This is a genomic window from Acidovorax sp. 22279, assembly GCF_052045435.1.
Taxonomy (GTDB): Bacteria; Pseudomonadota; Gammaproteobacteria; order Burkholderiales; family Burkholderiaceae_C; genus Acidovorax; species Acidovorax delafieldii.
Genome location: NZ_JBQEOV010000007.1, coordinates 168,885 through 226,555 on the forward strand (window position 1 = coordinate 168,885; position 57,671 = coordinate 226,555).

The 57,671-nt window shown below is 64.8% G+C and carries 47 protein-coding genes, 1 tRNA gene and 2 pseudogenes (2 of these 50 cut by a window edge); 21 read left to right on the forward strand and 29 right to left on the reverse strand.

From position 1 onward, the window contains the following. The 3 genes in view from ACTJKQ_RS11405 to ACTJKQ_RS11415 are tightly spaced (at most 41 nt apart) and all read right to left on the reverse strand, a layout consistent with a single transcriptional unit that may run on beyond the window. Positions 1-479, reverse strand: the start of a protein-coding gene (locus tag ACTJKQ_RS11405) for a TRAP transporter substrate-binding protein (protein WP_056066174.1). It extends 499 nt beyond the left edge of the window; only the first 479 of its 978 coding nucleotides appear in the window; its start codon is at positions 477-479; the stop codon falls past the left edge of the window. Between the two features lie 41 nt (positions 480-520). Then, positions 521-1,402 (reverse strand): SMP-30/gluconolactonase/LRE family protein, encoded by an 882-nt coding sequence (locus ACTJKQ_RS11410; RefSeq protein WP_440596886.1) that lies wholly within the window; start codon positions 1,400-1,402, stop codon positions 521-523. Between the two features lie 8 nt (positions 1,403-1,410). Continuing rightward, complete coding sequence (locus ACTJKQ_RS11415) at positions 1,411-2,229, reverse strand: NAD-dependent epimerase/dehydratase family protein (protein WP_440596887.1); 819 nt, start codon at positions 2,227-2,229, stop codon at positions 1,411-1,413. A 122-nt stretch (positions 2,230-2,351) separates the two neighbouring features. On the opposite strand from ACTJKQ_RS11415, the gene ACTJKQ_RS11420 reads away from it, so the two are divergent. The 8 genes from ACTJKQ_RS11420 (at position 2,352) to ACTJKQ_RS11455 (ending at position 13,027) form a co-directional block, all read left to right on the forward strand. Continuing rightward, positions 2,352-3,080: a FadR/GntR family transcriptional regulator gene (locus ACTJKQ_RS11420; protein WP_056746871.1), complete on the forward strand. Its 729-nt coding sequence runs from the start codon at positions 2,352-2,354 to the stop codon at positions 3,078-3,080. Positions 3,081-3,380: 300 nt separating this feature from the next. After that, positions 3,381-4,820 (forward strand): aldehyde dehydrogenase family protein, encoded by a 1,440-nt coding sequence (locus tag ACTJKQ_RS11425; RefSeq protein ID WP_440596888.1) that lies wholly within the window; start codon positions 3,381-3,383, stop codon positions 4,818-4,820. Between the two features lie 243 nt (positions 4,821-5,063). Beyond that, complete coding sequence (locus tag ACTJKQ_RS11430; RefSeq protein ID WP_440596889.1) at positions 5,064-5,420, forward strand: DUF2946 family protein; 357 nt, start codon at positions 5,064-5,066, stop codon at positions 5,418-5,420. Between the two features lie 135 nt (positions 5,421-5,555). Continuing rightward, positions 5,556-7,769 (forward strand): TonB-dependent receptor, encoded by a 2,214-nt coding sequence (locus ACTJKQ_RS11435; RefSeq protein ID WP_440596890.1) that lies wholly within the window; start codon positions 5,556-5,558, stop codon positions 7,767-7,769. A gap of 19 nt (positions 7,770-7,788) precedes the next feature. Then, positions 7,789-9,345 (forward strand): PepSY domain-containing protein, encoded by a 1,557-nt coding sequence (locus ACTJKQ_RS11440; protein ID WP_440596891.1) that lies wholly within the window; start codon positions 7,789-7,791, stop codon positions 9,343-9,345. A gap of 59 nt (positions 9,346-9,404) precedes the next feature. Continuing rightward, positions 9,405-11,195: a sensor histidine kinase gene (locus tag ACTJKQ_RS11445; protein WP_440596892.1), complete on the forward strand. Its 1,791-nt coding sequence runs from the start codon at positions 9,405-9,407 to the stop codon at positions 11,193-11,195. 570 nt (positions 11,196-11,765) lie between these two features. Next, the gene (locus ACTJKQ_RS11450; protein WP_440596893.1) at positions 11,766-12,320 is read left to right on the forward strand and encodes a pesticin C-terminus-like muramidase; all 555 of its coding nucleotides are present in this window, start codon (positions 11,766-11,768) and stop codon (positions 12,318-12,320) included. Further along, the gene (locus ACTJKQ_RS11455; RefSeq protein WP_440596894.1) at positions 12,317-13,027 is read left to right on the forward strand and encodes a hypothetical protein; all 711 of its coding nucleotides are present in this window, start codon (positions 12,317-12,319) and stop codon (positions 13,025-13,027) included. Before ACTJKQ_RS11450 ends, ACTJKQ_RS11455 begins: the two co-directional genes overlap by 4 nt. Before the next feature lie 116 nt (positions 13,028-13,143). On the opposite strand, the gene ACTJKQ_RS11460 is transcribed toward ACTJKQ_RS11455, so the two are convergent. Further along, positions 13,144-14,781 carry an ABC transporter permease gene (locus ACTJKQ_RS11460; protein WP_440596917.1) on the reverse strand — a complete coding sequence of 546 codons (1,638 nt, stop codon included), beginning with the start codon at positions 14,779-14,781 and terminating at the stop codon, positions 13,144-13,146. A gap of 284 nt (positions 14,782-15,065) precedes the next feature. On the opposite strand from ACTJKQ_RS11460, the gene ACTJKQ_RS11465 reads away from it, so the two are divergent. Next, a complete protein-coding gene (locus ACTJKQ_RS11465; RefSeq protein ID WP_440596895.1) occupies positions 15,066-16,130 on the forward strand; it encodes an ABC transporter ATP-binding protein in 1,065 nt (354 codons plus the stop codon). An 84-nt stretch (positions 16,131-16,214) separates the two neighbouring features. Here the strand turns inward: ACTJKQ_RS11465 and ACTJKQ_RS11470 are convergent, their stop codons facing one another. From ACTJKQ_RS11470 to ACTJKQ_RS11500, 7 genes and pseudogenes are all read right to left on the reverse strand, one after another. Next, positions 16,215-17,447: a Yip1 family protein gene (locus tag ACTJKQ_RS11470; RefSeq protein WP_288852670.1), complete on the reverse strand. Its 1,233-nt coding sequence runs from the start codon at positions 17,445-17,447 to the stop codon at positions 16,215-16,217. A 186-nt stretch (positions 17,448-17,633) separates the two neighbouring features. After that, on the reverse strand, positions 17,634-18,371 hold the full coding sequence (locus ACTJKQ_RS11475) for a lysophospholipid acyltransferase family protein (protein ID WP_056066211.1): 738 nt from the start codon (positions 18,369-18,371) through the stop codon (positions 17,634-17,636). Positions 18,372-18,404: 33 nt separating this feature from the next. Further along, positions 18,405-19,704: pseudogene (locus tag ACTJKQ_RS11480) on the reverse strand (dihydroorotase). A 79-nt stretch (positions 19,705-19,783) separates the two neighbouring features. Next, entirely contained in the window at positions 19,784-20,746 is a 963-nt protein-coding gene (locus ACTJKQ_RS11485; protein WP_056066217.1) for an aspartate carbamoyltransferase catalytic subunit, read from the reverse strand. 12 nt (positions 20,747-20,758) lie between these two features. Then, positions 20,759-21,283 carry a bifunctional pyr operon transcriptional regulator/uracil phosphoribosyltransferase PyrR gene (gene pyrR / locus ACTJKQ_RS11490; RefSeq protein WP_060987636.1) on the reverse strand — a complete coding sequence of 175 codons (525 nt, stop codon included), beginning with the start codon at positions 21,281-21,283 and terminating at the stop codon, positions 20,759-20,761. Next, entirely contained in the window at positions 21,280-21,711 is a 432-nt protein-coding gene (gene ruvX / locus ACTJKQ_RS11495) for a Holliday junction resolvase RuvX (RefSeq protein WP_099729341.1), read from the reverse strand. The genes pyrR and ruvX overlap by 4 nt, the downstream gene beginning before the upstream one ends. Continuing rightward, positions 21,708-22,307: a YqgE/AlgH family protein gene (locus ACTJKQ_RS11500; protein ID WP_015015583.1), complete on the reverse strand. Its 600-nt coding sequence runs from the start codon at positions 22,305-22,307 to the stop codon at positions 21,708-21,710. Before ACTJKQ_RS11500 ends, ruvX begins: the two co-directional genes overlap by 4 nt. 21 nt (positions 22,308-22,328) lie before the next feature. Between ACTJKQ_RS11500 and ACTJKQ_RS11505 the strand changes: the two genes are divergently transcribed. Then, positions 22,329-23,813, forward strand: a complete 1,485-nt coding sequence (locus ACTJKQ_RS11505) for a cryptochrome/photolyase family protein (protein WP_440596918.1) — start codon at positions 22,329-22,331, stop codon at positions 23,811-23,813. A 39-nt stretch (positions 23,814-23,852) separates the two neighbouring features. On the opposite strand, the gene ACTJKQ_RS11510 is transcribed toward ACTJKQ_RS11505, so the two are convergent. The 7 genes from ACTJKQ_RS11510 to ACTJKQ_RS11540 form a co-directional block, all read right to left on the reverse strand. Beyond that, a complete protein-coding gene (locus ACTJKQ_RS11510; RefSeq protein ID WP_440596896.1) occupies positions 23,853-25,025 on the reverse strand; it encodes a PilT/PilU family type 4a pilus ATPase in 1,173 nt (390 codons plus the stop codon). A 111-nt stretch (positions 25,026-25,136) separates the two neighbouring features. Then, positions 25,137-31,379 (reverse strand): Hpt domain-containing protein, encoded by a 6,243-nt coding sequence (locus tag ACTJKQ_RS11515; protein ID WP_440596897.1) that lies wholly within the window; start codon positions 31,377-31,379, stop codon positions 25,137-25,139. A gap of 51 nt (positions 31,380-31,430) precedes the next feature. After that, on the reverse strand, positions 31,431-33,719 hold the full coding sequence (locus tag ACTJKQ_RS11520) for a methyl-accepting chemotaxis protein (protein WP_056066230.1): 2,289 nt from the start codon (positions 33,717-33,719) through the stop codon (positions 31,431-31,433). A 21-nt stretch (positions 33,720-33,740) separates the two neighbouring features. After that, positions 33,741-34,268 (reverse strand): chemotaxis protein CheW, encoded by a 528-nt coding sequence (locus ACTJKQ_RS11525; protein ID WP_056066233.1) that lies wholly within the window; start codon positions 34,266-34,268, stop codon positions 33,741-33,743. A gap of 15 nt (positions 34,269-34,283) precedes the next feature. Further along, positions 34,284-34,649 carry a response regulator gene (locus ACTJKQ_RS11530; protein WP_005796104.1) on the reverse strand — a complete coding sequence of 122 codons (366 nt, stop codon included), beginning with the start codon at positions 34,647-34,649 and terminating at the stop codon, positions 34,284-34,286. Next, the gene (locus tag ACTJKQ_RS11535; protein WP_005796099.1) at positions 34,649-35,047 is read right to left on the reverse strand and encodes a response regulator; all 399 of its coding nucleotides are present in this window, start codon (positions 35,045-35,047) and stop codon (positions 34,649-34,651) included. Before ACTJKQ_RS11535 ends, ACTJKQ_RS11530 begins: the two co-directional genes overlap by 1 nt. A gap of 59 nt (positions 35,048-35,106) precedes the next feature. After that, positions 35,107-35,259 (reverse strand): rubredoxin, encoded by a 153-nt coding sequence (locus ACTJKQ_RS11540; RefSeq protein WP_165836572.1) that lies wholly within the window; start codon positions 35,257-35,259, stop codon positions 35,107-35,109. A gap of 115 nt (positions 35,260-35,374) precedes the next feature. Between ACTJKQ_RS11540 and thiD the strand changes: the two genes are divergently transcribed. Further along, a complete protein-coding gene (gene thiD, locus ACTJKQ_RS11545) occupies positions 35,375-36,334 on the forward strand; it encodes a bifunctional hydroxymethylpyrimidine kinase/phosphomethylpyrimidine kinase (protein ID WP_056746881.1) in 960 nt (319 codons plus the stop codon). After that, positions 36,318-37,615 (forward strand): annotated as a pseudogene (gene hemL, locus ACTJKQ_RS11550) (glutamate-1-semialdehyde 2,1-aminomutase). The gene thiD and the pseudogene hemL overlap by 17 nt, the downstream one beginning before the upstream one ends. A gap of 100 nt (positions 37,616-37,715) precedes the next feature. Here the strand turns inward: hemL and ACTJKQ_RS11555 are convergent. Continuing rightward, positions 37,716-38,495: an IclR family transcriptional regulator domain-containing protein gene (locus ACTJKQ_RS11555; RefSeq protein WP_440596898.1), complete on the reverse strand. Its 780-nt coding sequence runs from the start codon at positions 38,493-38,495 to the stop codon at positions 37,716-37,718. 260 nt (positions 38,496-38,755) lie between these two features. On the opposite strand from ACTJKQ_RS11555, the gene pobA reads away from it, so the two are divergent. Then, a complete protein-coding gene (pobA, locus tag ACTJKQ_RS11560) occupies positions 38,756-39,940 on the forward strand; it encodes a 4-hydroxybenzoate 3-monooxygenase (RefSeq protein WP_121942078.1) in 1,185 nt (394 codons plus the stop codon). A 49-nt stretch (positions 39,941-39,989) separates the two neighbouring features. On the opposite strand, the gene ACTJKQ_RS11565 is transcribed toward pobA, so the two are convergent. The 5 genes from ACTJKQ_RS11565 to ACTJKQ_RS11585 form a co-directional block, all read right to left on the reverse strand. Then, the gene (locus ACTJKQ_RS11565; RefSeq protein ID WP_440596899.1) at positions 39,990-40,499 is read right to left on the reverse strand and encodes a c-type cytochrome; all 510 of its coding nucleotides are present in this window, start codon (positions 40,497-40,499) and stop codon (positions 39,990-39,992) included. A 41-nt stretch (positions 40,500-40,540) separates the two neighbouring features. Then, the gene (gene purH / locus ACTJKQ_RS11570) at positions 40,541-42,142 is read right to left on the reverse strand and encodes a bifunctional phosphoribosylaminoimidazolecarboxamide formyltransferase/IMP cyclohydrolase (RefSeq protein ID WP_260668431.1); all 1,602 of its coding nucleotides are present in this window, start codon (positions 42,140-42,142) and stop codon (positions 40,541-40,543) included. A 95-nt stretch (positions 42,143-42,237) separates the two neighbouring features. After that, positions 42,238-42,471 carry a Fis family transcriptional regulator gene (locus ACTJKQ_RS11575; protein ID WP_015015597.1) on the reverse strand — a complete coding sequence of 78 codons (234 nt, stop codon included), beginning with the start codon at positions 42,469-42,471 and terminating at the stop codon, positions 42,238-42,240. Further along, positions 42,468-43,514 (reverse strand): tRNA dihydrouridine synthase DusB, encoded by a 1,047-nt coding sequence (gene dusB, locus ACTJKQ_RS11580; protein WP_440596900.1) that lies wholly within the window; start codon positions 43,512-43,514, stop codon positions 42,468-42,470. Before dusB ends, ACTJKQ_RS11575 begins: the two co-directional genes overlap by 4 nt. A 210-nt stretch (positions 43,515-43,724) precedes the next feature. Then, positions 43,725-44,306 (reverse strand): D-Ala-D-Ala dipeptidase, encoded by a 582-nt coding sequence (locus ACTJKQ_RS11585; RefSeq protein WP_440596901.1) that lies wholly within the window; start codon positions 44,304-44,306, stop codon positions 43,725-43,727. A 151-nt stretch (positions 44,307-44,457) separates the two neighbouring features. Here ACTJKQ_RS11585 and ACTJKQ_RS11590 point away from each other — a divergent pair, with 151 nt between their 5' ends. Next, entirely contained in the window at positions 44,458-44,940 is a 483-nt protein-coding gene (locus ACTJKQ_RS11590) for a YqaA family protein (RefSeq protein WP_056066264.1), read from the forward strand. 22 nt (positions 44,941-44,962) lie between these two features. Here ACTJKQ_RS11590 and ACTJKQ_RS11595 read toward each other — a convergent pair whose 3' ends face one another. From ACTJKQ_RS11595 to ACTJKQ_RS11615, 5 genes are all read right to left on the reverse strand, one after another. Further along, positions 44,963-46,603 carry an AAA family ATPase gene (locus tag ACTJKQ_RS11595; RefSeq protein WP_440596902.1) on the reverse strand — a complete coding sequence of 547 codons (1,641 nt, stop codon included), beginning with the start codon at positions 46,601-46,603 and terminating at the stop codon, positions 44,963-44,965. A 167-nt stretch (positions 46,604-46,770) separates the two neighbouring features. Further along, a complete protein-coding gene (locus tag ACTJKQ_RS11600; protein ID WP_440596903.1) occupies positions 46,771-48,012 on the reverse strand; it encodes a diguanylate cyclase in 1,242 nt (413 codons plus the stop codon). 153 nt (positions 48,013-48,165) lie between these two features. Next, on the reverse strand, positions 48,166-49,044 hold the full coding sequence (rarD, locus tag ACTJKQ_RS11605) for an EamA family transporter RarD (RefSeq protein ID WP_121942072.1): 879 nt from the start codon (positions 49,042-49,044) through the stop codon (positions 48,166-48,168). 153 nt (positions 49,045-49,197) lie between these two features. Next, positions 49,198-50,292 (reverse strand): redox-regulated ATPase YchF, encoded by a 1,095-nt coding sequence (gene ychF / locus ACTJKQ_RS11610; protein WP_056746891.1) that lies wholly within the window; start codon positions 50,290-50,292, stop codon positions 49,198-49,200. 85 nt (positions 50,293-50,377) lie between these two features. Beyond that, positions 50,378-51,250, reverse strand: a complete 873-nt coding sequence (locus tag ACTJKQ_RS11615) for an MOSC domain-containing protein (protein WP_440596904.1) — start codon at positions 51,248-51,250, stop codon at positions 50,378-50,380. Positions 51,251-51,333: 83 nt separating this feature from the next. Here ACTJKQ_RS11615 and ACTJKQ_RS11620 point away from each other — a divergent pair, with 83 nt between their 5' ends. The 7 genes from ACTJKQ_RS11620 to miaB form a co-directional block, all read left to right on the forward strand. After that, positions 51,334-52,485: an FAD-dependent monooxygenase gene (locus tag ACTJKQ_RS11620; RefSeq protein ID WP_440596905.1), complete on the forward strand. Its 1,152-nt coding sequence runs from the start codon at positions 51,334-51,336 to the stop codon at positions 52,483-52,485. 28 nt (positions 52,486-52,513) lie between these two features. After that, positions 52,514-53,242 carry a DsbC family protein gene (locus ACTJKQ_RS11625; RefSeq protein WP_192420437.1) on the forward strand — a complete coding sequence of 243 codons (729 nt, stop codon included), beginning with the start codon at positions 52,514-52,516 and terminating at the stop codon, positions 53,240-53,242. A gap of 56 nt (positions 53,243-53,298) precedes the next feature. Then, entirely contained in the window at positions 53,299-55,110 is a 1,812-nt protein-coding gene (locus tag ACTJKQ_RS11630) for a M61 family metallopeptidase (RefSeq protein WP_440596906.1), read from the forward strand. A gap of 73 nt (positions 55,111-55,183) precedes the next feature. Then, complete coding sequence (locus ACTJKQ_RS11635) at positions 55,184-55,963, forward strand: enoyl-CoA hydratase (RefSeq protein WP_056066293.1); 780 nt, start codon at positions 55,184-55,186, stop codon at positions 55,961-55,963. Between the two features lie 25 nt (positions 55,964-55,988). After that, positions 55,989-56,065, forward strand: a tRNA-Met gene (locus ACTJKQ_RS11640). A gap of 168 nt (positions 56,066-56,233) precedes the next feature. After that, the gene (locus ACTJKQ_RS11645) at positions 56,234-56,689 is read left to right on the forward strand and encodes a hypothetical protein (RefSeq protein WP_440596907.1); all 456 of its coding nucleotides are present in this window, start codon (positions 56,234-56,236) and stop codon (positions 56,687-56,689) included. A 101-nt stretch (positions 56,690-56,790) separates the two neighbouring features. Continuing rightward, positions 56,791-57,671: the 5' portion of a tRNA (N6-isopentenyl adenosine(37)-C2)-methylthiotransferase MiaB gene (gene miaB / locus ACTJKQ_RS11650; protein WP_056746897.1), read on the forward strand. It continues 466 nt past the right edge of the window; 881 of the gene's 1,347 nt are visible here — the first part of the coding sequence; the start codon lies at positions 56,791-56,793; the stop codon falls past the right edge of the window.

Below are 57,671 nucleotides of genomic sequence, written 5' to 3' on the forward strand. Positions count from 1 at the left end.
AGGGTCTTGATGGGCTTCTTGACGGTGTAGATCGAGCGTGCGCCGCTGTCATAGAACGCCAGGCCGACGAAGCCCTGCGATTCGCAGTCCTTCAGGATCTCGTCGCCAATGGCGCCATCCAACACCTTGCGCATGTGCTCCTTGTCGCGGAACAGGAAGGGCATGGTGGGCACCATGGTGGCGGGGCAGATGTTGTTCATGGGCGCGACGTTCACGCGCGTCATGGCAATCGCCCCCAGCTTGGTCTGCTCGATGGTGTCCTTCTCGATGCCGAGCGAGCCCTTGGCGTAGACCTTGATGCTGTGCTTGCCGCCGGTGGCCTTGGACAGCGTCTCCCCCATGTGGCGCACGGCCAGCACGGTGGGATAGTCCTCGGGGTGGATGTCCGACGAGCGGAACTCGGTGGCCTGCGCGGCCAGGCTGCCGAGCAGGATGCCAGCGGCAATGGCCACGCGGCCAAAGAGGTGTGGAACGTTCATGGTGCTTTGTCTCCGGGGTTGAATCGGTTGGGGTGCCGCGCTCAGGCGGGCGGGTACGGGGCCTCTGCGAGCCCTTGGGTGCCCGGGCGGGTCACGAAGACCGCGCCGCCGTGGGCCACATCGTTGCCCTGCGACTGGCCGGGGCGGATGGAGGTGATGAAAAGCAGGTCCATGTCGGGCCCGCCAAAACTGCACATCGAGGGCTTGCTGACCGGCACGGCCAGCGAGCGGTCCAGCACGCCCGATGGGGTGAAGCGATGCACCATGCCAGCGTCGTTGGCGCAGATCCAGTAGCAGCCATCGGTGTCGATGGCCGCACCGTCCGGCCGGCCGGGCAGCTCGCGCATATCCACCAACAGACGGCGCGGCCCCAGGCTGCCGTCTTCGTGCAGGTCCAGCGACCAGATCTTTTGCACGCTGGGGTGGCTGTCGCTGAGGTACATGGTGGCGCCATCGGGGCTGAACGCCAGGCCGTTCTGGGTGACCAGGCCTTCGATCAGCGGCGCCGAAAGGCCGCGCGCGTCCTGCCGGTACAGGCCGCCAGCGGGTTGCGCCAGCGACATGTCGCGCACCATGGTGCCGGCCCAGAAGCGCCCCTGGCGGTCACAGCGCCCGTCGTTGAAGCGCATGCCAGCTTGCGGGTGCTGCACGGCAGAGATGAGGGTGCAGACCAAAGTGCCGTCATCGGCAGGCTGCAGGTGGAAGATGCCCGTGTCCATGCCTGCGATGAGCCCGCCGCTGGCATGCAGCGCAATGCAGGCCAGCCGCTCCGGCGTCGCCCAGCTCATCAGTTGCCGGTCGGCCCAGCGCAGGCGGCGCAGCGCGCGGCCTTCGATGTCCACCCAGTACAGCGCCTGCTCGGCCGTGCTCCACAGGGGGCTTTCGCCCACCTGGTCCTGGTGGTGAGGCAACAGGAGTTCCATGAACCCACTCACTCGAACGGACCGGTGCGCACAAACGGCCCGCCCTGGTAGATCACGGCTGGGTCCGTCAGGTCGGGCTGCGGGTCTGCAGCCTCCACCTTGGCGCGGAAGGGCTCGGAGCTGTCCTGCGGGCGGTAGCCAATGTGGCGGGCGAGTGTGTTGTCCCACCAGGTGGTGGTGTTGTCGCCCATGCCATAGATGATGCTGTGGCCCACCACCGGCGCTGTGAGGCTGGCCACGACCAGGCGCTCCAGGTCGTCGTAGCTCATCCAGGTGGCCAGCATGCGGCGGTTGCGCGGCTCGGGGAAGGAGGAGCCGATGCGCAGGCACACGGTTTCGATGCCGTAGCGGTCAAAGTAGAAGCGCGAAAGGTCCTCGCCAAACGCCTTGGACAGGCCATACAGGCCATCGGGCCGCGCTGGGTCGCGCAGGCCCACCACTTCGTCCTGGCGGTAAAAGCCGGTCACATGGTTGGAGCTGGCAAACACCACGCGTTTGACGCCTTGCTTGCGAACGGCCTCATAGAGGTTGTAGGCGCCAATGATGTTGGCATGCAGGATGGGGTCCCAGGGCTGCTCGGTGGACACGCCGCCCAGGTGCACCACAGCGTCCACCCCCTCCAGCAGCGGCAGCATGGCGCTGGCGTCCTCCAAGCGCGCAGGGCGCAACTCTTCGCCGGGCGCCTCGCTGCCCAGGTCGGCCATATCCGACAGGCGCAAGGTGGTGCAGTACGCCTTCAGGCGCGTGCGCAGCTCACGCCCCAGCCCCCCGGCGGCTCCGGTCAGTAACAAGCGTTGAAAACGGATCGGCGTCGGGTGACAGGGCATGGCTTTTGCGGAGGTTCTTGGTACAGTGGCGTTACAAGCGGTTGAACGTCATCAGTTGTCATACAACGAGGAGGCAATGTACTCCTTTCAACCCGTCCAACACATAGGGATAACACCGAGACATGAGCACCGACATCGCCCCACGCCGCAAGCCCCGCACCCTGGCCCTGGAGCTGGTGGACTCCCTGGGTGACCGCATCCGCGACGGGCGCCTGGCACTGGGCGACAAGCTGCCCACAGAGGCCGCGATCATGGCCGAGTTCAACGTCAGCCGCACGGTGGTGCGCGAGGCCATTTCCAAGCTGCAGGCGTCGGGCCTGGTGGAGACACGGCATGGCATCGGCACGTTTGTGCTGGGCCTCGGGCAGGCCCCGGGCTTCAAGATCACGCCCGACCAGTTCAGCACCCTGCGTGACGTGATTGCGGTGCTGGAACTGCGCATCGGCGTAGAAACCGAGGCCGCCGCACTGGCCGCGCAGCGCCGCACGCCCGCCAACCTCAAGACCATGCGCGAGGCGCTGGACACCGTGGCGGCGGCCGTGGACGCCGGGCGCGACGCGGTGGCGGCGGACTTCCAGTTCCATCTGGAGATCGCCCGCGCCACGCAGAACAGCCACTTCGCCGAGCTGATGGGCACACTGGGCAGCATGATCATTCCGCGCGCGCGGCTGGATTCGGTCGAAGCCCCCAACGACGAACGCAGACAGTACCTGCGCCGGGTCAATGGCGAGCACGAGAGCATCTACGACGCCATCGTGGGCCAGGACCCCGACGCAGCCCGTGCAGCCATGCGCACCCACCTGGCCAACAGCCGTGAACGCCGCCGGCGTGCACAGGCCGAGGCTGGCTGAAGGCCAGGGGTCGTGTCGATGCGCCCCACCCCATGCGCCGACCTGTCGCCCTGCGGGTCCGAGACACCCGGCGGGCCCAGGCGACAGGAAGTGATCCCATGAGTAGTTACCCGGGGTGCCCAAAAATGCACTTATGTTGTACGATGACATACAACAAATCCGCAGCGGCCATGCCATGGCGTACGGCCTTGCCTGAATGGGCAGCCCCTGTGGCGGCCAGCGCTCCTGGCCACGCCGTCCCGGCACCGGGGCTGTGATTCGAATTTCTTCAACCACCCACCCTTTCACACCACCACCGCCATGCACGCAAACCTGATCGCCGGCAACTGGACCGAAGGCGTCCGCACGTACCAGAACACCAACCCCTCCGACACGCGCGACGTGATCGGCGACTACGCCGTGGCCAGCCGCGAGCAGGCGCTCGACGCTGTGGCCGCAGCCCACGCGGCCTTTCCGGCATGGAGCCTGTCCACGCCCCAGCAGCGCTTTGACATCCTGGACGCGGTGGGCAACGAGATCATCGCCCGCAAGGCCGAGCTGGGCGACCTGCTGGCCCGCGAAGAAGGCAAGACCCTGCCCGAAGCGATTGGCGAAGTGGGCCGCGCCGCCGCCATCTTCAAGTTCTTTGCCGGCGAGGCGCTGCGCCCCGGTGGCGAGATGATCCCGTCCGTGCGCCCTGGCGTGGGCATTGAGATCACACGCGAGCCGCTGGGCACCATCGGCATCATCACGCCGTGGAACTTCCCCATCGCCATCCCGGCCTGGAAGATCGCACCCGCATTGGCCTACGGCAACACGGTGGTGTTCAAGCCCGCCGAGGTGGTGCCCGGCTCTGCCTGGGCGCTGGCTGACATCCTGCACCGTGCGGGCCTGCCCGCTGGTGTGTTCAACCTGGTGATGGGCCGGGGTTCGGACGTGGGCGCCGTGCTGCTCGAAGACGAGCGCATTGCGGGCGTGAGCTTTACCGGCTCGGTCGGCACCGGTCAGCGCGTGGCAGCGGCCTGCGTGCCACGTGGCGCCAAGGTGCAGCTGGAGATGGGCGGCAAGAACCCGTTTGTGGTGCTGGACGACGCGGACCTGAACGTGGCCGTGGGCGCGGCCATCAACAGCGGCTTCTTCTCCACCGGCCAGCGCTGCACCGCCAGCAGCCGCGTGATCGTGACCGAAGGCATCCACGACCGCTTCGTGGCCGCCATGGTCGAGAAGATGAAGACCCTGAAGGTGGATGACGCACGCAAGACCGGCACCGACATCGGCCCCGTGGTGGACGACCGCCAGCTCGCACAAGACCTGGAATACATCGGCATCGGCCAGCAGGAAGGCGCCAAGCTGGCCTTTGGCGGCGAAGCACTGGAGAAGAACGCCGACGGCGCCCCTGGCTACTACCTGCGCCCCGCCCTGTTCACAGAGACCACGCCCGGCATGCGCATCAACCGCGAAGAAATCTTCGGCCCCGTGGTGAGCGTGTTGCGCGCCAAGAACTACGAAGAGGCGCTGGCCCTGGCCAATGACACGCCCTTCGGTCTGGCCAGCGGCATTGCCACCACCAGCCTCAAGCACGCCACACACTTCAAGCGCCACGCCCAGGCCGGCATGGTGATGGTGAACCTGCCCACAGCGGGCGTGGACTACCACGTGCCATTCGGCGGCCGCAAGAGCAGCAGCTACGGCCCGCGCGAGCAGGGGCGCTACGCGGCAGAGTTCTACACCACGGTGAAGACCGCGTACACGCAGGGCTGAGGCGGGCGCGACACGAGCCTGCGCCCGCGACGCCACTCCAGCCCCGGAGTGGCAGGGCCAGGCGCCTGCACCGCGCTGCGCGCACGGGCACCGCACAGGTCATTCTCAAGCGGTTTTTCAGCCGAATCGGCCGCAAGCGCTAGTGAACCATGTGCTGATAGCTATTATTTGTATAGCAACAACAATTCAGCTGCTCTGCGCCGCTGATTCCGGCCACGACGGCAGCCGCTATCATCGCGCCCCATGACCGTCCTCCGAACCTTCTCTGCGCTGCGCCTGTGGGTGCTCGCATGGTTCGTGGCGTCGATGGGGGTGGCCATTGCATCGCCGCTGGTGCACCCCCAGGCCTTTGAGGTGATCTGCTCGGGCGCTGGCACCATCAAGCTGCTGGTGCAGACCGACGATGGCACCGTTGAAATGGGCGCAATGGGCATGGACTGCCCGCTGTGCTTCACCCCCAGCGCCCCACCCCCCACACCGGTCGTCGCCGTGCTGCCGCCCCACCCCCTGGCCCATGCGCTGCAGCCCGTCGAGGCGGCCCGCATTGCGGCTGCCACTGCAGCCCCCCTGCCCGCACGCGGGCCCCCATCGCGCTCTTGATCTGAAGCTTGTTGGCAGCGCCCGGTACCTGGTGGTCGGGTGCTGACTTGTTCCCGCTGGTTTCCAGATGGCGCAGCCCTGCGTGCACCCCACGCGGGCGTGGCTGCGCTGTCGCTTCAAGACAAGAGCGTTTTCATGTCCCGTATTTCCTTTGCTTCGCGCAGCGCTGCGGCCTTGCCGCGCCTGCCCCTTTCCCCTCTGTGCCTGGGCGTACTTGCCACCTGCGCACTGTCGTCTGTCGCAGCCCATGCACAGACCAACACCCCACCCACAATGCAGGCCGTGGATGTGGTCGATGCCGCCGCATCCCCGAATGGCAAGCTCGGTCTCGACACGCCCGTGGACACCGGCAGCCGCCTGGGCCTGACAGCGCGCGAGAACCCCGCCTCCGTCACTTTGGTGGACCGCGCCACCATCGACGCACGCGGCGCGCAGGACACGCAGGAGATCCTGCGCGCCGTGCCGGGCGTGGTGGCACACAACGCACCTGGTTCGATGTCTGCGCACTACCGGGGCTTCACCAGCAACTCCGTGGCACAGCTCTACAACGGCATCAATCCGCAATATGGCAGCGCAACGCGCGCGGTCGATGCCTGGATCTACGACCGCGTGGAGGCCATCGGCGGCGCGTCGAGTTTTCTGTATGGCTCGGGCGGCGTGGGTGGCTCCATCAACTACATCACCAAGACGGCCGAGCGCAGCGACTTTGCCGAAGGCCAACTGCGCCTGGGCTCCTACGACATGAAGGAAGTGTCGGTGGGCCTGAACCGCCGCATCGCGGGCGGAGATGGCGGCGCAGGCCCCGCGCACTACGCGCGCATCGACTTCAACCAGCGCGACGCTGGCAGTTGGACGGAAGGCACCAAGACCCAGTCCACCCAGCTCGCGACCTCGCTGCTGTCGGACCTGGGCGGCGGCTTCAGCCACACGCTGGCCTACGAGTACCAGAAGGACCATGTGGACCGCCCCTACTGGGGCACCCCCGTTTTGAACCCTGCCGTGGGCGCGCTGACCATCGACCCCGCCACGCGCTTCAAGAACTACAACAGCGCCGACGGCGTGTACGAACACCGCGTGCAGTGGCTGCGCTCGGTGGCGCAGTGGCGCGCGTCGGATGCATTGCAGCTCAAGAATACGTTCTATGTTTACGACGCCCTGCGCGACTACCGCAACGTGGAGATCTACACCTTCAACGCTGCCAATACGACGGTCACGCGCACATCCCCGCTGTTGCAACGCCACGATCAACAGCTGGTGGGCGACCGGCTGGAGGGCACCTACCAGGGCCAGCTCGCAGGCCGAAAGAGCGACTGGGCCTTTGGCCTCGATGTCAGCGTAAACAAGCAGACGCGCTTTCCCTTCGGCCCCTCGGTCACGGTGAGCACGGTCAATCCCTACCACTTTTCCACCGAGAACTTCTTCGACATCCCCGGCATGTCGCCCGTCCTGAACCCTGACAAGGACAACAAGATCACCAACACCGCGCTGTACCTGGAAAACCGCACCCTGGTGGCCTCCGGCGTGAACCTCGTCACCGCGCTGCGGCACGAGAGCATCGACCTCGACCTGGTGAACCGCCGTGCCGTGACGGCCGCAGCACCGGCCACCTTCAGCCGCAGCTACCACCCCACCACGAGCCGTCTGGGCGTGGTGTGGGAGATTGCGCCCGGCGCCAACCTGTATGCGCAGGCCTCCAACGCGGCAGACCCACCCTCGGGCTCGCTGGCTTCGGCCTCGTTTGCCGATGTGCGCAACAACAGCGAGCTGACCACCGGCCGCCAGGTCGAGGTGGGCAGCAAGTTTGACTTCTGGGACGGAAAAGGCAGCGCCACGGTGGCGGTGTTTGACATCCGCCGCAAGAACATCGCCTCGCAAGATCCGTCCAACCCCAACCTCACGGTGCTGGTGGGCGAGCAGTCGTCCAAGGGCATCGAGCTATCGGCCGGCATCCGCCCCACGCCGCAATGGCAGTTGCAGGGCAACCTGTCGCTGATCCGCGCGCGGTATGAAAATTTTGTGCAGGGCGGCGTTTCGCGCGCGGGCAATGTGCCGCAGCTGGTGCCGCAGCAAGTGGCCAATCTGTGGGCCTCGTACGCGATCACACCCACCGTCACTGCCAGCGCGGGGGTGCGCCATGTGGGCAAGGTGTATGGCAACGCGGCCAACACCAAGTTCTGGCCTTCGTACACGCTGCTGGACCTGGGCCTGGCCTGGAAGATCAACAAGTCCACCACCCTCTCGGGCCGCGTGCGCAACGCCACCGACCGCATCTACGCGGCCGAGACGCGCGACCAGGTCTACCTGGGCGCACCGCGCACGCTGGACGTGACGCTGCACACCGCGTTCTGACGCAGGCGGAGCACCGGACATGCCACACGCCAAACGCTGGCTGTACCTCGTCCACCGCTGGCTGGGCGTATTGCTATGCGCCTTCTTCACCATGTGGTTCGTCTCGGGCGTGGTGATGATGTACGTGGGCTACCCAAAGCTCACGCAGGCCGAGCGCCTTGCCCATCTGCCGCCCCTGCGCAGCACCATGCTAGGCCCCAAGCGCCTGTTGGAACCCGCCGATGCCCTGCAGCGCGCGGGCCTGGTAGGCCCGCTGCAGGACCTGCGGCTGGCGGTGGCCACCGGCGGACGCGCCGTGTACCTCGTGGTGCCCGCAGCACCCACCGGCGACGCCGCGCCACGCCCGCGCAGGGCACCTGCGCCTGCGGTCATCGACGCCATCACCGGCGAGCGGTTGCAGCGTGTGGACGCCACGCACGCCATCGCCTCGGCCCGCGCCTTTGCACAGGAAGCTAACCCGTCCATCGACTACGAGGGCACCATCGACGAGGACGCCTTCACCCACTCGCGTGCGCTGGATGTGCACCGCCCGCTGCACCGCCTGCACCTGGGCGACAGCGCGGGCACCGTGGTCTATGTGTCGGGCACCACCGGCGAGGTGGTGCGCGATGCACCGCTGCAGGAACGCGCCTGGAACTACGCAGGCGCCTGGATCCACTGGCTCTACCCCTTCCGAGGCAATGTCTTCAATGACTACTGGACGGACATCGTGAACTGGCTGTCCGTCGCAGGCATCGTGCTCGCGGTGACGGGCACGGTGGTGGGCGTGCTGCGCTGGCGCTTCCGGGGCCGGTACAAGACGGGCGCGCGCACGCCGTACAGGGGCTACATGATGCGCTGGCACCATGTGTTTGGGCTGGTATTTGCGGTCATCGCGTTCACCTGGATCTTCAGCGGACTCATGTCCATGAACCCGTGGAAGATTTTCGACAGCGGCGCAATGCCACTGCGCCAGCAGGCCATGAATGGCGGGCCCCTGCAAGTGCCCGCGCAGGCAGCAGCGGTGCAAGCCTTGCTCTCTGCGGCGTCGCCCAACACCCGTGAACTGCGGTGGGTGCGCCATGCCGGCCACACGCTGGTGCTGGCCCACAGCCCCACAGGCGCCCCGACGGTGCTGGACGCCATCACCGCCGCCGCGCACATGTGGGCCCCGGGTGCTGTGGCCGAAGCCGCCGCGCGCCTGTTGCCCCACGTGGTGGTGCGCACCGACACCCTGACCGCCTACGATCTGCACTACTACGACCGCGCTGCCCACACCATGACTGGCGGCGCCGAGAAGCCTTTGCCCGCGCTGCGCGTGGTGTTCGACGACCCGCACGCCACCTGGGTGCACATCGACCCGCACACAGGCGCCGTACTGGGCCGCACCGACAGCCACCGCCGCACGAGCCGCTGGCTGTTTGCCATGCTGCACAGCTGGGACTGGCTGCCGCTGCTGGAGCGCAGACCGCTCTGGGATGTGATGCTCATCACGCTGAGCCTGGGTGGGGCGGTGATGAGCGTGACAGGCGTCATACTGGGGTGGCGCAGGCTGGGTACGAAACTGCAAGGACCGCAGTGGCGCAGCAGCCGCTAGTGAACAGGACGCAGTGCGCGCCTATGATGGCTATCGTTGCGTTTGGAAACATTTTGCCCATGACGGCCCCTAAACCGCCCTCCGCCACCGCCCCCGAGCGTTCTGCCACCAGCAGTGCGGCACCGCACCTCAAGCGGCCATCCAGCCTGCCTTTGCGTGCCATGGTGACATGGGGTACGGCCTTGGTCTTGATCATGGCCTGGGGTACGGTGGCTCTGCTTATGGATGTGTCACGGCGCGATGCCATGAACGCGCAGGTTCGCCAGAACAGCAATCTCGCGCTGAGCCTGGGCGAACAGACCGTACGGGTGATGGCGGCCGTAGACCAGGCGACCCTTCGCATGCGTGACGCTGTGCTGGCCAACGACTTTGAAAAGGCAGACTTCACGCGGTTCGCCAACGAGACCGGGCTTGCCCCCTTGATCCTGACTCAGCTCTCACTGGTCGGCTCCGACGGCCGGTTCGTTGGAAGCAACATCGACCCCACCGGCGAGAAAACGGGTCACGTTGACCTGTCCGAGCGTGAGCATGTGCAAGTGCACCTCCATCCCTCCGCGTCGGAGACGGTACGTCTGCAGCCGACGCCTAGCGGACTGTTTGTGGGCAAGCCCGTGATTGGGAAGGTGTCCGGCAAGGCCACCATCCAGTTGTCGCGCAAAATTCAGGACGCTGGCGGTGGCGTAGCCAGCGTGATTGTTGCCTCCGTGAACCCCGATTACTTTGAGGACGTCTATCGCGGAGTTCAATTGGGGCGAACTGGCGTCGTGACACTTATCGGAAACGACCGCACCATTCGAGCAAGAGTGATGGGAGGACAGAGCGTCGGAATGGGAAGCGTAGTGCCGCGCAGTCCGGACAACAATGCAGAAGAACGCGGCCCCAGCGGCCACTACGTGCGCTCCAGCGGCATCGACGGTATCGAACGCATTTATGCCTACAGCCGTGTTGGCACCTACCCTCTGATGGTGGTGGTGGCCACCAGCACCGACGAGGCCTTGCAGGAATGGCGCGCTAGCCGCAATGTGGCCCTGTTCACCATGGCGCTGTTCAGTGTGGCGCTGGTGGGTGCAGCGGTGATCTTTGTGCGCAGCGTGCGCCAGTTGGAGAGCACCAACGCCGCACTGCGCATCAGCGAGGCCGAGGCCCGCTCGGCCAGCAAGGCCAAGAGCGAGTTCCTGGCCGCCGTCTCGCACGAGTTGCGCACGCCCCTCACCAGCATCCGCGGCTTCGCAGAACTGATGGAGCTACGGCTGGAGCAGCCCCGCTTCAAGGAACAGGCCAGCCTGATCCGCAAGGCGGCAGACCACTTGAACGCCCTGCTCACCGAGATCCTGGATCTGGCCAAGGTGGAAGCAGGTGCTATGCCCCACATGCCCACCGAACAGAACGTGACCGAGATTGTTCAGTCCACCGCCGACTTCTTTGCCGTCACGGCCGCCAACAAGAACCTGGCGCTCCATGTGCGCATTGCCCCTGACGCCCCCCACACTTTGATGTGCGACGGACTGCGGCTTAAACAGGTGCTCAACAACCTGCTGTCCAACGCCATGAAGTTCACCGACACGGGCTCGGTCGCCATTGAGGTGGACGCCAGCCAAGACGCCGTGCGCTTCCACGTGGTGGACACCGGCCCGGGCATCCCGGCGCACCTGCACGAAACGATCTTTGAGAAATTTCGCCAAGGCAACGACCAGGTGAGCTACCAGCACGGCGGCACGGGCCTCGGGCTGGCGTTGTCGCGGGCGTTGGCGGTGCTGATGGGGGGCACGCTCACACTATCCTCTGCGGAGGGACAGGGGTCGCGCTTCACGCTGACTTTGCCCCGCGAGCCGGGCATGGAGTCTAAGTAACCAGATCTGTGCTGGTGCGATACGTTGAACGTTTTGTGTCCAGTGCTCCGTACAGCACCCGCCTCAGATGCAGTTCGCAGCTGCGATCCAACATTCCCATATCGTTGAAATACGAAGGCATCAGTCGGTTCTCCAATCGAACTCACAGCGCCAACGTCTATGTCAAGACACGTTGCCTTTTAGGCTGATCAACTGAAGCGTATGTAACGCTCGTTGCCTTTGAATGCGGGACAAGGTGACCAGATGTTCTACCGCACCGTACAGCTTCAAATGAAGCGGTCGCCGCCTAGCCTCTATTGCAATGGCGTCGATGCGTTTTTTTGCACCCGGCCCACCACTCAGTAGCCGTTGCAACTGGAGACGAAATAAAGCTGCGTGAGATGCGTTAGCGAATCAATACAGAGAACAATGCGCCGCGCGGGAGGGTACTTCCGTCACAACGCCAATTTGAGCAGATGGGCGAGCCAAGGAATAGTGCAGATGAGTCCGCAGTAGCGGCTCAACTTGAGGCTCTACATCAGTAAATCTGCTCGCACACTTTAAAAACAGATACGAAAACAAGAATCAAGAATGCCTGACTTAATTGACTATTCATTTCTGAGCGACCTAGAGGGCGGTCGCACCACTAGTGGCTACGTTCCGGCAACTGCAGTGAGCAAAAGCGGTGTAACGATTGCGACCGGTTTTGACTTGGGCCAACGGTCAGAAGCAGACTTGAAGCGACTGGGCTTGCCTGCCAACCTGATCGAAAAATTAAAACCGTACCTCGGCGCCAAGAAGGAGGACGCCAAGAAACTGCTGGATACAACGCCGCTCACAATCACATCCTCCGAAGCAGAATCTATCGACAAGGCTGTTAAATCTGCTCACTTGGCCACGGTGAAAATTAAATACGACGCAGCCTCTAGCGAAAAAAACTTTATAGATTTGCCAGCAGAGGCTCAAACCGTGATCGCGTCGGTATCCTTCCAATACGGGAAAAATCTGGATGCAGGGACACCGAAGTTCTGGGCAGCCGTCACAAAACAGGATTGGACGGAAGCAGCAAAAATCTTGAGGAACTTCGGCGATGTTTTCCCAACCCGCAGAAAGAAGGAAGCCGCGCTTCTGGAGAACATCAAGTGAACAAATTTCTACTCACTACAGCAGCAACTGTTTATCTCTCGTTGGGCGCATCACAAGCGGCGAGCCATTCCGCTCACAAAGCACTCACCCAGGTAAGCCCCCAGAACGCTGCTGTGGCGGCCGCACTTACGGACCTGAAGGGGGCGCTTTCTGTACCCAGGACGGCTTTGCCATTTGACAACGGGGGCGCGGCAAACAACTGCGCGCAGTATTCCAATCTTTTGTCTACCAGTGCTCCGGACGAATCCACACGCAGTGCGGAAATTCGCAGCGAATACCTGGTGTGTGACGCATTGCGAATGGTCGGCACCCAGCCTTTTATCGTGACCCAAGCCGCCCTGCCTGCTAACGCGGTCAAAGCGCTTTATGAACGCTTGGACCTGCGCACCTTCCCGTCCTCACTGCGCAACCGTGCAGACGGTCCAACCCACACGCCCAAGACTCTCTTGGGTTTGGGCAAAGTGACCATGAACCGAGACACCGTGGAGATCGAAACGGACACGCAATTTTTCAGCCTCAAGATCGTCGGGGTGGTGAGCCGCCCGGCCACCGAAGCGGGTAGTGAACGCCTGCAGAAAGAATGGATTGTGTGGGTTGGCGATGAGCTGAAAGACGGCAACTACAAGTCTTACCGCACATTGATCGTGCGCCCGTCTCATGACTCGCGTGGTGACCGTTACACAGGAACGCTCTACCCCGTGCAATGACGTCCGACCAACGACAGCGGCGCCTTGGATCTTGGCGATCTGTCGAAGAAGTGGCGAGACCGTTCACCATCGGCCCCCCCCGCCTCCCCCTGCCTCGGTGGCTTTGCAGTCTGGCACTACGCCCGGCTGCGCAATGTGCGGCTGAGCAAAATCACCGGCACCAGCCCCACCGCCACCAACGCCAGCGACGGCAATGCCGCCTCGCCCAGGCGCTCGTCGCGTGCCAGCTGGTAGGCCACCACGGCCAGGGTGTCGCTGTTGAAGGGGCGCAGCACCATGGTGGCGGGCAGCTCCTTCATCACATCCACAAACACCAGCAGCGCTGCGGCGGCGGTAGAGCGCTTGAGCAGCGGCCAGTGCACGCGTGCCAGCAGGCCTGCGCTGCCCATGCCCAGCATGCGAGCAGAGTCGTCCAGGCTGGGCGGAATCCGCGCGTAGCCGCTCTGAATGGATTGCAGGGCGACTGCACAAAACCGCACCAAGTAGGCCCACACAATGCCAAAGGCCGTGGCCGTGACCAGCGCGCCCACACCCCACTGCGGCATGGCCGCCTGCAGCCAGCCCACGGGCAACAACAGCCCCACCACGATGACGGCGCCCGGCACGGCATAACCCACGCTGGCCAGCTGCACCACGCCACGCGTGATGGCGTCGGGCTGGCGGCGCACCGCAAAAGCCAGGGTGAGCGCGATGGCGACGGCCAGCGCCGCAGTGATGCATCCTAAGCGCACGCTGTGCCAGGCCCATTCCATGAACCGCTCCCACGGCAGCACCGACCAGTCGGCCGCCAGCGGCCGCAGCATGAAGACCACCGGGGCGACAAAACCCATGACCACCGGCACCGTACAGACCGCCCAGGCGGCCCACCGGCGCGCACCATGCAGCCGCAGCGGCTGCGCCTCGGCCGAGCCTGCGCGCCCGCCGCCGGTGGCAAAACGTATGCGCTTTTGCGCGCGGTGCTCCAGGTGCAGCAGCGCCATCACCACCACCAGCAGCATGGTCGCCAACTGCGCGGCGGCCAGGCGGTTGTCCATGGACAGCCAGGCCTTGTAGATACCCGTGGTGAAGGTCTGGATGCCGAAGTAGCTGGCCACGCCAAAGTCGGCCAGGGTTTCCATCAGCACCAGCGCCACGCCAGCCGCCACGGCCGGGCGTGCCAGCGGCAGGGCCACGGCGCGGATGCGGCGCGGCAGCGGTGCACCCAGCAGGCGTGCGGCCTCCATGAGGTGAGCAGCACGCTCACCCAGCGCCGTACGCGCCAGCAGGTACACGTAGGGGTAGAGCGAGAAGATGAACACCCACACCGCGCCGCCCAGGCTGCGCACCTCGGGCAGCAGGCGGCCTTCCAGGCCGAAGGTGTTGCGCAGGCCCACCTGCAGCGGGCCGCTGAACTGCAGAAAGTCGGTGTAGGCGTAGGCCGTCACGTAGGCGGGCATTGCCAGCGGCAACAGCAGCAGCCATTCAAAGGTGCGGCGGCCCGGAAAGTCGAACAGCGTGACGGCCGCCGCCGCCAGCGTGCCCACCACGGCCGCGCCCAACGCTACCAGCACGCTGAGCCACAGCGTGGTCCACACATAGCCGGGCAGCACCGTGGCCGCCATTTCGCGCAGGATGGCGCCCGTCTGCGCATCGCCCTGCCCGGTGGGCGAGAACGGCAGCCACGACGCCAGCACCGCCAGCACCGGCAAGGCGAGAAAGCCTGCAAACAGGATCAGCGGGATGCTGCGAAAGACAGAAGACGGCGTGCGGCGCAAGGCGATGGGCTCGGCAGAGGAAAGAAAGCGCACACCTGCCGAAAGGCATGGGCACCCTGGTGCAGTGTTGCACGCTATCTGGCACTTAAAAACCGCGTCTTTTCGGCCAGGGCTGCGTTGCAAATCCTAGCGATACCTCCGGGTATCGCAGTGGTTTGCGCCTTGCCCTGACCAAAAATCCATCGGTTTTCAATGTGCCATCCAGCGCGCAACACTACACCAGCACCCAGGAATGCAAATGCGAATTTTAAGCATTCACTCCACCCCGCCTAAAATGCACAGATATGTTTCTTGAGGTCTCCCAACTCGAAGTGCACTACGCAGGCCGCGCACAGGCCGCCGTGCAAGGCGTCACGCTCAGCCTGAAAGCGGGTGACATCGGCGTGCTGATCGGCCCCTCCGGCTGCGGCAAGACCACCCTGCTGCGCGCCGTGGCCGGGCTGGAGCCCGTGACGGGGGGCGAGATCCGCCTCACCAAAAGTGTGGTCAGCAGCGCCCGCCTGAGCGTGCCACCCGAGCTGCGCCGTATCGGCATGGTGTTCCAGGACTACGCGCTGTTCCCGCACCTGTCGGTGGGCCGCAATGTGGCGTTTGGCATCCACCAGTTGCCCAAGGCCGAGCAGGCCGCGCGGGTGGCCGAGGTGCTGCAGCTGGTGGGCCTGACGGGCAGCGAGCACCGCTACCCGCACGAACTCTCTGGCGGCCAGCAGCAGCGTGTGGCGCTGGCGCGTGCGCTGGCGCCGCGCCCACAGCTCATGCTGCTGGACGAGCCGTTTTCCAACCTCGACGTGGACCTGCGCGAGCGCCTGGCACACGAGGTGCGCGGCATTCTCAAGGCCGCAGGCGCCACGGCGCTGTTTGTGACGCACGACCAGTTCGAGGCGTTTGCCATCGGCGATGTGATCGGCGTGATGAACGAAGGCCACCTGCACCAGTGGGACGATGCCTACACCCTGTACCACCGCCCCGCCACGCGGTTTGTGGCCGACTTCATCGGCCACGGCGTGTTTGCCCCCGCCACGCTGGTGCAGGGCGGCAACAACGTGGTGGCCCAAACACCCTTGGGCGACCTGACTGACCTGGATGAGTGCCCCCTGCCCAGCAGCTACCCTGCGGGTGAATGTGATGTGCTGCTGCGCGCCGACGACATCGTGCACGACGACCACGCGCCCGTGCAGGCGCAAATCGTGCGCAAGTCGTTCCGGGGGTCGGAGTTTCTGTACACCCTGCGCCTGGCCAGTGGCCACACGGTGCTGGCCCATGTGCCCAGCCACCACGACCACGCGCTGGGCGAGTGGATCGGCATCCGTGCCCAGGTGGACCACGTGGTGACGTTTCCACGTGGCTGAGGGGGTGATGGAATCAAAATCGGCCGGATGCGCTAGTCGAACACGCCTGAATTGCTATTGAATCAATAGCAAGTCCCCTTCCGCTCAGGACTTGCCCTTGCGCTGCAGGCCTTCCAGCCCGTTCAGGTCCACCTGCGACATCAGGCCTCGCAGCTCTTTCACACCGATCTTGTCGCCCTCGATGCTGACCACAAGGCCGTTCTTCAGGATGGTCTTGAACTCTGCGTGGCTGCCATCCTTGTCGTAGCGTTGGTGCAGGGTGCGGCCCCCCTCTTGCCACGTCTTTTCGGCGCTGGTCTGGTCTTCTTTCTCGCCCTGCGCCATGCCCATGGCCATCACCGCCATCTGCCCCAGGCCGCCCACGTCCACGATCTCCAGGCGCAGCTGCTTGTCGTCGTTGCCGTATTGGGCGCTGGCCTGGCTGGTGGGCAAGCCCAGGGCGGCACCGTCCTGCACGTCAAAACCCGTGCGGGGCAGGCCCGCCAGCTTCTCCGGCAGGGCCGCCTTGAGCGACTGGGCCGCAATGGCCTGACCCCCACCCAGCACACCCGCAGCGGCCTTGGCGGCATCGCCCGTGGCGGCGGCGATGGCGGCCGGATCCTGGCTCTTCTGGGCCTCTTCCATCTTGCGGGCGGCTTCTTCCATCTTCTTGCCGGCAGCTTCCAGGCCGGCGGTGTCGATGGACACCTTGCCACCGGGCGTGTTCATGGTGATGGCAGGGGCATCGGCACCGCCAAACAGCGCACCGCTGCGCGGCATGAACAGCGCACTGACGGCACCGATGACCACACCCATCACGATGGCAGCAATGATGACCACCACCGTGTAGCCCACCGACTTTTCGGGCGCACTGCGCATGAGCACAGGCAGGCCGGTGTAGAGCAGGTAGATGGAGTACACCGCCGCCAGCAGGCCCAGCATGGCCAGCGATGGCAGCAGGCTGAACACTCCGCCCAGCAGAGCGGCCGTGCTGGCGTACACCGCCACCTTCTGTGCCTGGATGGCGTTCTTTTGCCCGCCGAAGGTGGGCGCCAGCGCATCGATGATGAAACCGAGCACCAGCAAGCCCACCAGGCTCAACCCGTATGACACGACCATGTTCACCAGCCCGGAGACAAAAGGCACGCGGATGGTGACCCCAAAACCGCCAAAGCCGATCAGCGACATGCCGATGAAACCGCAGACCGCCGGAATGGCGGCCAGGATCATGGCGTAGCGGGTGAACAGGGTGGCGGTGTCGGTGGCCTCCGCATCGATGGTGGCCCAGGCCTCCTTGGGTTGCAGAAGAATGCTTTTGGCGCGTTCAATCAGGTTCATGGTGCCCTCCCGGCAGTGTGCAAAGGCCTGCGATGAACCGCAGACAAATGGAAAGCGCGGACGATACGGGACATTGCGCCGGGCAGACCACCTGGACGACCACCTGCAGGGCCCAAAGCGTGGAATATGCACGCTTTTGCCGCACAAAGACAGCTCGTTGGGAACCCAGGGATCCTGTGTGCGTTCTCAGGCCTTGCGCAGCTGATCGACCGTGTCGTGCAGGTGCTGCGTCCAGGTGCGGCGGTCGCGCTCGCCTGCCAGCTCCGGGGGGCCGTAGTGCACCACGGCCTCGATGGGCGGGGCGCTGAGCGTGCGCCAGATCGAGCCCACCAGGGTTTCGTCGCCGATGTAGCTGGGAGCAAAACTGGTGGCGCCCGTGGCCTTGTCGGCAAAGCGCAGGCCTACGGGCTGCACGGGCGCCTTTGCAGCCACGGCGGCCTGCAGCAGGTTGGCGTGGAAGGGCAGCATCTCGCGCCCGTCGCCCGTGGTGCCTTCGGGGAAAACGGCCAGCACCTCGCCGCGCTCCAGCGCCTCCTGCATCGAGCGCACCATGCGCAGCGCATCGCGGCGCGAGCTGCGTTCGATGTAGAGCGTGCCCGCTGCCGTGGCCAGGGTGCCGATCAGCGGCCAGGCCTGCACGTCGGACTTGGAGACAAAGCGGCAGTGCCGCGCCGCATGCATCACCGGGATGTCGAGCCACGAGATGTGGTTGGCCACCAGCATCACCGGGCCAGTCACCGGGGGCTGCCCCAGGATGCGCAGGCTGATGCCCGCATGGGCCAGCAGCTCCAGCGACCACACCTGCACGCGGGCGTGCTGCTGGTCGGGCGACAGCGCCGGAAACCGCAGCGCCACAATCCACAGGCCCTTGGCAATGTGGCCCAGCAGCCGCAAGAGGCGCCAGCTGGCGCGCAGGAACTTCACGGCCGGGCCTTGCTATCGCAGCGTCGCGCCGTCTCAGCCGCGGTCAAAAGCGACCTGTCCGCCGACCAGGGTCATGCGCACGCGGCCGGGCAGCTCGTAGCCCGAGAACGGCGTGTGTTTGCCCTGGCTGGCGAGCGCGTCGTCCTGCACCGTCCACGCTGCCTGCGGGTCGAAGATGCAGAGATCGCCCACGCCGCCTTCCACGATCTGGCCGACGCTGGCCTGCAAGGTGCCCAGCGCGTTGCCCAGCACGCGTGCGGGCTCTGCCGTGACCACTGCCAGCGCGCGCTGCAAAGGCACACCACTGTCTTGCGACCACTTGAGCGCCAGCGACAGCAGGAGCTCCAGACCCGTGGCGCCGGGCTCGGCTTCGGCAAACGGCAGGGTCTTGGCGTCTTCATCCACCGGGGTGTGGTCGGACACCAGCGCATCGATGGTCCCGTCGAGCAGCGCCGCGCTCAGGGCGTCGCGGTCGCGCTGCTGGCGCAGGGGCGGCGTCAGGCGTGCGCGGCTGTCGAAGAAGCCGATGTCGTTTTCGGTGAGGTGCAGCGAGTTGATGCTGACATCGGCCGTGACCTTCAGGCCATCGGCCTTGGCGCGGCGTACCAGCTCCACGCCCGCAGCGCTGCTCAGGCGGCACAGGTGCACGCGCGCGCCGGTGGTCTTGAGCAGTTCAAAAATGGTGTGCAGCGCAATCGTCTCGGCCGCCACGGGCACGCCCGACAGGCCCAGCCGCGTGGCCAGCGCACCGCTGGCAGCCACGCCCTTGCCCAGGTGCATCTCTTGCGGGCGCAACCACACCGTGTAGCCAAAGGTGGCGGCGTACTGCAGCGNGCGCGCGCTGCAGCACCTGGGTGCTGGCCAGCGGCACCTCGGCCTGGCCAAAGCCCACGCAGCCGGATTCGGTCAGCTCGGCCATCTCGGTCAGCACCTCGCCAGCGAGGTTGCGCGTGAGCGCGCCCAGCGGGAACAGTCGCGACTGGTGCAGCTTCTCGGCGCGGAACTTGAGCATCTCCACCAGGCCGGGTTCGTCAAGCACCGGGTCGGTGTCGGGTGGGCAGACCAGGCTGGTCACGCCACCGGCCACGGCCGCAGCCATTTCGGATTCGAGCATGCCTTCGTGCTCATGGCCGGGCTCGCGCAGGCGCGCGGCCAGGTCCACCAGGCCGGGCAACACGATGCAGCCGGCAGCGTTGATGGTGCGATTGGGCGCAAAGTCGGGCGGCACGCGGTTGACCCCCACGATGCGGCCCGCCGCCAGCGCGATGTCGCAGGTCTGGTCAAGGCCCGAGGCGGGGTCGATCACACGGCCGTTCTGGATCAGTATCTTCATGATTTCAAGCCAAATTGGCTGCTAGCGCTTGATTGATAAGCACGAGCAGCTATGAAAACAGGAGTATTCATCCTCAAGGTCACGCCTCGTTCCCAGCGACGATGGACATGACAGCCATGCGTACCGCGATGCCGAAGGTCACCTGCGGCAGGATCACGCTCTGCTTTCCATCGACCACGGCGGAGTCGATCTCCACGCCACGGTTGATGGGGCCGGGGTGCATGACGATGGCGTCGGGCTTGGCCAGTTGCAGCTTTTCCTGCGTGAGGCCGAAGCTCTTGAAATACTCCTGGCTGGAAGGCAGCAGCGCACCGCTCATGCGCTCGTTCTGCAGGCGCAGCATGATGACCACGTCGGCATCCTTGATGCCTTCTTCAAGCGTGTGGCACACCCGCACGCCCATCTGCGCCATGTCCGACGGCACCAGGGTGCGCGGACCCACCACACGCACTTCGGCGCAGCCCAAGGTGGTCAGGCCGTGGATGTCCGAGCGCGCCACGCGCGAGTGCAGTACGTCGCCCACGATGGCCACGGTGAGGTTGCTGAAGTCCTTTTTGTAGTGACGGATGGTGTACATGTCCAGCAGCCCCTGCGTGGGGTGGGCATGCCGTCCGTCGCCGGCGTTGATCACGTGCACATGCGGCGCCACGTGCTGCGCGATCAGGTAAGGCGCGCCTGACTCGCTGTGCCGCACCACGAACAGGTCGGCCGCCATCGCGCTCAGGTTGGCAATAGTGTCGAGCAGCGACTCGCCCTTGCTGGCCGAGCTGCGCGCGATGTCCAGGTTGATCACGTCGGCCGACAGGCGCTTGGCCGCGATCTCGAACGTGGTGCGGGTGCGCGTGCTGTTCTCGAAGAACAGGTTGAACACGCTTTTGCCGCGCAGCAGGGGCACCTTCTTGACTTCGCGGTCGTTGACGCTGACGAAGTTGGCGGCCGTGTCGAGGATGTGCGTGACGATGTCGCGCGGCAGGCCCTCGATGGATAGCAGGTGGATGAGTTCGCCGTTGCCGTTGAGTTGGGGATTGCGCTTGTGCAGCACGGTCAGGCCTCTTTAGTCTTTGTCTTGGACTTGGAATTGGAAGGTGCCGCTGTCGCCTCGCGCCAGGGCCAGCGAATGGGCGACCGGCAGGGCCACGCGGGCAGCAGCAAAGTCGGCCTGCACGGGCAGCTCGCGCCCGCCACGGTCCACCAGCACGGCCAGGCGCACGCTGGCGGGGCGGCCGTAGTCGAACAGCTCGTTGAGCACGGCGCGGATGGTGCGGCCGGTGTAGAGCACGTCGTCGAGCACCAGCACGTCGGCACCGTTCACGTCAAACGGCAGCGCGGTCTGCGCACTGGCCGACAAGCCACGCTGGGCGAAGTCGTCGCGGTGCATCACCGATGACAACACACCGGCCGGACCTTCCAGGCCCAGGTCTTTTTGCAGGCGCTCGGCCAGCCAGGCGCCGCCGGAGGCGATGCCCGCCAGGCGCGTGGTGGGGGTCAACATGCTGCGCACGCCGCGCAGCAGTTCGCGGTACAGCGCCTCGGCGTCTAGCACCAAGCTACCGGACATTCCAGGGGATGGGGTGGTCATGGGAGATTCCTCAAAAACTGTTCCAGGATGATGCAGGCCGAGGCCGCGTCGGCATCCTTGGCACCACCTGCAATGGCTTCGGTGGTGCTGTAGCGCTCGTCCACCTCGAACACCTGCAAGCCAAAGCGCCCGCGCAACTGGCGTCCGAACTTGAGAGCACGCGCGGTGTTTTCGTGGGCCGCGCCGTCGGGGTGGTAGGGCACACCGATCACCAGCGCATCGGGCTGCCATTCCTTGATGCGCTCGGCCACATGGGCAAAACGGGCGTCGCCCTCGGCCTGGATGGTGCGCTGGGGTGTGGCGCTCTTGAGCATGCGGTTGCCCGAGGCCACGCCCGTGCGCTTGAGCCCAAAGTCAAAAGCAAGAAAGGTCTGGAAATGCGCAGGAACGGCTGGCGGCTGGATGGACTGAGCGGGCGCGCCAGTCATGCGTGCCCCGCCTCGGGCGACAGCATCCAGGCCTGCAAGCCCAAAAGCGACAGGGCTCGGTCGTACCGCTCGGGCACGGGCGTGTCGAAGATCACCGACAGATCGGCGGCCACCGTGAGCCAGGCGTTCTCGGCAAGCTCAGACTCCAACTGACCCTCGCCCCAGGACGAATACCCCAGCGTGATGAGCACGCGGCGGGGACCTGCGCCAGTGGAAAGGGCTTCGAGCACGTCCTTGGAGGTGGTCATCTCCAGGCCACCGGGGATGGTCATGGTGGAGGCGTAGGCCGACTCGTCGGTTTCCCCCTTGTCCATGAGCATGGGTTCGTGCAGCACAAATCCGCGCTCGGTCTGCACCGGGCCGCCCTGAAAAACGGGCTCTTTGGTGAGGTCCTCGCGGCGCAGCGACAGGTCCACCTTGTCAAACAGGCCCTTGAGGGTGATATCGGTGGGCTTGTTGATGATGAGGCCAAGCGCACCGCGTTCGCTGTGCTCACACAGATAGACGACGCTGCGCGCAAAAGACTCATCTTCCAGGCCGGGCATCGCGATCAGGAAGTGATGCGTCAGGTTGATGGGCGCAGAATCGAAAGACATCCCGCAATTTTAACGGTGAACATGCCCCCCTCCCCCGAGCCCACTTACTCCCGTGGCCTGGTCTGGTTCCGCCGCGATCTGCGTGCCCACGACCAGGCGGCCCTGTACCACGCGCTGACGCGCTGCGAGCAGGTGTTCTGCACTTTCGTTTTTGATGAGGACATCCTCGATGCCCTGCCCCGCGCCGACCGGCGGGTGGAGTTCATCCGGGAGTCGCTGGTGGAGCTAGATGAAACCCTGCGCGCACTTTCGGGGCATGAAAGGGGAGGCCTCATCGTGTGGCACGCGGTGGCCAGCGATGCCATTCCGGCACTGGCCAACGCCCTGGACGTGCAGGCGGTCTTTGCCAACCACGATGACGAACCCCAGGCGCTGGACCGCGACCGCCTGGTGCGCACGCGCGTGGCGGCTGCAGGCAAGGCCTTCCATACGTTCAAGGACCATACCCTGCTCGAGCGCAGCGAGGTGCTAACGCAGACCGGCAACCCGTACAGCGTGTTCACACCGTACAAGAATGCATGGCTCAAGAAGATCGATGTGTTCCAGCTCAAGAGCTATCCGGTGGAGCGCCACGCCCACCATCTGGCCGCACGACCGGAAGCCTATTGCCAGCCGGTGCCCACTTTGCAGGACCTCGGGTTTGAGCCCACAGCGCTGTCCCAGCTGCGCCTGCCCACCGGCGCCCAGGGCGCACAGCAGTTATTCGACGATTTTCTCGGCCGCATCGAGCGGTATGAGGACACGCGCAACTTTCCAGCGGTGAAAGGGCCCAGCTACCTGAGCGTGCACCTGCGTTTTGGCACCATCTCGCCGCGCTTGCTGGCGCGCACGGCGCACAGCCTGATGCTGGAGGGCAACCCGGGCGCCACGACCTGGCTCAGCGAACTGATCTGGCGGGACTTCTACTTCCAGATCCTGCACCACCACCCGCATGTGGTGGGCCAAAGTTTCAAACCGGCCTACGACGCCATCGCCTGGGAGACCGGCCCCGGGGCCGATGCCCTGTTTGCCGCCTGGTGCGAGGGCCGCACCGGCTACCCGCTGGTGGATGCCGCCATGGCGCAGATCAACCAGACGGGCTACATGCACAACCGCCTGCGCATGGTGGTGGCCAGCTTTCTGGTGAAAGACCTGGGCATTGACTGGCGGCGGGGCGAGGCCTACTTTGCCACGCACCTCAATGACTTCGACCTGGCCGCCAACAACGGCGGCTGGCAGTGGGCCAGCTCCAGCGGGTGTGATGCCCAGCCCTATTTCCGCATCTTCAACCCGGTGAGCCAGAGCGAGAAGTTCGACCCGGAGGGCAAATTCATCCGCCGTTACCTACCCCAGCTCACAGCGCTCCCCACCAAGGCACTCCACGCCCCCTGGCTGGCGCGCCCGCTGGAACTGCAGGAAGCGGGCGTGCGCCTGGGAGACACCTATCCCTTGCCCGTGGTGGAGCACGATGCCGCACGACAACGCACGTTGGAGCGGTATGCCGTGGTGAAGACAGCTGCAGGGTAACAACACACCGACCCACAGACTCAAGCAGGTCGCCGAGCGCTAGTGATGCGCCGTGGGCGGCGGGTCGTCCGGCGGGAGTTCCTCCGGCGCCATCTGCATGCCCTCGCCGCCCAGCGAGGCCCCGGCGGCCAGCCGCAGCCGCAAGCGCACATCGGTGCGGTTGTCGGCGTTGGCAATGGCTTCTTCGGGCGATATCGCACCGGTCTCCACCATGCCCAGCAGCGATTGGTCAAAGCTCCACATGCCCTGCTCACCACTGCGGGTGATGGCGGTCTTGAGTTCGTCGATCTGCCCCTTCTGAATCAACTCTGCCACATAGGGCGTCAGCAGCATGATCTCGGTGGCGGGCACCAGATGGCCCGCAAGCCCCTGGACCAGCCGCTGCGCAATCACGGCGCGCAGGTTGAGCGACAGGTCCATGAGCAGTTGGCGGTGCGCATCCTCGGGGAAGAAGTTGACGATGCGCTGCACGGCCTGGTTGGCGTTGTTGGCGTGCAGAGTGGACACACACAGGTGGCCGGATTCGGCGTAGTGCAGCGCGTGCTGCATGGTGGCCCGGTCGCGGATCTCCCCAATCATGATCACGTTGGGCGCCTCACGCATGGCACGGCGTAGCGCCTCGTCATACGACAGGGTGTCGAGACCCACCTCGCGCTGCGTCACCAGAGATTTTTTGTGGCTGTGCAGGTATTCGATGGGGTCTTCTACCGTGAGGATGTGCCCGCCAGTGTGCGTGTTGCGATGGTCCAGCAGTGCGGCCAGCGTGGTGGTCTTGCCCGAGCCTGCCGAGCCCACCGTCAAGACCAGCCCCCCTTTGAGAAACGCCAGCCGCTGCAGCACGGGCGGCAACCCCAGTTCTTCCAACGTCGGGATCCGCGCTATCACATGGCGGATCACCATGCCGACCTGCCCGCGCTGCATGTGCACGTTCACGCGAAAGCGCTCCCCGTCAGCGGTCTGCAGCGAGAGGTCGCACTCCATCGTGGTCTCGAACTCCTTGCGCTGGGCCTCCCGCAAGATGGAATAGGCCATATGCCGCACATCGTCGGCCGCCAGGACTTGCTGTGTGATGGGGACAAAGGCACCCTGCCGCTTGATGGTGGGCGCGGCACCCGCCAGCAAAAACAGGTCCGAAGCCCGCTCGCGCGCTACCAGGGCCAGGCAGGCCAGCAGCCGGGGATCGGGGGAAGGGGATGGAGCCAGCGGGTCCATCACGGTGACTCGGTCCGCCCTATCGATGCACAGGACACCACAAGGCAAGGCAACAAGAGAGCACTCCCGACCCAGGCTGACTCGCAGGGTCGGGAGTGGGCCAGCATGGTGTCAGGCCTCAGCCGCTGCAGCGATGCGGGCGTAGTGCTGGATCAGGCTCAGCAGCTCTTCGTCCGAATACGGCTTGCCCAGGTAGTGATTCACACCCAGCTCCATCGCGTGCTCGCGGTGCTTTTCAGCAATCCGCGAGGTGATCATGATGATGGGCAGATCACGCAAGGCACCGTCTGCACGGATGTTGCGCGCCAGATCGAAGCCGTCCATGCGCGGCATTTCGATGTCGGACAGAACCACCGTCGGGCGTTCTTCCTGCAGACGCTCCAGCGCCTGCAGGCCATCGGCCGCCAGGGCCACACGGTAGCCTTCGCGCTGCAGCAGACGCTGCGTCACGCGGCGCACGGTGATGGAATCATCCACCACCAGCACCAGCGGCACCTGACTCGGTCCCGACAACTGCTGAGACACGACGGCCTTACCCGTGCCGCCTGCGGCGGGGGCGTCGGGCGCTGGTGCCATGTCGGCACTGGCCGCACGCACCTGGTCGCCATACACCGTGGCCAAGGCCACCGGGTTGTAGATCAGCACTACGGCACCCGATGCCAGCACGGACATGCCCGCCAGACCCGGCAGACGGGACAACTGCGGCCCCAGGTTCTTCACCACCACTTCCTGGTTGCCAAGCACTTCGTCCACGTGCATCGCAACACGCTGGGCAGCGCTTCGGAAGATCACCACCGGGCGGGTCTTGCCCGCCGGCTCGGTGCTGCGGCTGGACGACTGCAGCAGGGCTCCCGACCAGAAGAACGGGATCTTCTCCATGCCGTCGTCAAACACGCCGGTACGGTAAGCCTCTGCCAAGTCAGGGGCCGAGGTGCGGCGGACAATCTCGACCACGTTGGCCGGAACGCCGATCGCCAAATCACCCGAGCGCAGCATCACCACCTGCGTCACTGCGGTGGTCAACGGCAGCACCATGCGGAATGCCGCACCCTTGCCCGCCTCGGTGGAGGTTTCGATGCGGCCGCCCAGCGCATTGATCTCAGCACGCACCACGTCCATGCCGATGCCCCGCCCTGCCAGACCAGTCACTTCGGAGGCCGTCGAGAAGCCTGGCATGAAGATCAGGTTGGCCGCATCCGCATCGCTCAGCTCCACGCCGGGCTCCACGATGCCCTGAGACACGGCCTTTTCGCGAATGCGCGGCAGGTTCAGACCCGCTCCGTCATCGCGGAACTCGACCGATACGTCATTGCCTTCGTGGTGCAGATCCACCGTGATGGTGCCCGACGACGGCTTGCCGGCCGCCGTGCGCACTTCAGGCTCTTCAATGCCGTGGGCCACGCAATTGCGCAACAAATGTTCGAAGGCGGGCGTCATGCGGTCCAGCACGCCACGGTCCATTTCGATGGAGCCGCCGGTGATGTCCAGCTTGATCTGCTTGCCGGTTTCCTTGGAGGCCTGACGCACCACCGCGTACAAGCGCTCGGCAATCCCCTCGAACTCCACCATACGTGTGCGCAGCAGATCCCGTTGCAGCTCACGCGCCTGGCGGCCTTGGGCAATCAAGTCGTCTTCAGCGCCTTCCATGGCACGTTGCAGATTGCGCTGCACCGTGGCCACGTCGTTGACCGACTCGGCCATCATGCGGGTCAACTCCTGCACCCGTGTGAAGCGGTCGAACTCCAGCGGATCGAAGCCCGCAGCAGAGTCCTTGGACAGCGCCAGACGCGACTGCATCTGGGATTCGGCCTGCACCTCGATGTCGCGCAATTGCTGACGCAAGCGGTCCAGATTGCCCGACAGATCGGTGAGTGAGCTACGGAACTGGCCCAGGCGCGCGTCCAGGCGCGAACGGCTGATCATCACCTCGCCCGCCTGATTGACCAGGCGGTCCAGCAGCTGTGCACGCACGCGCACCGACTGGTTGGCTGCCACTCGCAGGGGCGCCAGCTGGGATGGTCCTGGCAGGCGCACGGACGGAGCCGTTATCGCCAGCGGCTTGGCAGAAGATGCTGCCGCCGAGGGGACGGAGGCTGCGGCCGCATCCACCACATTGGCATGCAAGGCGGGCGTGGCTTCGACCGGCAGAGTAACCACCGTGTCGGAAGGACTCTGACCAATGGCACGCAGCGCCTCGAAGTTGGCTTGCAGTCCATCGAAACTGCCTTGCAACGGCTCAATCTGGTCGGCCGTGACGGTTTCTGCGTCCAGCTGCTCGATCGCAGATTCCAGCCGGTGGGCCATTTCGCCCAGGCGCATCGCCCCGGCCAGTCGTGAACTGCCCTTGAGCGTATGAAGGGCTCGCAATACTTCGCTGCGGGCGCTGAGGTTGTCGGGGCGCGACGCCCATTGGCGCAACGCACCACCGAGCTGGGGCAGCAACTCGGCCGCCTCTTCCTCGAAGATGGGGAACAGGTCGGGATCGATAACGTCGATCGCATCGATGTCATCGTCCGCGTCCGGGATCGAGGCAATGGCGTGCGCAATGGCATCGTCAATGTGCTGATCGTGGTCGTGGATGACTGCCGACAGCGCGGGCGCCACATGGCCCACCACAGGGGCAGGCACAGCCGGTGCAACAGCCTCAGGCTCTGCATCCACCACAGGCACCTCCGCCACCGGCTCAGGCGCCAACTCGGCCGCAGCAACTTCGGACGCTTCCTGCTCTGCGGCGTCGAGGTAGGCCTGCGCATCTTCCTCGGGTGGAGACTGGGTGCTGACCACCTCGGTTTCCAGAATCTGGCGCAGTTGGGCCAGCACTTCCGGGCTCGGCTCTTTGAGGAACCCGGCAGCAAACTGGTGCAACAGGCGACGGATGTCTTCCGCTGCAGCCATGAACGCTGCCGCCTGCTCTTCGGTGCCACCCGACTGCAGCTGCACATGCTGCAGCGTGTGCTCCAGCACGCGGGCCATTTCGGACAGCGCGGTGAAGCCCACCGTGGCCGAACTGCCGGCGAGCGAGTGCGACAGGGCCACGGCCGTGTCAGGCAGCGGCTCATGCAGTTCCAGCGCCCATTCCTGCAAACAGGTCACCAAGCGACGAGACCATTCATCGGCCTCATTCAGGTACACGTTGTACAGCGGGATACCGATGCGCAGCGTGTCGATGACCTTCACCGCATCGTCGCTGCCGCCTTCTTCCTGCGGCAGGGCATCGAGCAGATGCGCCACTTCTTGCGCGGGCTCCACTTCAGCGATCAGGTCGTCTGGCAACGCTTCGGAACCGGCCACAGCCACGTCCTCGGGGGCAGGTGCAAGCAGTTCGGCAGCCTCGGCCGACTCGGCCTCCAGCAGCTTCTCCAGCTCAGCCACGTCCAGGGCCTCCAACCCATCCGAAGGAATGCGGACCTCTGTATCCACCGCGTTTTGCGGTTCGGCGGCATCGAGCACCAGGTCTTCTGGCAGCAATAGTTCGTCGCCCAGGGCGCCAGCGGGCGCTTGCAGCGGCGCATCGACAGGTTCTGCGTGATCCACTGCTGGCACAGGCGCTTCCGCAGACACAGGCTCCAGGTCAGGCAGCTCCAGGTCGAGGACAAAGTCCACGCTGGACGGATCGACCACAGGTGCAGGTTCGTGGGCAGACTCGTTCAAAGCTGCAGTGAACACCGAGAAGTCGATCTCCTCGGCCACTTCCGGGGCAGCGTTGGCGCTCTCGACGGGCTGTTCGGGAACATGCTCGGAGATCTCGGTGGCCTGGAAATCCGGCACCGTCAGTTCTTCGCTGAGCACTTCGGTGGAGAGGGCATCCACCGGCTCTGGCGCGGCCTCGGCAAGCTCCGGCGCGGCCTGTGGTGCTGTAGGTTCGGGTGCCATACCGCCACCCGATGGCATCGCCAGCGGTACCAGCGTGCCATCCAAGCGCATGGCGTCTGCCGACCGGCGGAAGGACTCAGGGTCCCAGCCCGTCGCGCGGCCTGCGGCGATGTCGTCTGCCCAGCTACTGAAAGCATGCAGTGCGTCGGTGGACAACTGCAACAAGCTCGGCTGCATGGGCTTTTGTTCGGCCAGCCAGACGTTGAGCACCTGCTCCATCGACCAGGCTGCTTCGCCAAAGTCGTTCAGCCCCACCATGCGCGAGCTGCCCTTGAGCGTATGGAACGCACGGCGCAGTGTGGTCTGCTCGCTCAAGTCACCAGGTTCACCCCGCAGCTGCTCAATGGCAGCCAGGCCGTTGACCACCACTTCGCGTGCCTCTTCGAGGAACACGTCGAGCAGTTCATCTTCGACATCGGGCGCTGGAGCAGGCGCAGCCGCAGCCGCCGGAGCGGCTGCTTCCAGCGGTACGGGCGCGGCAACGGCGGGAACGTCAAAGGAGATGTCCGGGGCCAGGCCTGCGGGCTCTGCCGCCACGCTGGCATCGGCTGCGGGGGCCGACTCAAAATCAGGGAACGGTGCAAAGTCCGTGGGCTCGCTGACAGGCTCCTGCACCGGAAAGCGGGGAATCACGTCTGGCACCAAGGTGGCAGAACGCTCTTCCAGCTTGGCAGGCGCTTCTTCCACAGCATCAGAGGCGCGCGCACGGGTTTTACCCATGAGGATGCGCAGTTCGCCCAGTTCTTCGTCGTACACAAAGAGCTTGCGCGCCATGGTGCGCTGATAGCTCAGCATGTCGATCAGGAAACCCAATGCGCCCAGGCTGTTACCCAGCTTTTCAAACGCGCTTTGGCGTTCTTCTTCGGGCACCTCGTTGATCAGCAGACGCTCCACCGTGTCGCGCATGCGGACCACCGCCAGTGATGCCTGATCCAGCCCCAGCACCGACAGCACGCCGCGCATCTGCGCAAGATGGCCTGGCACGGTCGCCAGCACACCAGTGTCCTTCGGGTTGCGGAAAAACTGGTCCATGGCCTTTTCGGCCTCGCCCAGGGTCACCCGGAGCTCATCGACCACGCTGCCCATGGTCTGGTTGTCGCTGACCCGGCGGTACAGCTCTTCCATCCATTGTTCAAGGGGTTCGGGTTCGGCACCCGCCGTGACCGCATCCAGACGCTCTGCAAGACGGCTGGCGCGGGCTTCCATCTGTTCGTCTGCCGTGTCCAGCTCTTCAAAAGCTGCCTGCAGGTACAGCACGGAGGTAGCCACTTCCATCGCCAATGCGGGCGACGGGGGTTCGCCCGACCGGGTGGTTGAATCCAGGGCACGCGTCAGCGCCTGCGCCAGGTTCTCACTGCCCGGATGGAGCTTGCGCAGCGAATCACACACCAAGCTGAACTGGTCTGCCGCTGGCTTGAGTTTGTTGCGGTCGCCACCCGCCAGGGCAGACCAGGTTTCCGTGGCCGAGGCAATGCGCTTGCGCGCCTGCGTCAACACCGCCGGGTCAAACCGTCCGAAGCGGGCAGTCTCGTAGTCCACCGGCTTGAAGCGGTCCAGCGCAAAGGCCTGACGGACAGCACGCAATGAGGGCGCTGCGTCCTCTGCCAGATCGGCCACCTTGGCCTGCGAGCAGAAGAACAGCAGGTCCTGCACCAGCCGGTCGGCGATCGTCGGATCGCCCTTGGCCAAGGTGGCGTACTGCATGAGCACACGGGATGCCACGCGCTTGACGTACACATCTGGCGGCAAAAGGCCCGAGCTAAACGCATCGAAGAAACCCGCGCAAATTTTCCAGAACGCACGCGCCTGCCGATCTGTTTGTGCAGCCACAAAGCCCAGGCAGGTGTCGCGCAGGCTCAGGGCGGCCTTCAGGTCCCCCGACTTGACGATGCGCAGCACAGCTGCATCCAGCCGCGCCCGCGCCTCGGGACCGTAGGGCAGAGGTGGGCGCGATACCGCACCTTCGGGTTCACGGAAACGGCGCTCCACCGGCCAGAGATCAGCGGGATGAACGCGATCAGCGCCTGCCAGTGCCTGGGCATCGCGGTACTGCGGAAACAGGGCCACGGGCGATACGGCTTTGCCCGCCAGCACGGTTTCCAGGTATTCGATCAGCGCAAAACTGGCGCGCTCGATCACGGCGGCAGCGTCATCGCTGCAGGTTTCGGGGCGCTGAACAAACTTCTGCACCGCCGATTCCATGGACCGCAACACCAGCGCCGGAGGGCCCATGCCCACCATTTCCAGCGCACCACAGGCTTGGTGCAGTTGCTGGCGCGCAATGCGCAGGGGGCCAGCGTCCAGCGCCGCCAGATCAGACTCGCGTGCTACCTCTGCATCACGCACAAAGCGCCGCATCGCCTTGACAGCACCGTCCAGCGATTTGCGCAGCTCGTCAAGCACCCAAGCCAAAGGACCCAGGTCCTGATCTCCCTGGGTCCCGTCGGCGGCCGGTGCATTGTTGACATCAATAGATGACATGGATTCGTCCCCGGCTGCAATGAGCCAGCTGGTTGATGACTAACTGCTGCGTCAGGCGATCTTGAAACGTGCCACCGATTGGCGCAGTTCCTCGGCCATGTGCGAGAGCTCGCGCACCTGTTGCGCTGTGGTGCGGGTACCTTCACCCGTCTGCTCGGTCACCGCAAAAATGTGCTGGATGTTGTCGGCTACTTCGTTGGCCAGAACAGCTTCCCGGGAAGTCGAAGACGAAATCTGCTCAATCAGTTCGGCCAAACGGCGCGACACGCGGTCAATCTCGGTCAGCGCAGTACCAGCGCTGTCGGACAGGCGTGCCCCTTCCACCACACCCTGCGTGGAGCGCTCCATAGCAGCCACGGCATCCTGGGTGTCGGTCTGAATGGCTTTCACCAGGGCAGAAATCTGGCGCGTCGCATCGGCCGAACGTTCAGCCAGACGCTGCACTTCTTCCGCCACCACCGAGAAGCCGCGACCGGCTTCACCGGCGGATGCAGCCTGGATGGCAGCGTTCAGAGCCAGCACGTTCGTCTGTTCGGTAATGTCAGAAATCAGCTCGGTGATTTCACCGATCTCCTGCGACGATTCACCCAGGCGCTTGATCCGCTTGGAGGTGTCCTGGATCTGGTCACGGATGGAGTTCATACCGCCGATAGCGTTCTGCACGGCCTGCAGACCCGAGTCCGCGGCTTGCAGCGACTGACGGGCCACCGTGGCGGACTCTTGCGCTTGTGTAGACACCTCGTTAATGCGAGTCGCCATGTCCAGAACGGAGCGGCCGGTTTCGCGAATTTCACGCAGCTGCTCGGTCGATGCCGCCAGCAGTTCGGTCGAGGTGTTGTCCACCTGGGCAGTCGTCTGCGCCACGCGGGTCGCCGTGTTCTGCACGCTGCCCACCAGTTGGCGCAGCTCTTCCACCGTGTAGTTCACCGAGTCGGCAATGGCGCCAGTGATGTCTTCCGTCACGGTGGCTTCTTGCGTCAGGTCACCTTCAGCGACCGACTGCAGTTCGTTCATCAAACGCAAAATGGCGGCCTGGTTGGCGTCGTTGACGCGCTTGGCTTCCTGCTCCTGGCGCTTGGCGTCGCGTTGCTGGTTTTCAGCAGCTGCCTGACGGCCACGGCTGTCCAGCAGCTGGACGCGCGAAATGCCGATACCGCACAGCAGCACGAACAAGCCTGCCAGCGCCAGAGCGGCGAACTGGCCGGCGCCCAGACCGGTCTGGGCGGACAGCTTGCTCTGCAGACCTTCCAGCTGGCGGCGCAGTGGCTCGCTGTCGGCAATGATGGCGGACTGTGCTTCGCGGGCAGACACCAGACCTTGCAGGTTGCCCAGAATCGCGCTGGCCTGGGTCCGGGTCTGTTCGTACAGCTTGATCAGCGCTTCCAGTTGTTCGCGGGTCTGCGCGTCCTTGGTGGCCGACAGGCGCAACTCAGGGCTGCCTTCCAGCAGGCCCTGCGCGATTTCCTTGAAGGAGTTCAAGTCCTTGCCCAACAGGAACACTGCCTCAGGGCTCACGCCTTCCATGGTCTGGAACTCGTTGGCAGACTTGCCGATACGCTGGGTCAACATCACCAACTGGCCTGCGGCGGAGATTTCGGCAGCGGGCGCATTTTGTTGCAGCTTGAGCGAGGAGACCGTTTCAGCGATTTCCAGCAGGTCGGACGACTGGCGGTTGATGGTGCGCAGAGCGTCGCCCACCTGCGTCAGGATCTTCTGCTGACCCATCACCACACTGGCGTTGCGCTCAGCGCGCTCCATCAGGGGGTTGACGGCGTCCAGATCGGGCTTGAAGGGCTCACCCAGCGACTGCACACCCAACTCGTTGTCACCGGCATTCAGGGCGCGCACGTTGCGCGCCAGCACGCCAGAGCTTTCCACCACGTCCGGGAAGGCCTGTGGGCTACCCACCAGTGCCTGCGACACCGACTTGGCAAGACGTTGCGACTGCATCAGCGACTGACCGGTAGCGGCCAATTGCTGTGCGGAACGGTCGGCCTGCTGCAGCACCCAACCGGCGATCAGCGCCAGCACCACCACACCCACGGCCAGCAAGGCCAGCAGTCGGCGCTGATGGCCGGCAGCGGTCGAGCGGCCCAGCAGGGGCAGGCTGATGAGGTCTTCTTCGGCCTCGGGCGCGGTCAACTCGGGCGTGTAGCCGTCGGGATCGCCCTGGACGCTGTTCATGGCTTCGGCCTGGTAGGAGTCGCGCAGTTGCGAGCCATCCAGCGCCCCCGTGGCCAGGAGATCCTGCCCATCGTCGGTCGCGCCGGCGGCTGCGCCGGTGTCAGGCGTGGCGGGTTTCCGGTTGAACAGTTTTCCAAATTGATTGACGACGGACATGGTGCAGCCTTACAGAAAAACTCAAGCACTGATGCTCAGGAAAGCGGGATGTTGGGACAGGATCTGCAAGTTCAGCTCCTGCCAGCGTGTGCCACTGGAATCGATATAGGTGGTGCCGAAGAAGCTGGGTGAATCCTCGGCGGGCGGCTCGGACGACACAAACGCATCCGTGCCGCGCAGACCGGCGAGGCGGTCCACCAGCAAGGCAGCGTTAACGTCAAGCGCCGCATTGAATGCCAGCAGGCTGGCCTCGGACAGGGCTTGCTCGGTGCGTGCTGCGGTGGACCCCAGCAACCCGGCCAGATCCACCACCCCCACCAGGCCGCCGCGCAGGTTGGCCACCCCCAGAAACCAGCTCTGGGTGTAAGGCACCGCCTGCACCGATACCCAGGGGAAGATCTCCCCGGACTGCCCCAGGGGCAGCAAATAGAAATTCCCGGCGGACTCTACAGCCAGCCAGGAGGACACAGACGTACCTTCGGACCTTGCAGCCTGCAAACGGCTGGCAAGTCGGGTCTGGAGCTCCCGTAGGGCTTCGCGGTTTGCCATGAGCGCGCCGCTGCCTCAGTTCAGAGCGTCAATTTTGGCCTGCAGCTCTGCGGGATCCACCGGCTTGGTGATGTAGCCGCGCGCACCCTGGCGCATGCCCCAGACACGGTCGGTTTCCTGGTTCTTGCTGGTGCACATGATGATGGGCACATCAGCGTAAAGGGGGTCACGGGTAATGGCACGCGTGAGCTGAAACCCGTTTTGGCCCGGCATCACCACATCCATCAGGATGAGGTCAGGCTTTTCTTCGGCCAGACGGCGAAACGCCTCTTCGGCATTTTCTGCGGTACGGACTTGCATGCCTTTTTTCTGAAGCAGGTCCGTCAAAAACATCAACTCGGTCTTCGAGTCGTCGACGACCAATACTTTCTGAATGGGCATTACATGGCTCCTTGTTGGGAATTGCCAAACTGCTGCACTGCCTGCAACAGCTGGTCTTTGGTAAACGGCTTGGTGAGATATTCCTGGCAGCCGACCATGCGCCCACGCGCCTTGTCGAACACGCCGTCCTTGGAGGACAGCATCACCACCGGGGTATCTGCGAAACGGGCGTTGCGCTTGATGATGGCGCAGGTCTGGTACCCGTCGAGCTTGGGCATGAGGATGTCGCAGAAAATCAGCTGAGGCTGGTAATCGTTGACTTTGGCCAAAGCATCAAAGCCGTCGTCGGCCAACAAGACTTCGTGCCCCCCCTGCTTGAGAAAAATCTCGGCGCTTCGACGGATGGTGTTGCTGTCATCCACCACGAGCACTTTGAAAGATGCGCCTGTTGTAGTCAATTGTCACTGCTCCCGATGGAGAAAATAAACAACGCAGCAGCGATTGGTGCTGGAGCGCCTCAGATCTGGACCATCTCGAAATCTTCCTTGCGGGCACCACATTCTGGGCAGGTCCAGTTCATCGGGACCTGATCCCAGGGGGTGTTGGGTGGAATGCCGTGTTCGGGAGACCCCTCAGCCTCGTCATAAATCCAGCCGCAAATCAAACACATCCAAGTTTTAAAGTCGGTCACAGCTTAAAGGGCCTTCACATAGAATGCAACGATTGTATCTAGTGATCTCCGCGGCCTGCAGCTTCCGTGCCACCCCTCCAGCAGGATCTGGTCCATGACCATCAAAGCCTCCCTTCCCCCCCCAGAAATCCCAGATATTGACGACGATGACGCGGAGGAAGCGAGCCCGGCCTGTGTGCTGGTGTTCAATGCCAGCGACCCCAGCGGAGCCGGCGGACTGACCGCCGACATCACCACCATCGCCTCGGTCGGCGGGCATCCGATCGCCGTGGTCACCGGGGCCTATGCCCGCGACACCGCTCAGATTTTTGACCACTTCAGCTTCGACGACGAGGCTGTGTCCGAGCAGGCGCGGGCCGTGCTGGAAGACCTGCCCGTACAGGCCATCAAAGTCGGCTTTGTGGGCAGCCCCGAGAACATCAGCACCATTGCCGAGATCACGACCGACTATGACGAAGTCCCCGTGATCGCCTACATGCCCAACCTGTCCTGGTGGCGTGACGAGCTGATCGACGAGTACCTCGACGCCTTCCGCGAGCTGCTGCTGCCCCAGACCTCAGTGTTGGTTGGAAACCACAGCACCCTGTGGCGCTGGCTGCTGCCGGACTGGACGGGCGAGCGCAGCCCCACCGCCCGGGACATTGCTCGCGCAGCGTCCGAGATGGGCGTGCCCTACACATTGGTCACTGGCATCCCCTTGCCCGAGCAGTTCGTCGAGAACGTGCTGGCCTCTCCGCAGACCGTGCTGGGCAGTGGCAAGTTTGAGCTGTTTGACGCCACCTTCTCGGGCGCGGGCGATACGCTCTCGGCCGCACTCACTGCCCTGGTGGCCAGCGGCAACGACTTGGGCGAAGCCACCAGCGAAGCGCTGGGTTACCTCGACCGCTGCCTGGACGCAGGCTTTCGCCCCGGCATGGGGCACATCGTGCCCGACCGCATGTTCTGGGCACAGCCTGAGGACGATGAGACCGACGGCGACGAAGAAGAAACCACGATTGATGAAACACAGGCCCTGGAGGGTTTTGTGATGCCACCCCATGACACCAAGCACTGATCTCAATATTCCCCTGTTCGAACGCGCCAAGGCGCTGATCCCCGGAGGCGTGAATTCGCCCGTGCGGGCCTTCAAGGCGGTCGGAGGCACACCCCGCTTCGTCAAGCGCGCGCAAGGCGCCTACTTCTGGGATGCGAACGACCAGCGCTTCATTGATTACATCGGCTCCTGGGGCCCGATGATCCTCGGCCACGGCCACCCCGCCGTGCTCGACGCGGTGCAGAAGGCGGCGCTCGAAGGCTTCAGCTTTGGCGCCCCCACCGAGCGCGAAGTCGAGCTGGCCGAGGAGATCCTGAGCCTGGTGCCGTCCATGGAGATGATTCGTCTGGTCAGCTCGGGCACCGAAGCGGGCATGAGCGCCATCCGCCTGGCCNCCGCAGCAAGTTCATCAAGTTTGAAGGCTGCTACCACGGCCATGCCGACTCGCTGCTGGTCAAGGCCGGCTCGGGCCTGGCCACGTTTGGCAATGCCACCAGCGCGGGCGTGCCGCCTGAAGTGGTGCAGCACACCCTGGTGCTCGAATACAACAACGTCGCCCAGCTCGAAGAAGCCTTTGCACTGCACGGCAAGGAACTGGCCTGCGTGATGATCGAGCCCATCGCGGGCAACATGAACCTGGTGCGCGCGAGCGTGCCGTTCATGCAGCGCTGCCGTGAGCTGTGCACCGAATACGGTGCGCTGCTGGTGCTGGATGAAGTGATGACCGGTTTCCGCGTGGCCCTGGGCAGCGCGCAAAGCGTGTACGCCAAGAGCATCCCCGGCTTCCAACCCGACATCACCGTGCTGGGCAAGGTGATCGGCGGTGGCATGCCGCTGGCGGCCTTTGGTGGCCCGCGCGCCATCATGGAACACCTCGCACCGCTGGGCGGCGTGTACCAGGCGGGCACGCTGTCGGGCAACCCGGTGGCCACGGCCTGTGGCCTGGCCACGCTGCGCGAGATCCAAAAGCCCGGCTTCTTCGATGCGCTGTCGGCCCGCACCCGCTCGCTGGTCGATGGACTGCAAGCCGCTGCCACGGCCGAAGGCGTGCCGTTCTGCGGTGACTGCGAGGGCGGCATGTTTGGCTTCTTCCTGCTGCCCGAACTGCCGCAGAACTATGCCCAGGTGCTGAAAACCGACAGCGCGCGCTTCAACCAGCTGTTCCACGGTCTGCTGGACCGGGGCATCTACATTGCACCGGCCTTGTATGAAGCGGGCTTCGTGAGCGCCGCCCACACCGCCGACGACGTGGCAGCCACCGTGGCTGCTGCGCGTGAAGTATTCAAGACGCTCTCAAAATAATAGCTATCAGCGCATATTGCACTAGCGCTTCCTGCCAATTTGGCACCGAATGGCCCTCACAAGGGCCATTTTTCATGGCGGCGAGGCTTGTGGCGGACAGTCACAGCAGTCCGCGCAGTTCGCGGGCGGCCTCCTGCAGCAGCGGCAGCATGTCGCGCTGCAGGCTGCCCTCGTCCATCTGCTTGGGCGACGCCACCACGTTGAGCGCCGCCACCGTATGGCCCTGCAGGTTGCGCAGCGGCACAGCCAGCGCGTGCACGCCCAGCTCGTGCTCCTCCACGGCCAGGCAATAGTCATCCCGCCGCACCTTGGTGATCACCTGCCGCAGCGGGCCTACCTGCGTAATGGTTTGGGGCGTGAGGCGGTGCAAGGGCCGGTTCTTAATCCAGGCGGTCAACTCCGCCGGGGGCAGCGCCGCCAGCAACACGCGGCCGGTGGACGTAGGGTGGGCCGGCAGCCGCGCGCCCAGGTGCAAGCCATAGGCCAGCACCCGCGACGGCGCGCCATACACGCCGCTGCGCGCCACGATCACCACCTCATCCCCATCCAGCACCACCGCCGAGAACGACTGCTGGGTCTGGGCTGCCAGCCGGTTCAGCGTGGGTTGCAGCACGCGCGGCAGCCGGGCAGACGCAAGGTAGCTGCCCGAAAACCGAAGCACCTTGGGCGCCAGCCAGAAGTAGCTGCCATCCGTTTCCAGATAACCCAGGTGCGCCAGTGTCAACAGGTGCCGCCGCGCCGCCGCCCGCGTGAGGCCGGTGCGCTGCGCCGCCAGTGTGGCGTTCAGGCGCTGGCGCTCGGTGTCGAAACTCTCCAGCACGGCCATGCCTTTGGCCATGCCTTCGATGAAGTCTGCCTTGGCGATGGGGGTGGAAGCCATGGGGGTGACGGGTTGGGGACCAGGGGGTTGAGCGGGGTTCGAACGCCAGGGCTACCGGGGCCCTGCAGCGACTCGGTGCACTCACCAACGGGCCTGACCACCCGCATCACCCCGGAGACTGCGCGATCATCGCACAAAGCATCGACTGATCGCACGCAATCGGCAGCGCCGGATATCGCTTTGATCTGGATCAACCTACGCTCAAGGCCACTGGTTTTCGGTATCCCCCATCTCCCCCACCCCATTCCCAGAGGTTTCCCATGCGCACCCAGGTTGCCATCGTTGGTGCCGGCCCCGCCGGCCTGCTGCTCGGTCAGTTGCTTCACAAGTCCGGCGTTGACGCCGTCATCATCGAGCAGCGCAGCCCCGACTACGTGCTCGGCCGCATCCGCGCCGGGGTGCTGGAGAAGGTCTGCATGGACCTGCTGGACCAGGCGGGCGTGAGTGCCCGCGCCCATGCCGAGGGTCTGCCCCACGACGGCATCGAGCTGCTGTTCAAGGGCCAGCGCCACCGCATCGATCTGCACGAGCTGACCGGCGGCAGCCGCGTGACGGTGTACGGCCAGACCGAAGTCACGCGCGACCTGATGGATGCGCGCGCAGCGGCCGGCCTCACCACCGTGTACGACGCACAAAACGTGCAAGTGCACGACTTTGACGGCCAGCACCCACGCGTGACGTACGAAAAAGACGGCCAGACCCACGAGCTGGCGTGTGACTTCATCGCGGGCTGCGACGGCTACCACGGCGTGTGCCGCGCCAGCGCGCCGGCCGACCTGCTCAAGACCTACGAACGCGTGTACCCCTTTGGCTGGCTGGGTGTGCTGGCCGATGTGCCACCGGTGTCGCACGAACTCATCTATGCCAACACCGAACGCGGGTTTGCGCTGTGCAGCATGCGCAGCGCCACGCGCAGCCGCTACTACGTGCAGGTGCCTACGACTGACAAGGTCGAGAACTGGACCATCGACCAGTTCTGGACCGAGCTGGGCAACCGCCTGGACCCCGAGGCCCGCGCCAATCTGGTGACCGGCCCCGCTCTGGAGATGAGCATCGCCCCGCTGCGCAGCTTTGTGGCCGAGCCCATGCGCTTTGGCCGCATGTTCCTGGCCGGTGATGCTGCCCACATCGTGCCACCCACGGGCGCCAAGGGCCTGAACCTGGCCGCCAGCGACGTGGGTTATCTGTGGACCGCGCTGACCGAGTTCTACAAAGAAAAGTCAGCCGTTGGCATCGACACCTACTCCGACCGCTGCCTGCGCCGTGTGTGGCGTGCCGAGCGCTTCTCCTGGTGGTTCACTTCGCTGATGCACCGCTTTCCGGAAACCGGCGAGTTCGGCCAGAAGATCCAGGAGGCTGAGCTGGACTACCTGGTGCACTCCCGCGCGGCCTCGGTGTCGCTGGCGGAAAACTATGTGGGCCTGCCGATGAACTTTGGGGCCTGAGCCCCAGCGGGCCTCCAGACCCGGCCGCCATCGCCATCGCCATCGCCATTCAGCGGGCGGCGGATGCGGGCTCTGCGGCCGACGTGCCCTGTGCCGCGGCGGACGGCACCGGCAGCGACACCAGCCACTGCGCCATCTCGCGCGCCTGGGCTTCCGTGACTTGCGGGTGGCGCGGCATCAAGGTGCGGCCCCACTCGCCCACACTGCCGTTGCGGATCTTGCCGGCCAGGTAATCGACTGCGTCGGCGCGGTCGCGGTACCGCGCTGCTATCTGCTGAAACGACGGGCCGACGTAGTAGCGCTCCATGCCATGGCAGCGCAGGCAATCGGATGCCTCCACCAGGCGAAGTCCGGCCGGTGCGGAGGGCGGTGAGGCAGCGCTGCCTTCTAACCCGCCTGCACCCGACGCGCCCTGAGCGGCACTCACAGCGTCCGGCCCCGGCTGCAGCATGCGCCAGCCCAGGTTGAGCATGCCCAGCACCACCAGTGCCATGAACACCATCAGGGCCCACCCCAGCCAGCGGGGCCGGGGTGGCGGGGTCTCATCGTCGCGGTGCATGCGCGCGCACCGCCGCGAGCCCCGTCGCGATACCCATCATCTCAGTGGCGGAAGTGGCGCACACCGCTGAAGACCATGGCCACGCCACGCTCGTTGGCGGCGTCGATCACTTCGTTGTCGCGCATCGAACCACCGGGCTGGATCACGCAGGTAGCGCCCGCATCAACCACCACGTCCAGGCCGTCGCGGAAGGGGAAGAAGGCGTCACTGGCTACGACCGTGCCTTGCAAGGTCAGGCCTGCGTGGCCCGCCTTGATGCTGGCGATGCGGGCCGAGTCCAGGCGGCTCATCTGGCCCGCACCCACGCCCATGGTCATGCCGCCCTTGCAGAAGACGATGGCGTTGCTCTTGACGTACTTGGCGACCTTCCAGGCGAACAGCAGGTCTTCCATTTCTTCCAGCGTGGGCTGCTTCTTCGTCACGACCTTGAGGTCGATCAGCGACAGCTCGTGGTTGTCAGCGGTCTGCAGCAGCAGGCCCGAGCCAATGCGCTTGGCGTCCATGGCGTTGCGGCCACGTTCCCAGTCGGTCTTGCCACCGTGTGCGGGCAGCGCGATCTTGAGCAGACGCACATTGGCTTTGGCCTTGAAGATCTCCAGCGCCTCGGCGGTGAAGTCGGGAGCCATCAGCACCTCGACAAACTGTTTGCTCACCTGGGCCGCTGCCTGGCCGTCCACCACGCGGTTGAAGGCGATGATGCCGCCGAAGGCGCTGGTGGGGTCGGTCTGGAAGGCCTTGCTGTAGGCGCTCAGCGCGTCCAGGCCCACGGCCACGCCGCAGGGGTTGGCATGCTTGACGATCACGCAGGCGGCCGCTTCAAAGCTCTTTACGCACTCCCAGGCGGCATCGGCGTCGGCGATGTTGTTGTACGAAAGCTCCTTGCCCTGCAGCTGCACGCCGGTGACCAGGGAGCCGGGCGCGGGGTGCAGGTCGCGGTACAGCGCGGCCTGCTGGTGGCTGTTTTCGCCGTAGCGCAGGTCCTGCACCTTGGTGAAGATGCCGTTGCTCTGGCCGGGGAACTGGGTGCGCGTGGGCACATAGGTTTCCGACAGTTTTTCTTCTTCAAACGTGACGGACGAGAGGTAGTCGCTGATGGCGCCGTCGTACTGCGCGATGCGGTTGAACGCAGCCACCGACAGCGCAAAGCGCAGCTTGTCGCTCAACTTGCCACCGGCCTTGAGTTCAGCCAGCACGGCCTCGTACTGGTCGGCCGAGGTGATCACGCCCACGTCCTTCCAGTTCTTGGCGGCGCTGCGCACCATGGCGGGGCCGCCAATGTCGATGTTCTCGATGGCGTCGGCCAGCGTGCAACCGGCCTTGGCCACGGTGGCTTCAAAGGGGTAGAGATTGACCACCAGCAGGTCGATGGTGTCGATGCCGTGCTCCTTCAATGCCGCCATGTGTTCGGGCAGCTCGCGGCGGGCCAGCAGGCCACCGTGCACCTTGGGGTGCAGCGTCTTCACGCGGCCGTCCAGCATCTCGGGGAACTGGGTGACTTCGGCCACCTCGGTCACGGGCAGGCCCTTGTCGGCCAGCAGCTTGGCCGTGCCGCCGGTGGACAGCAGCTTGATGCCCAGCGCGTGCAGCGCTTGCGCGAATTCGACGATGCCGGTCTTGTCAGAGACGGAGAGAAGTGCGTTCATGGTGGTGGTGCGGAGGTTTTGAATGAAAACAGGCTATAGCGCTAGTGAATCATGCGCTGGCAGCTACAAAATAAATAGCAATTGGGCGCAATCCATCAGAGCAGCTTGTGCTCGACCAGCTTCTTGCGCAGGGTGTTGCGGTTCAGGCCCAGCCATTCGGCGGCGCGCGACTGGTTGTTGTCGGCCTGCTGCATCACGACTTCCAGCAGCGGCCTTTCGACCACACGCACCAGCATGTCGTACATGCCATCGGGCGTCTCGCCGCCCAGGTCGCGAAAGTAGCCCTGCAGGCTTTCGCGCACGCATTCTTCGATGTGTTTCTTGCTCATGCAACCAATCCCTCTTGTTCTTCTGTGTCGGCATCCACGTCGGTGGCGGCAGGCAGCCGGTCCATCTGTTGGCCCAGGGCATCCAGGTAGTCGGCCACGGCCTGCCACTGCGTGGTGCAGTCTTCGATCGTATTGATATGTGCCCGCAAGGCCTCGCCGCCCGGCAGCGCGCGCAGGTACCAGGCAATGTGCTTGCGCGCACTGCGCACACCGGTCAGCTCGCCATACAGGCTGTAGTGGTCTTGCAGGTGGTCCAGCAGCAGGCGCCGCACCTCGGCCACCAGCGGTGGTGCCAGGTGTTCGCCCGTGGCCAGAAAGTGGCCGATCTCGCGGAAGATCCACGGGCGGCCCTGGGCTGCGCGACCGATCATGATCGCGTCGGCTCCGGTGACGGCGAGCACGTCGCGCGCCTTTTCGGGCGAGGTGATGTCGCCGTTGGCCACCACAGGCACCTTCACCGCCGCCTTGACGGCGGCGATGGTGTCGTACTCGGCATGGCCCTTGTAGCCCTGCTCGCGCGTGCGGCCGTGCACGGTGAGCATCTGGATGCCCACGCTTTCAAACTGCCGCGCCAATGCCACGGCGTTCTTGTGCTCCTGGCACCAGCCGGTGCGCATCTTCAGCGTGACAGGCACGTTGAAGGGAGCGCAGGCCTCGACCACCGCAGCGGCGATCTCCACCGCCAGCGCCTCGTTCTGCATCAGGGCGGAGCCCGCCCATTTGTTGCAGACCTTCTTGGCCGGGCAGCCCATGTTGATGTCGATGATCTGCGCGCCGCGTTCCACGTTGTAGGCCGCAGCCTCGGCCATCATCGGTGCATCGGTGCCGGCGATCTGCACGGCAATGGGCCCCGGCTCCCCTTCATGGTTGGCCCGGCGCGAGGTTTTGAGGCTGTTCCACAAATCCTTGCGCGAGGTCACCATCTCGCTCACCGCATAGCCCGCACCCAGCGCCTTGCACAGCTGGCGGAACGGCCGGTCCGTGACGCCCGCCATCGGGGCGACGAACAACCGGTTCGCCAAAGGAATGTGGCCAATTTGCATGGGCGGGGATAGGGAGGGGGAGGCAGCAACAGATGCTGAAAAAGGAGGCGGGATTGTACCTGCTCAAAATTTCAGCAACTGAAATGGAGCACACACCGTATCTATCTGCCGGTCGGGCTCCATTGAGTCAGCCCACGGGACGCTTCCCTCGCCCCCCACTCGAGCCCTGTGGCGCAAGCCCCGCAGCGTCTCAACGCGCCGAGTGCAGGTTCACCGTGCGGCGAGATCGGTGTCTGCAGCCTGTGCGGGCGGCACACCCCGCTGCGCGAAATGCCACCAGGCATCCGGCAGGTTGTCGAACTGGTGGCGCGCCATGAGCGCCAGCAGCCACTGGCGGTTGTGCAGCACGTCCGGGGAGAAACCGCTGGCGCCCGCAGCCTCCGAGCGCGCAGCGCCCGCCGGAGTGCCCATGTCCACGGCCTGCCCGTCGGCCAGCGGCCCGCGCACCACTTTATGGGCCTTGGTGCCATCCACCACCTGTACCTGTACCACCCAGCCACCGCTGGCGGTGTTGCAGGTGGCCTGCAGCGCCATGCCCTGGGACTGCAGCTCGCGGCCAATGCGCTCCAGCGCCGGCCGTGCGGTGGGCGCCCTGTCGCACGGCGCTATCGCGGTGGGCTCCCACAGCGTTGGCCCCCCTTGCAGGCCAGGGCTAGGTACCGCGGCCTGCGGGCTGTGCACGCAGGCCGCCAGCAACAGGGCCATGGCGGCCGAAGACCAGCGGGTCGCGGGCGGCAAAGCCACCGAGGGGTTCAAGCGGCGTGGTTGGGACGTTGTGGGCAATACCGGCATGGGCGACCTCCTGGGGTTGTCATTCAGGGCCAATGTGTTTTCACGATACAAAAGACGCTGCAACCCAGCCATGCGCCGATGGCGCGCGCCCCTGTAGGACAGATCCCCCTGGGGCACATGGAGCTCCACCCGCCCCCTACACTCGACAGCTATGGAAATCTGGATGCACCAGCTGCTCGAATGGCTGGCCCTGCCGCAATTCGGACTGAGCACAGTCTTTGTGGTGTCTTTTGTCTCGGCCACGCTGCTGCCACTGGGCTCCGAGCCCGCCGTGTTTGGTCTGATCAAACTCAACCCCGACCTGTTCTGGCCCGCCATCATCGTGGCCACCCTCGGCAACACCCTGGGCGGCGGCGTGAGCTGGTGGATGGGCCTGGGTGCGCACAAGGCGGTGGACAAGGCACGCGGCAATGCCACCGAGGTGCGGGCGCTGAGCTGGCTCAAGCGCTTTGGCGCGCGGGCCTGCCTCTTGAGCTGGCTGCCGGTGGTGGGCGACCCGCTGTGCGCGGTGGCCGGCTGGCTCAAGCTGCCGTTCTGGCAGTGTCTGGCCTATATGGCCGTGGGCAAGTTCCTGCGCTACCTCGTGATGACGAGCGTGCTGCTGTACTTCATGCCCGGCCACCTGGCCCCGTAGCGGCCCGCCGGTGCCACCGGGGTCAGTGTGGCAGCAGACGGTCCCAGTCCACGGGCACTGTGGTGTCCACGTGCAGCGTGATGGCCTCTTCGTGAGGCTGCAGGGGGTGGGCTCGGGCCCACTGGGCGTCCAGCACTGCCACGTCTGCCTCTGACGCACCGCCTCCGGCCAGCGCGCGCTGGCGTACGCGCTCGCGCAGCACCGGAAGGGGGGCCTCGAACGACAGAATGTGGCAGGGCACTTGCGCGGCAGCGGCCAGCTCCAGGAAAAGTGCGCGGGCATCACGGTCCAGCAAGGTGGCATCCACAATCACGGAGTAGCCTGCCGCCAGCACCTCGCGCGCCACTTGAGCCAGCCGCTGGTGCGTGCGCAGTGTGGCCTCTGCGGTGTAGATGCCGCCCGGTATTCCGTCGCTGGCAGCATCGGGCGCCAGGCCAAACAGGCGCTTGCGCTCCACATCGGCCCGCACACGCACCATGCCACGCTGGCACGCCAAGGCCAGCGCATGGGTGCTCTTGCCCGCGCCCGAAAAGCCATGAGCCAGCCACAAGCTGGCAGAGCACGCCGTGGACCAGCGTGCAGGCCGTTGTCCTGCAAAGCCCGCCGCCAGCTCCAGATACCCCTCCACGGTTTGCGCAGCGTGCCCGCTGCCACTACCGCCACCGGTGGGGTCCATCCGCAGGGCTGCAACCCGCGCCCGCACCAGGGCACGGTAACAGCCGTAGTAACGCAACACCACAAAGCCTGCATAGTCCCCGGTGTGTTCGAGCCACCGGTTCAAGAACCGCCAGGCCAGATCCGCCCGACCATGGGCCGCGAGGTCCATCACCACAAAGGCGATGTCAGCCACACAGTCGATCCAGCGCAGGGCGGGGCTGAACTCCAGGGCGTCGAACAGCTGGGCCTCACCATCGATGAGCGCAATGTTGGCCAGGTGCAAATCGCCATGGCACTCGCGCACCCGACCGGCTGCCCGGCGCGCCTCGAACGTGGGGGCCAGGGCCTGCCCCTCATGCTGGCACCAGCTGGTCACCTGCGCCAGCAATGGCCCCTGACCAGGCAGTGCGCCTGCCACGGCCGTGTGCAGAGCCGCCAGGCAGTCACCCACCGGCGCTTGCACCGCCGCTGCTGTGCCCCAGGTGGTGGCGCCTGCGGCGACGGCGGCCGTGGCATGAAACTGCGCCACATGGCGCGCCAGCTGGTCGATCTGCGCAGGTGACACACGATGTGCGTCCAATGCGGTAGCGAGCAGTGCCTCCTGGGCAAAACGCCGCATCCACACAGCGGGCTCGGCGCCTGGTGGAGCGCCTTGCCAGGGCACCACCCGCAGCGTGGCCGAAGCATCTTTTGCCGCATCGCTCACCAAGCCGACAACGCCCAGGTAAAGGCCCGGCGCCGTCCGGCGGTTGATGCGCAGCTCTTCCTCGCAGGCCGCATGCCGTAGCGCCCGCGTGCTGAAGTCCAGAAAATCCAGCTGCAGTGGCTTTTTGAACTTGTAGGCGAAGTCACCGGCCAGCAGCACCCACGAGATGTGGGTTTCTATACATTCCACGGGCTCCATCGGGTCTACCGGATGCGGGAAAGCCTGTGGTTGCTGCTGCAGCATGCGCACGCGCTGCTGGGCAGTGGCGAATTCGGCCGACAGGTCAACGGATGGGGACATGGAACGGACGCGGGGCCTGGGCTTCGGCACCCACGCGCCGGCGCAGCACGGTGCGATGCCACCCAACGCGCAGGTGGGAACAGACCCTCAGTGTGGGCGCCGCAGGCCGCTTGTCAACCCGACCAGCACAAACGATAGCCGGCACACCGCCAGCCAATGGCCAGAAACTACAAGAAAGCGTGGCCGCTGGGGATCGACAGGTCCGACAGCTGAGAGTCGCCTTTGGCGATGGGCTCCTCGACCACCACCTGGTTGCGCCCACCCTCCTTGGCCATGTACATGGCAGTGTCCGCCCGCGAGAAGAACTCCAGCACCGACTCGCCCAGCACATACTGGGTCACACCGATGGACACCGTCACGCGGCCTTTGAGCAGGCCCGTCCAGGCGTGCGACTCGACCTGGGCCCGAATGCGTTCGCAGGTGTTGAGCGAGGGCAGCAACGAAGTCGCCGGGAAGATCAGCAGAAACTCCTCGCCACCGTAGCGCCCAAACACGTCGCCACCGCGCACGCCCTGCTGCGCAATGCGCGCAAAGGTCCGCAACACCTCGTCGCCCCCCAGGTGCCCCAGCTCGTCGTTGATGCGTTTGAAATGGTCAATGTCCAGCACGGCCAGGCAGAGCGGAATCCCGCTTTCGTCAGCCAGCTGTTTTTGTTCTTCGAGCGCCGCCAAGATGTAGCGGCGGTTGAAACAACCCAGCAAAGTGTCGCGCTGCGCATCTTCCTGGATGTTCTTGATCTTGCGGCTGGCCTGGTAGAGGCTGCGGTACAGCCGCTGCACGCGGCCCATGAGCACGATGAACGCTGGCACGGAGACCGCCAGCGCCAGCAGGTGCATCAGCTCCAGCCGCAGCAAGGCGTCGTTGCCCTGATCTGCGTAGTGCGCGGCTGCCACTGCCGCATAAGCGCACAACACCCCGGCCGTCAGCACCAGCAACGTGCGCCGGGGTACGGTAAAGATGCCGTAAGCCACTGCCACAAACATGAAGGGGGCCAACAGAATCTGCGTGACAGGCTCCAGGTAGAACAACCCCAGCATGCCGCTGATGGAAGCCACCACGATGCCTAGCTTGAGATGGCGCAGCCGCAGTTTGTGGTGCAGACCCAAACGGAACAAGGCACCAAACACCGCGAAGCCCGCCGCCGTCAGACCGGCCAGCACCCACAGCACCTGGACCCCCACCACGCCCAACGCATAGAACCCCAGCAGGGCCAGGGCGTACAGGCCAATGAGCCCCGCCACAGCCCACCACTTGGACTGCGCACTGCGCTCTCCCCGGGGGCCAAAGCCATCCAGCGCGCGCCGTCCAGGTCGCACGGCGACTGAAGACGAATCGTCGAACTCCAGCACGGCATCGGTCAACGGGAAGGCATCCGTCGCCGAAAACAGGTTTTTGCGTCCAAAAAGCATGTGGTGGCGGGCTCTGGCCTGGATATGTGGGTGGGCGGTGCAGCAACACACGCGCAGCACCCGTCAGACAAATCGCAGGATCTTACGCGTGGCTGACAGAATCGAACTGCGCGTTTTCCAGTAGCCCAGGCGACAGGGACCGCCCCCGGCGATTCAGGCCACCGCCATCCGCTGACGCGTCCACCAGCCCTCCACGCTGTACACCAGCAGCGCGGCCCAGATCAAAACAAAACCCACCAGCCGCGCGGGCTGAAAGGCCTCGTGGTACACCCACACCCCCAGCGCAAACTGGAGGCTGGGCGAGATGTATTGCAGGATGCCCAGCGTGGACATGGGAATGCGCCGCGCGCCAGCGGCAAACAGCAGCAAAGGTACGGCCGTCATGGGCCCGGCCAATAGCAACCAACCCACAGTAGACGCATCGCCCTGCACCAGAGCGCCCTGTCCTTGCCAGCTCCACCAGGCCAGCACCACTGCCGCCACCGGCGCCAGCATCAGGGTCTCCAAGGTAAGCCCCTCCAGCGCGCCCAGCACTGCTACTTTGCGCAGCAGGCCATAGAAGCCAAAGGTCAGTGCCAGCACCAGCGCGATCCAGGGCAGGCGCCCTGCCTGCACGGCCAGCCACAGCACACCGGCCGCAGCCACCGCCACGGCCAGCCACTGCCCGGGCCGGGGGCGCTCGCGCAGGAACACGAAGCCCAGCGCCACATTCACCAGTGGCAAGATGAAATACCCCAGGCTGGCATCGACCACATGGTGGTTCTGCACCGCCCACACGTAGGTCAGCCAGTTGCCCGACAACAGCACGGCCGACAATGCAAATGCGCCGAGCACCCGCGGCTGGCGCACCACAGACGCCATCCACGCCCATTGCCTGCGCACGGCCAGCAGCCCCAGCACCACGGCCAGCGACCACAGCGTGCGGTGCATCACCACCTCCAGCGAGGGCACATCGGCCACCTGCTTGAAGTACAGCGGGAACAGCCCCCAGGCGACATAGGCCAGGGCAGCGTAGAGGATTCCTGTATTCATGCGTGAGAAACCATCAAAGAGTGAACGAAGGCATGGCCTTGCCCGGGTTGCTCTGGAGCGGGAAGCCGCCAGAAAAAATCCCTGCCCGCCCGGGGGCAGACAGGGATGACGGGCAACACAGCGCACGCAGGCCCCGAGGAGCCTGCAGCAGGGTCAGACGTTGAACAGGAAGTTCAGCACGTCGCCATCCTTGACCACGTACTCCTTGCCTTCGGCACGCATCTTGCCGGCATCCTTGGCGCCCTGCTCGCCCTTGTAGGCAATGAAGTCCTCGAAGGCGATCGTCTGCGCACGGATGAAGCCGCGCTCGAAGTCGCCGTGGATCACACCAGCAGCCTGGGGCGCGGTGTCGCCAATGTGGATGGTCCAGGCGCGCACCTCCTTCACGCCAGCGGTGAAGTAGGTCTGCAGGCCCAGCAGCTTGAAGGCGCCACGGATCAGGCGCGCCAGGCCTGGTTCTGTCTGCCCCATTTCGGCCAGGAACATGTCGCGGTCTTCGTCACTCATCTCGGCCATCTCGGCCTCCATCTTGGCGCAGATGGCAACCACGGGCGCATTCTGGCTGGCAGCATAGTCCTTGAGGCGGTCCAGGAACGGGTTGTTCTCGAAGCCGTCTTCACTCACGTTGCCCACGAACATCGCGGGCTTGGCCGTGATCAGGCACAGGGACTTGAGCAGCGGCTGCTCTTCCTTGGTGATTTCGACCGAGCGGGCAGGCTTGCCTTCGTTGAGTGCGGCCTGGATGCGGGTGAGCAGCGCCACCAGCTTGGCGGCATCCTTGTCGTTGCCCGACTTGGCAGCCTTGGTGTATCGGTTCAGGGCTTTCTCGACCGTGCCCAGGTCAGCCAGGCACAGCTCGGTCTGGATCACTTCGATGTCGGAGATCGGGTCCACGCGGCCCGCCACGTGGATCACGTTGTCGTCTTCAAAGCAGCGCACGACGTTCACGATGGCGTCGGTTTCACGGATGTGGGCCAGAAACTGGTTGCCCAGGCCTTCACCCTGGCTGGCGCCAGCCACCAGGCCGGCAATGTCCACAAACTCGACGATGGCGGGAACGATGCGCTCGGGCGAGATGATCTCGGCCAGTTGCTGGAGGCGGGGGTCCGGCACTTCCACCACGCCGACATTGGGCTCGATGGTGCAGAAGGGATAGTTCTCGGCGGCAATACCAGCCTTGGTCAGCGCGTTGAAAAGGGTGGACTTGCCGACGTTGGGCAGGCCCACGATGCCGCATTGGAGGCTCATGGCAGGGCTTTCTGGTGTTCTGGAGACAAACCGCCGATTTTACGGGCGCGCCCAGTGCCCAGTGCTGATGGCCCAAATCAGACGGTCATTCAAACCGCAAATCGGCAGCAATGCGTTGCCCCACACGCAGCCACTGCCCTGCGCCGCTGCGCACGATGGCGTTCATGCCGAACGTGATGGCGCCGTCCAACCGTTTGTCCTGGCGGTAGGTGCGCAAGGTGTCGCCCACCGACGGATGGCTCTCGGCCGTGGCCGGGTCGATGTCGGGGATGGGGCATCGCGCGCAGGGCTTCACCGGTTGCAGGTGGACGTCGGCGGTGCCATCGCCCTCCACATGGATCAGATCCACGCGGTCCTCGTCGTGGGCATCCACCCCCGCCAACACCACGTTGGGCCGGAACCGCTCCATGCCCACCGCGCCGTGGCCGCCGGCCGTGAGCCGTGCGTTGAGATCGTTCAGGGATGCCTCACTGGTCACCAGCAGCGGAAACCCGTCAGCAAACTGGTTGGGAGCCTCCACACCATCCGTCCAATCGAGGCTGGACAGCCGCCGATGTTCCGGGTCAAACCGCACCAGGCGGCAGGGCCGCCCCAGAAAGTCGCTGAACCACTGGGCCGCCACAGGCCCCATGTCCCAAGCATGGACCGTGTCGCGCCAGACAGTCACCGTGGCCGGGGCCTCCACTGCGCCGATCGCCACATGCAGCGCCAGCATGCCCGGAGCCCGCAACACCATTTCGTCACTCTTGAGCTGGGGCCGGATCAGCGCCATGCGGGGCAGGCTGCGCTGGGTGAGGAACATGCCCTGTGCGTCCACCACCATCCAGGCGCGGTCCAGATCCAGCCCGGTCTCGGTGAGCAGCGCCTGCTGCACCTCGATGCCCGCACAGGATTTGACGGGATACACAAACAGCCGCGCAATGGTGCCGGACAGATCAGACTCGGAAGGGAAACTCACGCCGGGTGCTCCTGAAGAAGGGTGCCAGAAAGGCCAGACCGCAATTCTGCCCTGTCATTACAGGGGGTAAGACCCCTCCTACAATGCCTGTCATGGCCCCAACCTTTGATATCTGTATTCGTGGCACCGGCATCGTGGGCCGAACCCTGGCCTTGTTGCTGGCACGGGAACGACTGAGGGTGGCCCTGGTACCAGACCCGGCTCCACGCAGCGCGGTGGCCACCGATGTACGGGCCTATGCCCTGAATGCAGCGTCCCGTGGCCTGCTCGAATCGCTGCGCAGCTGGCCCGACGCCGAACACGCCACCGCCGTCAAGCACATGCAGGTGCAGGGCGATCAGGATGGCTGCGTGCATTTCGATGCCGCCCCCCAGGGGGTAGAAGCCCTCGCCTGGATCGTGGATGTGCCGGCCCTGGAAGAGCGACTGGCACAGGCTGTGCGGTTTCAGCCATTGGTAGAGGTGGTGGATATCCCGGTGGCTGCGCCCCTGACCGTCGTGTGCGAAGGACGCGCCAGCACCACCCGGTCCGAGTTTGGCGTGCACTTTGACGTGACGCCCTATGCCCAGTACGCCATTGCCACGCGGGTGCGCTGCGAACATCCGCATGCACAGGTCGCACGCCAGTGGTTTTTGCCACAAGGCATTCTGGCTTTTTTGCCGCTGGAGGGAGCCCAGGGGAACTCTGTGGCCGTGGTGTGGTCCGTCCCTGAGGAGCGGGTGTCCGCGCTGATGGCATTGCCTGCCGACACCTTTGCGCACGAGTTGCAGACTGCGAGCCAGCTGGCGCTCGGCAACATTGAGCTCATTGCCGAGCGTGCCACTTGGCCGCTGCAGCTGGCCAAGGCGGACCGCTGGTGCGGTGCTGCATCGACCAATGCGACCAATGGCCCAGCTGCGCGCAGCTGGGTACTGGCAGGCGACGCGGCCCACAACGTGCATCCGCTGGCAGGGCAAGGGCTGAACCTGGGCTTGGCCGATGTGGCAGCCTTGGCCGATGTGCTGCGCACCCGCGACTACTGGCGCAGCGTCGCCGACCTGCGGCTGCTGCGGCGCTACGAACGCCAGCGAAAAGCGGCTCTGATAGCGATGGGCCTGGCCACCGATGGGTTGCAGCAACTGTTTGCACGTCCGGAGGCGCCCTGGCAGGCGCTGCGCAACTGGGGCATGAAGGGCTTTGAACACAGCGGCCTGCTGAAGGATTTTGTGGCCCGCCAAGCCATGGGAATGCGCTGAACGCGCGAGTTTGATAGACAGGAATACGATGAAACTGACCACTGCTTTGCTGACCGTTGCGGCAGCCACCCTGAGCCTGAGCGCCACGGCGCAAGAGGACGCCATCCGCAAGGCATTGGCCCAGCGTATTCCTCAGATGGACAAGATCGACGAAGTGCGCCCCACTCCCATGAAGGGTCTGTACGAAGTGCGCATCGGTACCGACCTGTTCTACACAGACGCCAAGGGCGACTATGTGATCCAGGGCGAGCTCATCGACTCCAAGGCGCGCCGCAATCTGACCGAAGACCGCATCAGCAAACTCACAGCTGTCAACTTCTCGGCCCTGCCCCTGAAAGATGCCGTAACCATTGTGCGCGGCGACGGCAAGCGCAAGGTGGCCGTGTTCGAGGACCCCAACTGCGGCTACTGCAAGCGCTTTGAGCGCGACTTGCAGCAGATCAACAACGTGACGGTGTACCTGTTCCTGTACCCCATCCTGAGCCCGGATTCGGCCGAAAAGTCGCGCAACATCTGGTGTTCAAAGGACCAGGCCACGGCGTGGCAAGACCAGATGGTGCGGGACAAGCCCGCACCGGCGGCTAGCTGTGACACCAGCGCGCTGCAGCGCAACCTGGCCTTTGGCAAGAAGTACAAGATCACCGGCACCCCCACCTTGATTTTTGCCAACGGCACGCGTGTGCCAGGTGCGATCGGCGCCCAGGAGGTCGAAAAGCGTCTGGCCGAAGCCGCCAGCGAAACGCCCTCCGCCAATTGATAGCCGCTGAAAGCCACTGACCGACGACCCCGCGCGGCCCTTGTGTCGCACACGCCATGCCCCTCTCACGCCAAGCCTCTGCTGCAGACATTCACTACCGCGTCGAACCCACAGACCTGCACGCACATCTGTTCACCGTGACGCTGACGGTGCAGCGGCCGGCGGCATCGCAAGAGCTGTCTCTGCCGGTCTGGATTCCAGGCAGCTACCTGGTGCGGGAGTTCTCCAAGAATCTGCAGGTTCTGACGGCTCGGCAAGGCCAACGCGCTTTGCAACCGGCCCAGCTGGACAAGCACCGCTGGCAAGTGCAATGCACGGAGCGCAAGCCCCTGGTGCTGACCTATCAGGTGTGCGCCTACGACAGCTCCGTGCGCACCGCCTGGCTGGACACCTCGCGCGGCTTTTTCAACGGTACCAGTCTGTGCCTGCGCGTGCATGACCAGGAGAAACAGCCCCACACACTGGAACTGGCACGCACGGCGGCCACGGCGAGCTGGGCTGCTGCCACCGGTCTACGGCCCCTGGATGCCGACAAGCAAGGGTTTGGCCTGTACGCGGCGGCCGACTACGATGAACTGGTCGATTGCCCGGTGGAATTGGGTAACTTCTGGGTGGGGCGCTTCAAGGCCTGCGGCATTGCCCACCAGTTTGTGGTGGCAGGTGCGGCTCCGTCGTTCGATGGCAAGCGCCTGCTGGCCGACACGCAGAAAATTTGTGAAACCGCCATCCGTTTCTGGCACCGCGAAGGCAAGGCGCCTTTCAAAAGCTACGTCTTCATGCTCAACGCCGTGGGAGATGGTTATGGGGGACTGGAACACCGCAACTCCACGGCGCTGATCTGCGGGCGGCGTGATCTGCCCCGCCAGGGCGATGTGCGAGCCAGTGAGGGCTACACCACGCTGCTGGGCCTCATCAGCCACGAATACTTTCACACCTGGAACGTCAAGCGCCTGCGGCCTGCCGAGTTCACCCGCTACGACTATGCGCAAGAGAACTACACCGAGTTGCTGTGGTTCTTCGAGGGCTTCACGAGCTACTACGACGACCTGCTGCTGCGCCGCGCCGGGCTGCTGGACGACGCAACCTACCTCAAGCTCATCACCAAAACCATCAACCAGGTGCTGCAAACACCCGGCCGGTCGGTACAAACGGTGGCCCAGGCCAGTTTTGACGCGTGGGTGAAGTACTACCGGCAGGACGAGAACACACCCAACACCACCGTCAGCTACTACACCAAGGGCTCTCTGGTGGCCCTGTGTCTGGACCTGGCCCTGCGGCGCGAGGGCAAAGCCACGCTGGACGATGTGATGCGCGCACTGTGGGTGCGCTGCGCGGGCGGCCCGATGACCGAAGCGGATCTGCGCGCCGTGCTACACGACCTGGCCGGCCGCCCATTCGACAAGGAACTGGCGCACTGGGTGCACAGCACCGCCGATCTACCCCTGGAGGAGCTGCTGGCCGCCCACGGCGTGGCGCTCAAGGCCGACCGGCCGCAGCTGGCCCAGCGCCTGGGCCTGCGTGTGGCCGAGAACCACAGTGTGCAGATCAAGACCGTGCTGCGTGGCGGAGCCGCAGAGAACGCAGGAATGTCTGCAGGCGACGAGTGGCTGGGCGTGGAAGTGCAGGGCCAGGGCTGGCGCATCAGCAAGCTCGACGACGTCACGTTCTACGCGGGCACCCACACCACCCTGCAGGCACTGGTGGCCCGCGACGGGCGACTCCTGCGCCTGTCCTTTGAGATGCCACCGCTCCAGGCAACTGGAGCCCCTGCCAAGGGCCGGCGCAACGCGACCGCCACAGCCATGGCGCCAGACACCATCAGCCTGACGGTGACAGACGCCACTGCAGTGGGACGCTGGCTGGCCTGACGGCAGCAAAGCCCTACTGCCTTGGGTATATTGCTGCAGCTTTCATAACCAACCATAACCCCCAGGAGATTTCATGGCTTACGAAACCATCGAGGTGCGCATTGAAGCGGACAAGGTCGGCATCATCACCCTCAACCGGCCCAAACAGCTTAACGCGCTGAACGACCAACTCATGAATGAACTGGGCGCTGCCCTCAAGGCGTTCGACGCTGACGAGAAAATCGGCTGCATGATCGTCACCGGCAGCGAAAAGGCTTTTGCGGCGGGCGCGGACATTGGCGCCATGGCCAAATACAGCTTCGCTGACACCTACAAGGGCGACTACATCACCCGCAACTGGGAGACCATCCGCTCCATTCGCAAGCCCGTCATCGCCGCCGTCAGCGGCTTTGCATTGGGCGGCGGCTGCGAACTGGCCATGATGTGCGACTTCATCATCGCCGCGGACAATGCCAAGTTCGGTCAGCCCGAGATCAAGCTGGGCGTGATCCCTGGTGCCGGTGGCACGCAGCGCCTGCCCCGCGCCGTGGGCAAGTCCAAGGCCATGGACATGGCGTTGACAGGCCGCATGATGGACGCGACCGAAGCCGAGCGCGCCGGACTGGTCAGCCGCGTGGTGGCTTACGACAAGCTCATGGACGAAGCGCTGGGCGCCGCCATCATGATTGCCGGCTTCTCGCAGATCGCTGTCATGGCAGCCAAGGAATCGGTCAACCGCGCCTTCGAGGGCACGCTCGCCGATGGCGTGATGTTTGAGCGTCGCCTGTTCCACGCGCTGTTTGCGACGCAGGACCAAAAGGAAGGCATGGACGCGTTCATGAACAAACGCGCTGCCAACTTCACACACCAATAATTTTTGTTCTATAATTCTGGTTTCCGGTCGTATAGCTCAGTTGGTTAGAGCGCAGCATTCATAATGCTGATGTCGGTGGTTCAAGTCCACCTACGACCACCAAATACAAAAACCCACAGTGCGGCAAGCCACTGTGGGTTTTTTCTTTCAGGCGGGCCTCAGAACCTGTTCCTGTGTCCATCGAAGCACAGAGCCGCTTGACTTGTCAGAGGGATATGCCACGCTGGCAACCCCTTCTAAAATTGTGCCTTCAGCCCCTGGATGTAAACCATGAACCGCTGCACCACACCCTCTTCCAGCCGCTACCCCGCCCAGCGGGGGCCCCGCTTTTTCCATGCCGCATGGATGGCCGTGGTGACCTGTGCGGCCCTCTGCGCCGTGGCACCGGCCTCGGCTCAAGTCCAGCCAGGCCTGGGCCTCTCACGCCCCTTCCCCGAAGCCGCACTGCGGGGCACGCTGAGCATCAACACCGCATCCGAAGCCACACTCAATGGCAAGACCATCCGCATGGCCCCCGGCATGCGGCTGTTCAGCCCCCAGAACACCTTGGTCATGGCACACACGGTGCTGGGCCAGACCTTCAAGGTCAACTACGTACTGGAGAACAGCACCGGCATGCTGCATTCCGCATGGATCCTGACCGAAAGCGAGGCCGCACAGCCCCGCAAGGGCAGCGACGCCATCATCACCAACATCACGACCGGCTCGGGCGCCGCTCTGAAGTAACTCCTTTCCGGTGCGGCCGCACAGCCACCGCGCCGTTGTGACATTCACAGTCTCCGTACCTTGCCGGGCGCGGTGTTTGCTTGCTCTTTTGCGAAATTGCCATGGCCAAAAAAGTCTTTATCAAAACCTTCGGCTGCCAGATGAACGAGTACGACTCGGACAAGATGGCCGACGTGCTGAACGCCGCCCAAGGCTACGAGCCCACGCAGAACGTGGACGAAGCCGACCTCATCCTCTTCAACACCTGCTCGGTGCGTGAGAAGGCGCAAGAAAAGGTTTTCAGCGACCTGGGCCGCATCAAGCACCTGAAGGCGCGCGGCGTGAAGATCGGCGTGGGCGGGTGCGTGGCCAGCCAGGAGGGCGCCGAGATCATCAAGCGCGCGCCCTACGTGGACGTGGTGTTCGGCCCCCAGACCCTGCACCGCCTGCCCGAGATGCTCAACCAGCGTGAGCGGCTGGACAAGCCCCAGGTGGACATCAGCTTTCCCGAAATCGAGAAGTTCGACCACCTGCCGCCCGCGCGGGTGGAAGGCGCGTCGGCCTTTGTGTCGATCATGGAAGGCTGCAGCAAATACTGCAGCTACTGCGTGGTGCCCTACACCCGTGGCGAAGAGGTGAGCCGCCCATTCGACGACGTGCTGGTCGAAGTGGCGGGTCTGGCCGACCAGGGCGTGAAGGAAATCACCCTGCTGGGCCAGAACGTGAATGCCTACCTGGGCAAGATGGGTGGCACGGCAGAGATTGCTGACTTTGCCCTGCTGCTCGAATACGTGTCGGACATCCCTGGCATTGAGCGCATCCGCTACACCACCAGCCACCCCAACGAATTCACGCCCCGGCTGATCGAGGCCTATGCCAAGCTGCCCAAGCTGGCCAGCCACCTGCACCTGCCAGTGCAGCACGGCAGCGACCGCATCCTGATGGCCATGAAGCGCGGCTACACCGCCATGGAATACAAAAGCACGGTGCGCAAGCTACGCGC

Coding starts and splice junctions, on each gene's coding strand:
- ACTJKQ_RS11410 (WP_440596886.1), bottom strand. CDS start 1,402: ATGGAACTCCTGTTGCCTCACCACCAGGACCAGGTGGGCGAAAGCCCC.
- ACTJKQ_RS11415 (WP_440596887.1), bottom strand. CDS start 2,229: ATGCCCTGTCACCCGACGCCGATCCGTTTTCAACGCTTGTTACTGACC.
- ACTJKQ_RS11420 (WP_056746871.1), top strand. CDS start 2,352: ATGAGCACCGACATCGCCCCACGCCGCAAGCCCCGCACCCTGGCCCTG.
- ACTJKQ_RS11425 (WP_440596888.1), top strand. CDS start 3,381: ATGCACGCAAACCTGATCGCCGGCAACTGGACCGAAGGCGTCCGCACG.
- ACTJKQ_RS11430 (WP_440596889.1), top strand. CDS start 5,064: ATGACCGTCCTCCGAACCTTCTCTGCGCTGCGCCTGTGGGTGCTCGCA.
- ACTJKQ_RS11435 (WP_440596890.1), top strand. CDS start 5,556: ATGTCCCGTATTTCCTTTGCTTCGCGCAGCGCTGCGGCCTTGCCGCGC.
- ACTJKQ_RS11440 (WP_440596891.1), top strand. CDS start 7,789: ATGCCACACGCCAAACGCTGGCTGTACCTCGTCCACCGCTGGCTGGGC.
- ACTJKQ_RS11445 (WP_440596892.1), top strand. CDS start 9,405: ATGACGGCCCCTAAACCGCCCTCCGCCACCGCCCCCGAGCGTTCTGCC.
- ACTJKQ_RS11450 (WP_440596893.1), top strand. CDS start 11,766: ATGCCTGACTTAATTGACTATTCATTTCTGAGCGACCTAGAGGGCGGT.
- ACTJKQ_RS11465 (WP_440596895.1), top strand. CDS start 15,066: ATGTTTCTTGAGGTCTCCCAACTCGAAGTGCACTACGCAGGCCGCGCA.
- ACTJKQ_RS11470 (WP_288852670.1), bottom strand. CDS start 17,447: ATGAACCTGATTGAACGCGCCAAAAGCATTCTTCTGCAACCCAAGGAG.
- pyrR (WP_060987636.1), bottom strand. CDS start 21,283: ATGACCACCCCATCCCCTGGAATGTCCGGTAGCTTGGTGCTAGACGCC.
- ruvX (WP_099729341.1), bottom strand. CDS start 21,711: ATGACTGGCGCGCCCGCTCAGTCCATCCAGCCGCCAGCCGTTCCTGCG.
- ACTJKQ_RS11500 (WP_015015583.1), bottom strand. CDS start 22,307: ATGTCTTTCGATTCTGCGCCCATCAACCTGACGCATCACTTCCTGATC.
- ACTJKQ_RS11505 (WP_440596918.1), top strand. CDS start 22,329: ATGCCCCCCTCCCCCGAGCCCACTTACTCCCGTGGCCTGGTCTGGTTC.
- ACTJKQ_RS11510 (WP_440596896.1), bottom strand. CDS start 25,025: ATGGACCCGCTGGCTCCATCCCCTTCCCCCGATCCCCGGCTGCTGGCC.
- ACTJKQ_RS11515 (WP_440596897.1), bottom strand. CDS start 31,379: ATGTCATCTATTGATGTCAACAATGCACCGGCCGCCGACGGGACCCAG.
- ACTJKQ_RS11520 (WP_056066230.1), bottom strand. CDS start 33,719: ATGTCCGTCGTCAATCAATTTGGAAAACTGTTCAACCGGAAACCCGCC.
- ACTJKQ_RS11525 (WP_056066233.1), bottom strand. CDS start 34,268: ATGGCAAACCGCGAAGCCCTACGGGAGCTCCAGACCCGACTTGCCAGC.
- ACTJKQ_RS11530 (WP_005796104.1), bottom strand. CDS start 34,649: ATGCCCATTCAGAAAGTATTGGTCGTCGACGACTCGAAGACCGAGTTG.
- ACTJKQ_RS11540 (WP_165836572.1), bottom strand. CDS start 35,259: ATGTGTTTGATTTGCGGCTGGATTTATGACGAGGCTGAGGGGTCTCCC.
- thiD (WP_056746881.1), top strand. CDS start 35,375: ATGACCATCAAAGCCTCCCTTCCCCCCCCAGAAATCCCAGATATTGAC.
- ACTJKQ_RS11555 (WP_440596898.1), bottom strand. CDS start 38,495: ATGGCTTCCACCCCCATCGCCAAGGCAGACTTCATCGAAGGCATGGCC.
- pobA (WP_121942078.1), top strand. CDS start 38,756: ATGCGCACCCAGGTTGCCATCGTTGGTGCCGGCCCCGCCGGCCTGCTG.
- ACTJKQ_RS11565 (WP_440596899.1), bottom strand. CDS start 40,499: ATGCACCGCGACGATGAGACCCCGCCACCCCGGCCCCGCTGGCTGGGG.
- purH (WP_260668431.1), bottom strand. CDS start 42,142: ATGAACGCACTTCTCTCCGTCTCTGACAAGACCGGCATCGTCGAATTC.
- ACTJKQ_RS11575 (WP_015015597.1), bottom strand. CDS start 42,471: ATGAGCAAGAAACACATCGAAGAATGCGTGCGCGAAAGCCTGCAGGGC.
- dusB (WP_440596900.1), bottom strand. CDS start 43,514: ATGCAAATTGGCCACATTCCTTTGGCGAACCGGTTGTTCGTCGCCCCG.
- ACTJKQ_RS11585 (WP_440596901.1), bottom strand. CDS start 44,306: ATGCCGGTATTGCCCACAACGTCCCAACCACGCCGCTTGAACCCCTCG.
- ACTJKQ_RS11590 (WP_056066264.1), top strand. CDS start 44,458: ATGGAAATCTGGATGCACCAGCTGCTCGAATGGCTGGCCCTGCCGCAA.
- ACTJKQ_RS11595 (WP_440596902.1), bottom strand. CDS start 46,603: ATGTCCCCATCCGTTGACCTGTCGGCCGAATTCGCCACTGCCCAGCAG.
- ACTJKQ_RS11600 (WP_440596903.1), bottom strand. CDS start 48,012: ATGCTTTTTGGACGCAAAAACCTGTTTTCGGCGACGGATGCCTTCCCG.
- rarD (WP_121942072.1), bottom strand. CDS start 49,044: ATGAATACAGGAATCCTCTACGCTGCCCTGGCCTATGTCGCCTGGGGG.
- ychF (WP_056746891.1), bottom strand. CDS start 50,292: ATGAGCCTCCAATGCGGCATCGTGGGCCTGCCCAACGTCGGCAAGTCC.
- ACTJKQ_RS11620 (WP_440596905.1), top strand. CDS start 51,334: ATGCCTGTCATGGCCCCAACCTTTGATATCTGTATTCGTGGCACCGGC.
- ACTJKQ_RS11625 (WP_192420437.1), top strand. CDS start 52,514: ATGAAACTGACCACTGCTTTGCTGACCGTTGCGGCAGCCACCCTGAGC.
- ACTJKQ_RS11630 (WP_440596906.1), top strand. CDS start 53,299: ATGCCCCTCTCACGCCAAGCCTCTGCTGCAGACATTCACTACCGCGTC.
- ACTJKQ_RS11635 (WP_056066293.1), top strand. CDS start 55,184: ATGGCTTACGAAACCATCGAGGTGCGCATTGAAGCGGACAAGGTCGGC.
- ACTJKQ_RS11645 (WP_440596907.1), top strand. CDS start 56,234: ATGAACCGCTGCACCACACCCTCTTCCAGCCGCTACCCCGCCCAGCGG.